The sequence below is a fragment of the Streptomyces sp. NPDC002564 genome, from assembly GCF_042889645.1.
Taxonomy (GTDB): Bacteria; Actinomycetota; Actinomycetes; order Streptomycetales; family Streptomycetaceae; genus Streptomyces.
The window spans coordinates 59,754-117,068 of the sequence record NZ_JBIARE010000009.1; the positions used below are offsets into that span (position 1 = coordinate 59,754).

At 72.6% G+C, this 57,315-nt stretch carries 44 protein-coding genes and 2 pseudogenes (1 of these 46 cut by a window edge); 23 read left to right on the plus strand and 23 right to left on the minus strand.

What is annotated here, in order from left to right:
- Window positions 1–605, minus strand: a pseudogene (locus ACFYXE_RS28400) (hypothetical protein); the annotation flags it as partial.
- A gap of 202 nt (window positions 606–807) precedes the next feature.
- On the opposite strand from ACFYXE_RS28400, the gene ACFYXE_RS28405 reads away from it, so the two are divergent.
- Window positions 808–1,554 (plus strand): L,D-transpeptidase family protein, encoded by a 747-nt coding sequence (locus ACFYXE_RS28405; RefSeq protein WP_389317007.1) that lies wholly within the window; start codon window positions 808–810, stop codon window positions 1,552–1,554.
- A gap of 64 nt (window positions 1,555–1,618) precedes the next feature.
- Entirely contained in the window at window positions 1,619–3,343 is a 1,725-nt protein-coding gene (locus ACFYXE_RS28410; RefSeq protein ID WP_389317010.1) for a peptide-N4-asparagine amidase, read from the plus strand.
- A gap of 143 nt (window positions 3,344–3,486) precedes the next feature.
- Here ACFYXE_RS28410 and ACFYXE_RS28415 read toward each other — a convergent pair whose 3' ends face one another.
- The 3 genes from ACFYXE_RS28415 to ACFYXE_RS28425 form a co-directional block, all read right to left on the minus strand.
- On the minus strand, window positions 3,487–4,965 hold the full coding sequence (locus ACFYXE_RS28415; protein ID WP_389317013.1) for a Gfo/Idh/MocA family protein: 1,479 nt from the start codon (window positions 4,963–4,965) through the stop codon (window positions 3,487–3,489).
- A 402-nt stretch (window positions 4,966–5,367) separates the two neighbouring features.
- On the minus strand, window positions 5,368–8,292 hold the full coding sequence (locus ACFYXE_RS28420) for an FAD-binding and (Fe-S)-binding domain-containing protein (RefSeq protein WP_389317016.1): 2,925 nt from the start codon (window positions 8,290–8,292) through the stop codon (window positions 5,368–5,370).
- Window positions 8,293–8,353: 61 nt separating this feature from the next.
- Window positions 8,354–8,800, minus strand: a complete 447-nt coding sequence (locus ACFYXE_RS28425; protein WP_389317019.1) for a MarR family winged helix-turn-helix transcriptional regulator — start codon at window positions 8,798–8,800, stop codon at window positions 8,354–8,356.
- A gap of 94 nt (window positions 8,801–8,894) precedes the next feature.
- On the opposite strand from ACFYXE_RS28425, the gene ACFYXE_RS28430 reads away from it, so the two are divergent.
- The 4 genes from ACFYXE_RS28430 (at window position 8,895) to ACFYXE_RS28445 (ending at window position 13,892) form a co-directional block, all read left to right on the plus strand.
- Complete coding sequence (locus ACFYXE_RS28430) at window positions 8,895–10,703, plus strand: ABC transporter ATP-binding protein (protein WP_389317022.1); 1,809 nt, start codon at window positions 8,895–8,897, stop codon at window positions 10,701–10,703.
- A 43-nt stretch (window positions 10,704–10,746) separates the two neighbouring features.
- Window positions 10,747–11,559, plus strand: a complete 813-nt coding sequence (mltG, locus tag ACFYXE_RS28435; protein ID WP_389317025.1) for an endolytic transglycosylase MltG — start codon at window positions 10,747–10,749, stop codon at window positions 11,557–11,559.
- Window positions 11,560–11,676: 117 nt separating this feature from the next.
- Window positions 11,677–12,378, plus strand: a complete 702-nt coding sequence (locus ACFYXE_RS28440) for an antibiotic biosynthesis monooxygenase (protein ID WP_389317028.1) — start codon at window positions 11,677–11,679, stop codon at window positions 12,376–12,378.
- 215 nt (window positions 12,379–12,593) lie between these two features.
- A complete protein-coding gene (locus ACFYXE_RS28445) occupies window positions 12,594–13,892 on the plus strand; it encodes a S8 family peptidase (protein WP_389317606.1) in 1,299 nt (432 codons plus the stop codon).
- A 143-nt stretch (window positions 13,893–14,035) separates the two neighbouring features.
- Here the strand turns inward: ACFYXE_RS28445 and ACFYXE_RS28450 are convergent, their stop codons facing one another.
- From ACFYXE_RS28450 to ACFYXE_RS28500, 11 genes are all read right to left on the minus strand, one after another.
- On the minus strand, window positions 14,036–15,145 hold the full coding sequence (locus ACFYXE_RS28450; protein WP_389317032.1) for an NAD(P)-binding domain-containing protein: 1,110 nt from the start codon (window positions 15,143–15,145) through the stop codon (window positions 14,036–14,038).
- 16 nt (window positions 15,146–15,161) lie between these two features.
- Window positions 15,162–15,608 (minus strand): hypothetical protein, encoded by a 447-nt coding sequence (locus ACFYXE_RS28455; RefSeq protein WP_389317035.1) that lies wholly within the window; start codon window positions 15,606–15,608, stop codon window positions 15,162–15,164.
- Between the two features lie 78 nt (window positions 15,609–15,686).
- Entirely contained in the window at window positions 15,687–17,660 is a 1,974-nt protein-coding gene (locus ACFYXE_RS28460; RefSeq protein ID WP_389317038.1) for an aminotransferase class I/II-fold pyridoxal phosphate-dependent enzyme, read from the minus strand.
- Between the two features lies 1 nt (window position 17,661).
- A complete protein-coding gene (locus tag ACFYXE_RS28465; RefSeq protein WP_361168616.1) occupies window positions 17,662–18,642 on the minus strand; it encodes an NAD(P)-dependent oxidoreductase in 981 nt (326 codons plus the stop codon).
- A 100-nt stretch (window positions 18,643–18,742) separates the two neighbouring features.
- Window positions 18,743–21,517, minus strand: a complete 2,775-nt coding sequence (locus ACFYXE_RS28470; RefSeq protein ID WP_389317042.1) for an AMP-binding protein — start codon at window positions 21,515–21,517, stop codon at window positions 18,743–18,745.
- Between the two features lie 412 nt (window positions 21,518–21,929).
- Window positions 21,930–23,051, minus strand: coding sequence for an acetyl-CoA carboxylase biotin carboxylase subunit family protein (locus ACFYXE_RS28475; RefSeq protein ID WP_389317045.1), 1,122 nt, complete (start codon window positions 23,049–23,051; stop codon window positions 21,930–21,932).
- 391 nt (window positions 23,052–23,442) lie between these two features.
- Entirely contained in the window at window positions 23,443–24,651 is a 1,209-nt protein-coding gene (locus tag ACFYXE_RS28480; RefSeq protein ID WP_389317048.1) for an LLM class flavin-dependent oxidoreductase, read from the minus strand.
- Window positions 24,652–24,653: 2 nt separating this feature from the next.
- A complete protein-coding gene (locus ACFYXE_RS28485) occupies window positions 24,654–25,700 on the minus strand; it encodes an ABC transporter substrate-binding protein (RefSeq protein ID WP_389317051.1) in 1,047 nt (348 codons plus the stop codon).
- Between the two features lie 219 nt (window positions 25,701–25,919).
- Window positions 25,920–26,717, minus strand: a complete 798-nt coding sequence (locus ACFYXE_RS28490; protein ID WP_389317054.1) for an ABC transporter ATP-binding protein — start codon at window positions 26,715–26,717, stop codon at window positions 25,920–25,922.
- On the minus strand, window positions 26,690–27,604 hold the full coding sequence (locus ACFYXE_RS28495) for an ABC transporter permease (protein WP_389317057.1): 915 nt from the start codon (window positions 27,602–27,604) through the stop codon (window positions 26,690–26,692). Before ACFYXE_RS28495 ends, ACFYXE_RS28490 begins: the two co-directional genes overlap by 28 nt.
- A gap of 316 nt (window positions 27,605–27,920) precedes the next feature.
- Window positions 27,921–28,004, minus strand: a complete 84-nt coding sequence (locus ACFYXE_RS28500) for a putative leader peptide (RefSeq protein ID WP_355809829.1) — start codon at window positions 28,002–28,004, stop codon at window positions 27,921–27,923.
- 102 nt (window positions 28,005–28,106) lie between these two features.
- Between ACFYXE_RS28500 and ACFYXE_RS28505 the strand changes: the two genes are divergently transcribed.
- On the plus strand, window positions 28,107–28,532 hold the full coding sequence (locus ACFYXE_RS28505) for a secondary thiamine-phosphate synthase enzyme YjbQ (protein WP_361168596.1): 426 nt from the start codon (window positions 28,107–28,109) through the stop codon (window positions 28,530–28,532).
- Between the two features lie 129 nt (window positions 28,533–28,661).
- Here the strand turns inward: ACFYXE_RS28505 and ACFYXE_RS28510 are convergent.
- A pseudogene (locus ACFYXE_RS28510) lies at window positions 28,662–29,069 on the minus strand (Fur family transcriptional regulator); the annotation flags it as partial.
- A 284-nt stretch (window positions 29,070–29,353) separates the two neighbouring features.
- On the opposite strand from ACFYXE_RS28510, the gene katG reads away from it, so the two are divergent.
- From katG to ACFYXE_RS28530, 4 genes are all read left to right on the plus strand, one after another.
- Entirely contained in the window at window positions 29,354–31,570 is a 2,217-nt protein-coding gene (gene katG, locus ACFYXE_RS28515) for a catalase/peroxidase HPI (RefSeq protein ID WP_389317062.1), read from the plus strand.
- A 303-nt stretch (window positions 31,571–31,873) separates the two neighbouring features.
- On the plus strand, window positions 31,874–33,238 hold the full coding sequence (locus ACFYXE_RS28520) for an FAD-dependent oxidoreductase (protein ID WP_361168589.1): 1,365 nt from the start codon (window positions 31,874–31,876) through the stop codon (window positions 33,236–33,238).
- A gap of 295 nt (window positions 33,239–33,533) precedes the next feature.
- The gene (locus ACFYXE_RS28525) at window positions 33,534–36,695 is read left to right on the plus strand and encodes a BTAD domain-containing putative transcriptional regulator (protein WP_389317067.1); all 3,162 of its coding nucleotides are present in this window, start codon (window positions 33,534–33,536) and stop codon (window positions 36,693–36,695) included.
- 321 nt (window positions 36,696–37,016) lie between these two features.
- Entirely contained in the window at window positions 37,017–37,712 is a 696-nt protein-coding gene (locus tag ACFYXE_RS28530) for a M15 family metallopeptidase (protein ID WP_389317070.1), read from the plus strand.
- Here ACFYXE_RS28530 and ACFYXE_RS28535 read toward each other — a convergent pair.
- The 3 genes from ACFYXE_RS28535 to ACFYXE_RS28545 all read right to left on the minus strand — a co-directional run bounded on the left by ACFYXE_RS28535 (window position 37,709) and on the right by ACFYXE_RS28545 (window position 40,419).
- On the minus strand, window positions 37,709–39,061 hold the full coding sequence (locus tag ACFYXE_RS28535; protein ID WP_389317073.1) for an aldehyde dehydrogenase family protein: 1,353 nt from the start codon (window positions 39,059–39,061) through the stop codon (window positions 37,709–37,711). The genes ACFYXE_RS28530 and ACFYXE_RS28535 overlap by 4 nt on opposite strands.
- A gap of 89 nt (window positions 39,062–39,150) precedes the next feature.
- On the minus strand, window positions 39,151–39,720 hold the full coding sequence (locus tag ACFYXE_RS28540; protein ID WP_389317076.1) for a TetR/AcrR family transcriptional regulator: 570 nt from the start codon (window positions 39,718–39,720) through the stop codon (window positions 39,151–39,153).
- A 3-nt stretch (window positions 39,721–39,723) separates the two neighbouring features.
- Window positions 39,724–40,419 (minus strand): type 1 glutamine amidotransferase domain-containing protein, encoded by a 696-nt coding sequence (locus tag ACFYXE_RS28545; RefSeq protein WP_361181123.1) that lies wholly within the window; start codon window positions 40,417–40,419, stop codon window positions 39,724–39,726.
- 351 nt (window positions 40,420–40,770) lie between these two features.
- On the opposite strand from ACFYXE_RS28545, the gene ACFYXE_RS28550 reads away from it, so the two are divergent.
- Window positions 40,771–41,673: a DNA-binding protein gene (locus tag ACFYXE_RS28550; protein WP_389317080.1), complete on the plus strand. Its 903-nt coding sequence runs from the start codon at window positions 40,771–40,773 to the stop codon at window positions 41,671–41,673.
- On the opposite strand, the gene ACFYXE_RS28555 is transcribed toward ACFYXE_RS28550, so the two are convergent.
- On the minus strand, window positions 41,636–42,214 hold the full coding sequence (locus ACFYXE_RS28555) for a TetR/AcrR family transcriptional regulator (protein ID WP_389317083.1): 579 nt from the start codon (window positions 42,212–42,214) through the stop codon (window positions 41,636–41,638). The genes ACFYXE_RS28550 and ACFYXE_RS28555 overlap by 38 nt on opposite strands.
- 235 nt (window positions 42,215–42,449) lie before the next feature.
- Between ACFYXE_RS28555 and ACFYXE_RS28560 the strand changes: the two genes are divergently transcribed.
- The 7 genes from ACFYXE_RS28560 (at window position 42,450) to ACFYXE_RS28590 (ending at window position 50,743) form a co-directional block, all read left to right on the plus strand.
- Window positions 42,450–42,992, plus strand: coding sequence for a 2Fe-2S iron-sulfur cluster-binding protein (locus ACFYXE_RS28560; protein ID WP_361180852.1), 543 nt, complete (start codon window positions 42,450–42,452; stop codon window positions 42,990–42,992).
- Complete coding sequence (locus tag ACFYXE_RS28565; RefSeq protein ID WP_389317088.1) at window positions 42,989–43,981, plus strand: FAD binding domain-containing protein; 993 nt, start codon at window positions 42,989–42,991, stop codon at window positions 43,979–43,981. The genes ACFYXE_RS28560 and ACFYXE_RS28565 overlap by 4 nt, the downstream gene beginning before the upstream one ends.
- The gene (locus ACFYXE_RS28570; protein ID WP_389317091.1) at window positions 43,978–46,116 is read left to right on the plus strand and encodes a xanthine dehydrogenase family protein molybdopterin-binding subunit; all 2,139 of its coding nucleotides are present in this window, start codon (window positions 43,978–43,980) and stop codon (window positions 46,114–46,116) included. Before ACFYXE_RS28565 ends, ACFYXE_RS28570 begins: the two co-directional genes overlap by 4 nt.
- Window positions 46,109–47,284: an XdhC family protein gene (locus ACFYXE_RS28575; protein ID WP_389317095.1), complete on the plus strand. Its 1,176-nt coding sequence runs from the start codon at window positions 46,109–46,111 to the stop codon at window positions 47,282–47,284. The genes ACFYXE_RS28570 and ACFYXE_RS28575 overlap by 8 nt, the downstream gene beginning before the upstream one ends.
- Before the next feature lie 237 nt (window positions 47,285–47,521).
- Window positions 47,522–48,415: an MEDS domain-containing protein gene (locus ACFYXE_RS28580; RefSeq protein WP_389317098.1), complete on the plus strand. Its 894-nt coding sequence runs from the start codon at window positions 47,522–47,524 to the stop codon at window positions 48,413–48,415.
- A complete protein-coding gene (locus ACFYXE_RS28585) occupies window positions 48,412–49,404 on the plus strand; it encodes an anti-sigma factor RsbA family regulatory protein (protein ID WP_389317101.1) in 993 nt (330 codons plus the stop codon). The genes ACFYXE_RS28580 and ACFYXE_RS28585 overlap by 4 nt, the downstream gene beginning before the upstream one ends.
- Before the next feature lie 103 nt (window positions 49,405–49,507).
- Entirely contained in the window at window positions 49,508–50,743 is a 1,236-nt protein-coding gene (locus ACFYXE_RS28590; RefSeq protein ID WP_389317104.1) for a carboxylesterase family protein, read from the plus strand.
- 43 nt (window positions 50,744–50,786) lie between these two features.
- On the opposite strand, the gene ACFYXE_RS28595 is transcribed toward ACFYXE_RS28590, so the two are convergent.
- Both ACFYXE_RS28595 and ACFYXE_RS28600 read right to left on the minus strand, forming a co-directional pair.
- Window positions 50,787–52,241: a VWA domain-containing protein gene (locus ACFYXE_RS28595; RefSeq protein WP_389317107.1), complete on the minus strand. Its 1,455-nt coding sequence runs from the start codon at window positions 52,239–52,241 to the stop codon at window positions 50,787–50,789.
- Window positions 52,238–53,107, minus strand: a complete 870-nt coding sequence (locus ACFYXE_RS28600; RefSeq protein WP_389317110.1) for an AAA family ATPase — start codon at window positions 53,105–53,107, stop codon at window positions 52,238–52,240. Before ACFYXE_RS28600 ends, ACFYXE_RS28595 begins: the two co-directional genes overlap by 4 nt.
- 190 nt (window positions 53,108–53,297) lie before the next feature.
- Between ACFYXE_RS28600 and ACFYXE_RS28605 the strand changes: the two genes are divergently transcribed.
- The 3 genes from ACFYXE_RS28605 (at window position 53,298) to ACFYXE_RS28615 (ending at window position 55,514) form a co-directional block, all read left to right on the plus strand.
- Window positions 53,298–53,795: a helix-turn-helix domain-containing protein gene (locus tag ACFYXE_RS28605; RefSeq protein ID WP_361180998.1), complete on the plus strand. Its 498-nt coding sequence runs from the start codon at window positions 53,298–53,300 to the stop codon at window positions 53,793–53,795.
- 103 nt (window positions 53,796–53,898) lie between these two features.
- Window positions 53,899–54,435, plus strand: a complete 537-nt coding sequence (locus tag ACFYXE_RS28610) for an SRPBCC family protein (RefSeq protein ID WP_389317114.1) — start codon at window positions 53,899–53,901, stop codon at window positions 54,433–54,435.
- The gene (locus tag ACFYXE_RS28615; protein ID WP_389317117.1) at window positions 54,435–55,514 is read left to right on the plus strand and encodes an LLM class flavin-dependent oxidoreductase; all 1,080 of its coding nucleotides are present in this window, start codon (window positions 54,435–54,437) and stop codon (window positions 55,512–55,514) included. Before ACFYXE_RS28610 ends, ACFYXE_RS28615 begins: the two co-directional genes overlap by 1 nt.
- Before the next feature lie 139 nt (window positions 55,515–55,653).
- Here ACFYXE_RS28615 and ACFYXE_RS28620 read toward each other — a convergent pair whose 3' ends face one another.
- A complete protein-coding gene (locus tag ACFYXE_RS28620; RefSeq protein WP_389317120.1) occupies window positions 55,654–56,094 on the minus strand; it encodes a nitroreductase family deazaflavin-dependent oxidoreductase in 441 nt (146 codons plus the stop codon).
- Window positions 56,095–56,297: 203 nt separating this feature from the next.
- Here ACFYXE_RS28620 and ACFYXE_RS28625 point away from each other — a divergent pair, with 203 nt between their 5' ends.
- Window positions 56,298–57,315 carry the 5' portion of a PucR family transcriptional regulator gene (locus tag ACFYXE_RS28625; protein WP_389317123.1) on the plus strand. The gene runs 44 nt beyond the window's last position, so only the first 1,018 of its 1,062 coding nucleotides appear in the window; the start codon lies at window positions 56,298–56,300; the stop codon falls past the right edge of the window.

Here is a 57,315-nt window from a genome sequence, read left to right on the forward strand (position 1 = left end):
ATTACGACAGAAGCAGCATTTATGCGCATCTCGGCGTCTTTGCGGGGTTTGGCGCGCTTCCCTTTGACGGGCCTATCAGGTTGCTCAACCTCCCCGGTGGACACCATTACGACAGAAGCAGCATTTATGCGCATCTCGGCGTCTTTGCGGGGTTTGGCGCGCTTCCCTTTGACGGGCCTATCAGGTTGCTCAACCTCCCCCGTGGACACGGCGACGACCTCACCGGCGGCGACGCGCCGGGTGAGCGCCGAGCCGAGCATCGCGGTCCGGCGGGCCAGGAGCTGCTGGACGCGGGCCGCGGCGGTGATCCAGTTGGTCACCGCCGTGCGGTGCAGCATGGTGTCGCCCAGCGCGATGGCGATGCCGAGCAGCCCGATGAGGGCACCCGCGAGGGCGAGGCGTCCGCCGGACCGGTCGAGCACGGCCTCGACGGCGATGCCCACCATGTACGGCAGGCCCGCGATGGAGCCGAAGTGGAGGAGCCCCCAGGCGAGGGACTTGAGCTGCCCGCCGAGCTGGTTGCGGCCCAGCCACAGCAGGAAGCGCGGCCCCGACCGGACATCGGGGACGCCGGGATCGGTGTACGGAAGGTCGCGAATCTGCATGACGTCCCAGGACTCGGTGCGGCGGCCGTCGCTCCGACGGGGTGACGAGGGAGCGAACGGCGGTTACAAACCGTGAAAGGTTCGCCTCGCGCGGTGGTCCGAAGCAAACGGTTTTCCGCCCTGAGGTAAAGAATCGGCCCGGTCCCGGCGTGGGCGGTGAGGCTGGGCGGGGGTGACGCGGACCGGGTGCGACCATGGGCGGATGCGTATAGCGGGTGCGGTACGAACGGTGGTCGCGGCGGCGGCCTGTGGTGTCCTTCTGACGTCCTGCGGGAGCGGGGACTCGTCGGACAAGGGCGACGCCGGACACGGCAACAGTGCCGAGCGCGGCGACGGCGCCCACGGCGAGAGCGCCGACCTGCGGCGCATTCCCGACGTGGGTGACCGTCTGCAGTCCAAGATCCCCAAGGACTCGCGGCAGGTCGTCGCGGTCTACGGCGACGGGGCGAACTCGGCGGACTCGACCGTCGTGCTCTACACGAAGTCGGGCGGCAAGGACGCGACCTGGGACAAGGCCCGGAGCTGGCCCGCGCACAACGGCAAGAGGGGCTGGACCACCGACCACCGCGAGAACGACAAGCGCAGCCCGGTCGGCGTGTTCACGCTCACCGACGCGGGCGGTGTCCTGACGGACCCGGGCGCCAAGTTCCCGTACACGAAGTCCTCGTCGATGCAGGCGCCGCACTACTGGCCGAAGACGCACTGGCACGACTTCGACTACGTCATCGCCATCGACTACAACCGCGCCAAGGGCACCCCTCCGAACGACCCGACCCGCCCGCAGGGCCAGTCCAAGGGCGGCAGCATCTGGCTGCACATGGACCACGGCAGCGGCACCTCGGGCTGCGTGAGCCTGTCCAAGGCGGGCATGGAGCATCTGTTGCGCACGCTCGACCCGAAGCAGCACCCGGTCGTGGTCATGGGGGACAAGGCGAACCTGTCGGCGTGAGCCGCGACGTGCGCGGTGGCCGTCGCCCATTGCGGTGATCGGCCACTGCGCCTAGAAATCCCCCATGAGAAGACGCGTCATGTCCATGCTCGTGGGGGCGGCCCTCGCGGCGAGCACCCTCCTCGGCGGTGCCGGTCCCGCCACGGCAGCGGCACCCCCACCGGAATTCGGCAACGACTGGCACGACCCGGTCACCGCCGCGCCCCCGGTGTCGAAACCGCAGACCACGTCCTGCGAAGTGAAGCTCGCCGAGGCGCAGTTCAGGGACTTCACGCCGTACAAGGGCGACTATGCGCCACCGCGCGCCTGCGGGGAGAGCGGGCGTTGGGGCAAGGTGGTCCTGCGTATGGACGGCAAGGTGAAGGGGCGTCAGTACGACCGTCTCGGCTACCTCCGCGTCGGTGGCGTCGAGGTGTTCCGTATGTCGACTCCGGAGCCGTCGGTCGACGGCATCGCCTGGTCCGTGGAGAAGGACGTCACCCGCTACCGCGAGACGTTCTCCCGCGACCGGCAGGTCGAGATGCTGATCGGGAACGTCGTCGACGAGACGTACACCGGGATCATCGACGTCAAGGTCACGCTCACGTTCTACGCGCCGGAACGGCGCAACGAGCCCCGGCAGCCGCGTGACGCGACCCTTTCCGCCACGGCCGCCCCCTCCACCCAGACTGCCTCTTCCACCCAGGCCGCCCCCTCCACTCAAGCTGTCACCTCCGCCCCGGCCGCCGCACCCGACCGTGTCATTCCGCTCGGCGACAGCACCAGCCTCAGCACGCCGCGCAACAGTGAACGCATCGTCGCCGAGGTGTACGCGACCGGTTCCGGTGGTGGATGCGAGGAGTACTGGTACCTGACGGTGCCCGATGCCGCGCCCTACTCCTGCAAGGCGGACCAGGGTCCCTACCGCGAGGTGCAGGTCACGGTCGACGGCCGACTGGCGGGTATCGCCGCGCCGTTCCCGACCGTGTGGACCGGTGGCTGGTCCAACCCGTTCCTCTGGTACGTGATCCCGGGCCCGCGCGCCTTCGACATCAAGCCCGTCGAGTACGACCTGACGCCCTTCGCGGGCCTGCTCAACGACGGTCGGCCGCACAAGGTGGAGGTCTCCGTCGTCGGCGTCCCGGAGGCGCAGACGGGCTGGAACACCCCCGTCAACGTGCTGGTCTGGCAGGACGAGCAGAAGGAGCGCGTCACGGGCGGCCTGATCCGCCACGCCGAGGGTGACCTCGTCAATGAGCCTTCGTACACGCCGGGGTCGGGCGATGCGCCGCACAGGTTGCAGACCAGGGGCGGCCACCGGCTGAGCATTTCGGGATACGTGAACACCTCGCACGGCCGCGTCGCGACGACCGTGACCCGGACCCTGGCGAACACGTCCGCACACCGCTGGACCGAGGGCGAGACGATGGACGCGCTCAAGGCCACCTGGACGGACCGGGAGACGGTCACCACCGGTCGCCGCGCCGTGCGCCGCGACCGGACGTACACCATGGACGGCACCACGACACTCGGCGCGGGCGACCGGCTGCGGACCGAGATCTCCCTCGGCGACCGCGCGGAGAGCGGCACGACGCAGTACGGGAAGGGCGGCGAACGGCGGGTGAACCGGTCGGTCACGGACGACCGTTACGACGGCGACGCGACCTACACCGCGAACGTCCCGCGCGACCAGCGGCACGCGGTGGGAACCTCGCGCGAGCGCTACCGGATGATCGGCGACGGCGGCTGCTACGACCGCACGCTGGCCACCGTCCAGGGAACCCTGACGGAGGATCGGCTGCGCTGCTGAACGGAGTGTGCGGGAACGGTCGGGTCTGGTCCGACGTGCTCCTCCTGCCGGACACGGAGCGGGCCGAGAAGGTGCTCCGTGTGCGGCGGACGGGCCCGGCAGCGTCGAGGCGCGTGCCGCCGGGCCCAAGTCACTGCTCCCCGCTACGCCTTCGGCTTCTCCGAGTCCATTCCCGGACGCGCCTTCTTCCACAGGCCGCGGGTGAAGTCCGGGATCGCCTGGGGCGCGCCCTTCGCCTTGATCGACAGGTGGCTGAGCGGCACGGGCGCCGTCCACGTCGCGGCGTCGTACACGTCGAAGTCCGGGACGAGGCCGAGCTGCATGGTCTGCATCAGGCGGAAGATCATGATGTAGTCCATGCCGCCGTGCCCGCCCGGCGGGTTGGCGTGCTCCTTCCACAGCCAGTGGTCGAAGTCGGCGTACTTGCCGAAGTCGCCCCACTCGTCGTCCGTGTGGTCCGGCTCGATGTAGATGCGCTCCGGGTAGTCCTCGAAGACCCCCTTGGTGCCGCCCAGGCTGTTGATGCGGCTGTACGGGTGGGGAGTGGAGACGTCATGCTCCAGGCGGATGACCCGGCCCTTCGCCGTCTGCACCAGGCTGATGGTGCGGTCGCTCTCGATGTACGTCTCCTTCCAGCTCGGGTCGCCCGCCGGCATGTGCTCCTTGCGGTACGCCGCGAGGCCGAGGGCGGGCGTGCCGAAGCTGGAGATGTGCGTGACGCGGTCACCGCGGTTGACGTCCATGTAGTTGGCGACCGGGCCGAAGCCGTGGTTGGGGTAGAGGTCGCCCCGCAGCCGGGTGTGCCACAGGCGCCGCCAGGGCCCCTCGTAGTAGTCGGGGTCGAACATCAGGCCGCGCAGGTCATGGTTGTACGCGCCCGCTCCGTGCAGCAGGTCGCCGAACTTGCCCGCGTGCGCCATCCGCAGGACGCGCATCTCGTTCTTGCCGTAACAGCAGTTCTCCAGCTGCATGCAGTGCCTGCGGGTCCGCTCGGACAGGTCCACCAGCTCCCACAGCTGCTCCAGGCGCAGCGCGATCGGACACTCCACGCCGACGTGCTTGCCGTTCAGCATGGCGGTCCTGGCCATGTCGAAGTGGAAGTCCCAGGGTGACGCCACGTACACGAAGTCGAGGTCGCCGCGCTTGCAGAGGTTCTCGTAGTCGTGCTCGCCCTTGGTGTACGTCGCGGGGGCCGGCTGACCCGCGGCCGTCACCTTCTTCGCGGCTGCCGCGGTCTTCTCCTTGACCGGGTCGCAGAGCGCGACGACGCGCACGCCGGGTATCGCGAGGAACAGGTCGATCATGCTGCCGCCGCGGTTGCCGAGCCCGATGATGCCGACCCGCACGGTGCTCCGCCGCTCGAACGGCACCCCGATCATGGTCTTGCCCTTGAGGGCGGGGGCGGCGGCTGTGTCCGAGGCGTGCGCCGCGGCGGCGGGCGGAGTGGCGGGGGAGGCGGCGTGTGCCTGGCCGCTCGTGAAGGCGCCGACTCCGAGCCCGGCACCGGCGAGGCCCGCCGTGCGGAGAACCGTGCGCCGCGAGCGGCCGTCCCCCTTCGTTCCCTCGGCGATGTCGTCGGGGGTGGTGCCGTCAGGGTTCGGTGTCGCGTTCTCGTCGTGCATCGGACCTCCGTAGCTGTAGGGCGGCCGGCCGACGGGGGACCGTCGGCTGGTCTCTACCACTGGGCGGAAGTCACCCTGATGGGGGCACGGCCGGGGCGCAAGGGACCGAAGTGGTCAGGGAGTTGGACTTCTCTCGGCCGGGTGAAGGTGAGAAGAGCGGCGGTGCGGGAGATATCTGGCGCAACATCCCGGGCCGTCGCGCCCGCACGGCGTCCACGAGTGACCGAAAAGCGGGCAACGATCCCGGCGCCCGGTAGTACGGGTGGTTCGGAGTCCGCGACGTCCGCGAGCACACCGCCGCGCCACGGGTACGCCGCCGCCCTGCGAACCACGCCGCCGCCACCCTGCGAACCACGACGCCGCCGCGCCGCGACCACGTCGCCGCGCCGCGGACCACGCCCCTCAAGGACGCGTCGCGCGCTCCAACTCCAGGAGGACGGAGTAGTAGCCGCGGCCCGTCGCATGGTCCATGCCGACCTCGCACATGCGGTTCGCCGACAGGTGCGCGTCGAAGGAGCGGGCGGTGACCTCCTCGGCCTCCTTGCGGGTGGCCGACTCCGTGAGCTCCTTGTGGAGCATCCCGCGGTCGCCCGCGAAGGCACAGCATCCCGCGTCGTCCGGGACGACCACCTCGTCGGCGCAGGCCTCCGCGACGGCACGGAGCTGCGCCTCGTCGCCGAGGTGCTGCATGGAACAGGTGGGGTGCAGGACGGCCGAGCCGATGGTGCGGTGCACCGTCAGGTGGGGCAGCAGTTCGTCCGCGGCCCACACGAGGGAGTCGACGATCGTCAGCTCCCGGTGCAGCTCCCGGTTGTCGGGCGTCAGATACGGCAGCACCTCGTGCGCGATGCCGAGCGTGCAGGACGAGGCGTCGACGACCAGCGGCTGGCGGCCGCCAGCCGTCCAGCCCCAGGCGGCCTCCACGATGCGGTTGGCCATGACCCGGTTCCCGGCGTCGTAGCCCTTGGAGTGCCAGATCGTCGCGCAGCAGGTCCCCCGCACGTCGTCCGGAATCCAGACGGGCTTGCCCGCGCGTGCGGAGACGGCGACGACGGCCTCCGCGAGCGAGCGGTCGCCCGGGCCGCCGAAGATGCGGTTGACGCACGCCGGGTAGTAGACGGCGGCAGCGTCCGTGCGCCGGGTGCGCGGCAACGAGCGGGCGGCGGCCCCGGGGATCTGCGGCAGCCACTCCGGGACGAGGTCGGGGCGTACCGCCTTGCGGGCCGTGCGGGTCACCGTGGTGAGGAGCCGGTCGCCGATCCGGTCGGCGGCGGCCACCGCGAGCCGGGCGGCCGCCTCGACGGCCTTGAAGTTCTTCGCGGCGAGCGCGGCCGCCTTCTCCTCGCGGGGCGAGTGACGGGCGTGCCGGAAGTCCTTCATCAGGGCGCCCGTGTCGATGCCCACCGGGCAGGCCAGTTTGCAGGTCGAGTCGCCGGCGCAGGTGTCCACGGCGTCGTAGCCGTACGCCTCGACGAGGCCGTCCTCCACCGGGGAGCCGGGGGACTGGCGCATCATCTCGCGGCGCAGCACGATGCGCTGGCGCGGCGTCGTGGTCAGGTCCTCGCTGGGGCAGGTGGGCTCGCAGAACCCGCACTCGATGCACGGGTCGGCGATCAGCTCCACCTTGGGGATGGTCTTCAGGCCCCTGAGGTGTGCCTGGGGATCGCGGTCGAGCACGATGCGCGGCGCGAGGACCCCGTCGGGGTCGATGACCTGCTTCGTGCGCCACATCAACTGGGTCGCCTTGGGGCCCCATTCGAGCTCCAGGAACGGCGCGATGTTGCGCCCGGTGGCGTGCTCCGCCTTGAGGGAGCCGTCGAACCGCTTCACGGTGAGGCGGCAGAAGTCGTCCATGAAGGCGGCGTAGCGCGCGACGTCCGCGGGGACCGCCGCGTCGAAGGCCAGCAGGAAGTGGAGGTTGCCGTGCGCCGCGTGGCCCGCGACGGCGGCGTCGAAGCCGTGCCGCGTCTGGAGGTCGAGGAGCGCCTCGCAGGCCTCGGCGAGCCGCCCCGGCGGGACCGCGAAGTCCTCGGTGATCAGTGTCGTCCCGGAGGGGCGGGAGCCGCCGACGGCGGTGACGAACGCCTTGCGCGCCTTCCAGTAGCCGCCGATCGTCTTCGCGTCGCGCGTGAAGGCGTTGGTCACCGAGGCGACCGGCGCGACCAGTTCGAGCCCCTCCAGGGCCTGGGCGGCGGCCGTCTCGTAGGCCTCCTGGGTGGCCTCGTCCGGGGCGCGGAACTCCACCAGGAGCGCGGCCGTCGACTTCGGGAGGTCGGCCCAGTCGGCGGGGACGCCCTGGACGCTGACCGACGCGCGCAGGGTGTTGCCGTCCATCAGCTCGACGGCGAGCGCGCCGGCGGCGTTGAACAGCGGCACCGCCGCGGCGGCCGCGGGCAGCGAGGGGAAGAACAGCAGCGCGGTCGTCGTGTGCCGGTCCAGCGGCAGCGTGTCGAAGACGATCTCGGAGAGGAACCCGAAGGTGCCCTCGGAGCCGACCATCAGGCCGCGCAGGATCTCCACGGGGGTCGTGCCGTCCAGGAAGGCGTCCAGGCGGTAGCCGTTGGTGTTCTTGATCTCGTACTTGGCGCGGATACGGGCCACCAGCTCGGGGTCCGCCTCGATCTCGCGCTTGATCGCCAGCAGTCCCGCGCACAGGTCGGGCTCCGCGTGCGCCAGCTGCTCGTCGGCGTCCGGCTCGGCCGTGTCGACCACCGTCCCGGAGGGGAGGACGCAGGTCAGCGAGGCGACGGTGCGGTACGAATTGCGGGTGGTGCCGGCCGTCATGCCCGACGCGTTGTTCGCGACGACGCCGCCCACGGTGCAGGCGATCGCGCTCGCCGGGTCGGGGCCGAGCACCCGGCCGAAGCGGGCGAGGGTGATGTTGGCGCGCAGGACCGTCGTGCCGGGGCCGATGCGCGCCCGCTCGCCCTCGCCGAGGACGTCGATGCCCGACCAGTGCTTGCGCACGTCGACGAGGATGTCCTCCCCCTGGGCCTGGCCGTTCAGCGAGGTGCCGGCCGCCCGGAAGACCACCTCGCGGCCCCTGCCGTGGGCGTACGACAGGACGGCCGACACGTCGTCGATGTCCTCGGGGACGACCACGACCTGGGGCAGGAAGCGGTAGGGGCTGGCGTCCGAGGCGTACCGCACGAGGTCGGAGACCTTCGTCAGGACCTTGTCGGCGCCCAGCAGCGCGATCAGCTCGGAGCGCAGCGGCTCCGGGGTGCCGGCCGCCCGCCGGTCCGGCACGCGGTCGGGTGACGGGCCCTTCGCGCGGGCGGGGTGGCTGGGGCGCAGGGCGTCCGGCTCGGGCTCCAGCAGCGGCATGAGCTCTCCTCGGCGGTTGCGGCGGCGTACCGGCGGTCGGCGGCGCCCGGCGGGGCGGACGTCAGCAGGGGCGGCGGACGTCCGACACGTCGAACAGCGCGTTCAGCAGGACGCCCAGCTGCGCGCGCTGCTCGGCGTCCAATGGAGCAAGGATGTCCTCTGCGGCGGTCCGGCGCGCGCTGCGCAGCTCACCGAGGGCCTTGAGTCCCGCGTCGGTGAGCTCGATGCGGATCACCCTGCGGTTGGTGGGGTCGGGCGCGCGGCGCACGAGATCGGCGCTCTCCAGGCCGTCGACCAGGGTCGTCACGGCGCGGGGCACGACTTCGAGGCGCTCGGCGAGGTCGGTCATGCGGGGCGGGGTCTCGTAGTGCGCGAGGGTGCGGAGGAGGCGGGACTGCGCGGGTGTGATGCCGATCGGGACCAGATGGCGCTTCTGGATCCGCTGCAGCCGGCGGGTGAGCCGCAGCAGCTGTTCGGCGAGCAGGCCGTCGGGGTCCGGGGTGTTCATGCGGGAACATTATCAGGACCTTGTGCATTGTGAGTATAGGTAACAGTGAGCTACGCTCTCTGAGTCATCGTCGTCCGAAAACCCGTAGGAGCCCATGCGTCACGACGAACCCACCTGGACGCCGCAGCCCCCCGCCCCGGGCGAGGAGGCGCAGCCGCGCCAGATGCGCCGCATCCTTCACCTCTTCCGTCCCTACCGGGGCCGCCTCGCGATCGTGGGCCTGCTGGTCTGCGCCGCCTCGCTCGTCTCGGTCGCCACCCCGTTCCTGCTCAAGGAGATCCTCGACACCGCCCTGCCCCAGGGCCGCACGGGCCTGCTCAGCCTGCTCGCGCTCGGCATGATCCTCAGCGCGGTCGTCACGAGCGTCTTCGGCGTCCTGCAGACCCTGATCAGCACGTCCGTGGGCCAGCGCGTGATGCACGACCTGCGCACCGCGGTCTACGGCCGGCTGCAGAGCATGTCCCTGGCCTTCTTCACCCGCACCCGCACCGGCGAGGTCCAGTCCCGCATCGCCAACGACATCGGCGGCATGCAGGCGACGGTCACCTCCACGGCCACGTCCCTGGTCTCGAACCTGACGAGCGTCATCGCGACCGTCGTCGCCATGCTCGCCCTGGACTGGCGGCTCACCGTCGTCTCCCTGCTGCTGCTCCCGGTCTTCGTGTGGATCAGCCGCCGCGTGGGGCGCGAGCGCAAGAAGATCGCCACGCAGCGCCAGAAGCAGATGGCCGTGATGGCCGCGACGGTCACCGAATCGCTCTCCGTCAGCGGCATCGTCCTCGGCCGCACGATGGGCCGCGCCGACTCCCTCACCAAGTCCTTCGCCGACGAGTCCGAGCAGCTGGTCGACCTGGAGATCCGGTCGAACATGGCCGGCCGCTGGCGCATGGCCGTCATCACGATCGTCATGGCCGCCATGCCCGCCGTCATCTACTGGACCGCGGGCATCGCCTTCCAGATGGGCGGCCCCACCGTCTCGATCGGCACGCTGGTCGCCTTCGTCTCGCTCCAGCAGGGCCTGTTCCGGCCCACGGTGAGCCTGCTCTCCACCGGCGTCCAGATCCAGACCTCGCTCGCGCTCTTCCAGCGCATCTTCGAGTACCTCGACCTGCCCGTCGACATCACCGAGCCCGACGAGCCCGTGCACCTCGACCAGATCAAGGGCGAGGTCCGCTTCGAGGACGTCGAGTTCCGTTACGACGACACGTCGGGCCCCACGCTGCAGGACATCGACATCGCGATACCCGCGGGCGGCAGCCTCGCCGTCGTCGGACCCACCGGTTCCGGCAAGTCGACCCTGAGTCACCTGGTGCCCCGGCTCTACGACGTCACGAGCGGTCGCGTCACCCTCGACGGGGTCGACGTCCGCGACCTCGACTTCGACACCCTCGCGCGCGCCGTCGGCGTCGTCTCCCAGGAGACGTACCTCTTCCACGCCTCGGTCGGCGACAACCTCCGCTTCGCCAAGCCCGACGCCACCGACGAGGAGCTCGTCACCGCCGCCCGCGCCGCCCAGATCCACGACCACATCGCGTCCCTGCCCGACGGGTACGACACGGTCGTCGGCGAGCGCGGCCACCGCTTCTCCGGCGGCGAGAAGCAGCGCCTGGCCATCGCCCGCACCATCCTGCGGGACCCCCCGGTCCTCATCCTCGACGAGGCGACCAGCGCCCTGGACACCCGCACCGAGCGCGCCGTGCAGGAAGCGATCGACGCCCTGTCCGCGGGCCGGACCACCCTCACCATCGCCCACCGCCTCTCCACCGTCCGGGGCGCCGACCAGATCGTTGTCCTGGACGCGGGCCGCACCGCCGAGCGCGGCACCCACGAGGAGCTCCTCGCGTACGACGGCCGTTACGCCGCCCTCGTCCGCCGAGACGCTCAACTGGAGCCGACGACATAAAGATGTGCCGGGATTATTACGATTTGCGGGTTAACGTGCCCGCATGCAGACCAAGACTCCGCGAAGGGGCACGATCCGACTGACGCGGCGGGGCCGGATCGCCCTGATCGCGATCGGAGCCGCCGCCGCGGCCACCGCCGTGGCGGTGCCGCTGCTGCTTCCCGACGACGACGCCCGGCCCGAGGTCCTGACCATCCCCGAGGGGTGGCGTTCCGCCCAGGTGTACGCGGCGGTGGACAAGGCCCTCGGGGTGCCCGCCGGCACCACCAAGAAGGACCTCCCGAAGGCCGACCTCAAACTTCCCCGTGACGCCGGAGGCAACCCCGAGGGGTACCTCTTTCCGGCCACGTATCCGATCAGCTCCCAGTCGACCCCCAGCTCCGTGCTGTCCTACATGGTGAACACGGCGAACAAGAAGTTCAGCGGTGGACAGGTCACGGCGGGCGCCGACCGAAATGCTGTGAACGTCTACCAGACCGTCACCATCGCGAGCATGATCGAGGCCGAGGCGGGATCCAAGGCGGAGATGGGCAAGGTCGCCAGGGTCATCTACAACCGCCTCGACCAAGGCATGCCGCTGCAGATGGACTCCACCATCAACTACGCGCTCAACCGCTCCACCCTGGCCACCAGCGAACGCGACACGAAGATCACCAGCCCCTACAACACCTACGCACGCATGGGTCTGCCGCCCACGCCGATCGGCAACCCCGGCGAGGAGGCCATGCGCGCGGCGATCAACCCGACCCCGGGCAACTGGTTGTACTTCGTGACCGTGAAGCCGGGCGACACGCGTTTCACGGCGACCTTCGAGGAACACCAGAAGAATGTGGGGGAGTTCAACAGGGAGAAGTAGCACGAGGCCAGGGGGGCGGTTTTCACTCGCCGGGTCGGCTTCTCCTTGACCTCAACTGTGGTTCAGGTACAACGCTTTTTTCCGACCGTACCGATCAGTATGCAGGAGGAGCCGATCATGCCCGCACCGATATCACACGCCTTTCCCGACGTCCGACGTGCGGACGCCGGGACGATCCTCGTCAGCTCCTGGCCCCTGCCCGCCGCAGGGGTCCAGAAGCAGGCCGCGGACCTGGTGATCGAGGAGTGGGAACATCTGGAACGCCCGGCAGGCATGCTCTCGTTCACCACGTTCCTCAGCGAGAACGGCCGGGAAGTCCTCAACTACGCGCAGTGGACGTGCGACGACGCCCACCGCGCGTGGGCGCGTGCGGTGCGGCGCTCGGAGGACCTGAACCGGGTCGACCGGATGGTCCTGGGCATCGAGCGCCCGGGCGAGGTGCGCTACGCGCTCTACCGCAGCTACGCGACCGAACAGCGGCGCGACCTGGCCCCCGGCGCCCTGGTCACCCCGACGTTCGAGACCGAGGGCCCCGCATGTCAACGGGCCTTCGTCGACAGGGTCGTGGACATCCTGGAGCGCACCCGCCCGCCGGGGCTGCTCGCGGCCCACTTCCACACGAGCAAGGACGGCCGCCGGGTCCTCAACCACGCGGAATGGAAGGACCTTGCGGCCTGGCGCCGCTACACGGAGAGCGGCGGCACGGTCGAACTGGGCCTGATGATCGAGGGGCTGGACGGCGTCACCCCGGCCCCGACCCGGCCCAGCGTCCCGCGCTACCTCCCGTACAAGAGCCTGGTGAACGTCACCGCACCGTAGCCGTCGGCCGTGCGCCGGGCGGAACCCGGGCCTCTTGTGCCGCGCCGGGCGGCGCGAGAGGCTGGCCCGCACCGTACGCCGCACCACGGGCAACGACCGTACAGCGCACCGCACATGACCCGACCCGCCCCAGGTCCACGAAAGGTTCAGGTGCACCGGGTATGACAACGCGCTCCCGTCGGCGGCAGGCAGCGGTGCTGCTCTGCGCCACCGCGATGACCACCGGCCTGCTCGGCGCGACGACCGCCACCGCCACCGCCGCCTCGTCCGCCACGGCCGCCTCCTCCGGCGCCGTCCCTGCTGCCACCGGCCCCGGGCCGCTCGCCGGCACCGCGGGAAAGCTGCGGCTCGCGAGCGGTGCCGACGTCGCCGTCCCCGACGGCTGGATCGTGGTGCTGAAGGAGTCGGGACCCGCAGGCGCGCGCACATCCGCCGCCGTGCCGGGCGTGGCACGGGAACTCGTCGGCGCGGCCCCGGGCGCACGGCTCGGGCACGTGTACCGGTCCGCGCTGCACGGCTTCTCCGCCCGGATGAGCCGGGACCGCGCGCAGCGGGTTGCCGCCGACCCCCGCGTCGCCTACGTCCGCCAGGACACCCGGGTCCGCGTCGACACCCCGCGCCGCGGCGGCCCCCCGGCCGGTTCCGCGAGCCTCGCACCGGGCGACCAGACGCAGGCCGGCGCGCCCTGGGGCCTCGACCGCATCGACCAGCGGCGCCTTCCGCTGTCCACCACGTACACCTACCGCACCTACGCCCCGGCCGTGAGCGTGTACGTGATCGACACCGGACTGCGCACCACGCACAGCGAGTTCGGCGGCCGCGCCTCGGTCGGCACCGACACCGTGGGCGACGGTCAGAACGGCAACGACTGCAACGGCCACGGCACGCATGTGGGCGGCATCGCGGCCGGCAAGACCTACGGGGTGGCCAAACAGGCCAGGCTGGTGGCGGTACGCGTCCTCGACTGCCAGGGTGCGGGCACCGTCTCGGGAGTCGTCGCCGGGGTCGACTGGGTGACGGCCAAGGCGGCCGGGCCGGCCGTCGCGAACATGAGCCTCGGCGGCGCGGCCAGCGAGGTCCTCGACACAGCGGTACGGCGATCCATCCGCTCCGGTGTCACCTACACCGTCTCGGCGGGCAGTTCGGGCCAGGCGAACGGGGCCTGCACCACCTCGCCCGCGCGGGTGGCGGAGACCATCGGCGTCGGCGCGAGCGACCGCAGTGACCGCCGGGCCTCCTCCTCCAACTACGGCAACTGCGTGGCCCTGTTCGCCCCCGGCGTGCAGATCCCATCGGCCTGGAAGGACGGCGACACGGCGACGGCCACGCTCAGCGGCACGTCGATGGCCACCGGTCATGTGGCGGGCGCCGCCGCGCTGCACCTCGCCTTCCGGCCCACGGACACGCCCGCACAGGTCAAGCGGGGGCTCGTCGACAACGCCACCACGGGAGCCCTCCAGGGCACCCCGCCGGTCGCACCCGACCGACTGCTCTACACCCTGTACCTGCCCTAGGTCTGTACCCGCTGTACCCGCTGGGTCTGTACCCGCTACGTCTGTACCCGCCCGAAGGCACTGCACCTACCGGGGCGGACGACGAACCAGGGCCCGGGCCGCACGGACCCGGGGGCGCCGCGCCCGTCCCACGCCGCGTCCGCTCACGCCGCGACCGGCGCCCCCGCCAGCAGCCGCTGGATCTCCCGCACCGCGGCCCGCCCCGCGCGGTTGGCGCCGATCGTGCTCGCCGACGGCCCGTACCCCACCAGGTGGACGCGCGGGTCCGCCGCGGCCCGGGTGCCTTCGAGCCGGATGCCGCCGCCCGTTTCCCGCAGCCGCAGCGGCGCGAGGTGGTCGATCGCCGGGCGGAAGCCCGTCGCCCACAGGATGACGTCGGCGTCCACGCGGCGGCCGTCGTCCCAGGCGACGCCGGTCGGCGTGATCCGGTCGAACATCGGCAGCCGGTCCAGGACGCCGTCGGCCCGCGCCCGGCGGATCGCGTCGTTCACCGGCAGCCCGGTCACGGACACCACGCTGCGCGGGGGCAACCCCTGGCGTACCCGCTCCTCGACCATGGCGACCGCGGCGCGCCCCCAGTCCTCGTCGAACGGCCCCTCGCGGAACACCGGCGGGCGCCGGGTCACCCAGGTGGTCGCGGCCGCGTAGGGGGCGATCTCCATCAGGTGCTGGGTGCCGGACGCGCCGCCGCCCACGACGACCACCCGCTGCCCGGCGAACGCCTCGGGGCCGGGGTAGATCGCCGTGTGCAGCTGTCGTCCCAGGAACGTCTCCTGGCCCGGGTAGCGCGGCCAGAAGGGCCGGTCCCAGGTGCCCGTCGCGTTGATCAGCGCGCGCGTGGACCAGGTACCGGCCGACGTCTCGACCAGGAGCCGTCCGCCGTCGCCCTCGCTGACCTCGTGCACGTCCACGGGGCGCCGTACGCGCAGGTCGAAGCGGCGCTCGTACGCGGCGAAGTACTCCCCGATGACCTCCGAGGACGGGCGTGCGGGGTCCGCGCCCGTCAGTTGCATGCCGGGCAGCGCGTACATGCCGTGCACCTTCCCGTACGTCAGGGAGGGCCAGCGGAACTGCCAGGCGCCGCCGGGCCGGGGCGCGTGGTCGAGGACCACGAAGTCCCGGTCCGGCTCGAAGCCGACCCGCCGCAGGTGGTGGGCGCTGGACAGGCCCGCCTGCCCGGCGCCGACGACGACCACGTCCACGTCCTGTACCGCCGCCGGGGCGGCCGCGTCTCGTACCCCGATGTCGTTCACGTTTCTACTAACTCGCTCAGGGGCGGAGATCTTCCCGATCCGGCGTGTCCGTCGACTCGATGTCCGTCGACTCGACGGTGAGGAACGAGAGGACCTCGTCACCGATGTTCTTGAGGTCGTGCAGGTGGTGCCGTCCCGCGGCCAGGCGGAAGTGCCGGGTCTGCCCGCGGGCGAACGTGATCTCCCGGCTCGCACCGTCGGACGAGTGCTGGCGGGCGTGCCCGTCGGTGAGGGCGATCCAGGTGTAGTCCCGCACGTGCCGGTGCACGGGGAGACGCTCTCCCGGCCGCAGGTGCGTCTCCCACACCCGGACCGGCCCGGACTCCTTGAGGAGGGTCTGGCCCAGCCGGTCGTGGTGGGCGTTGTCGTCGAATTCCTGGTGCAGCGGCGGGCTCCAGCGGTCGAAGCCCTCGGCGACGACCGTGCTGGTGAGAGGGGGAACGGCAGGGGAATCGTGGCCCACGGACGAGGTCCTTCCGGTGGTGTCGGCATCGTGTTTCAGGGGAGTGCCGCGCCGCAGGGAGCGCGTGCGCGGCACGGTTCACTCCCCGGCGGAGAGCGCGCGGAGCAGCGTGTCGTTCGCGCGGATGTCCCCGACGGAGATGCGGCAGGTGCCGGGGACGACGTGGCCGGTGTCGGCGACGACGATGCCCGCGGCGTGGAACCGCGCCATCGCCCGGTCGTGCTCGTACCACCGGACCAGCAGGAAGTTGGTCTCGGAGGGGAACACGTGCTCCACCGCCGGGTGGGCGGCCAGCGCGGCGGCCATCCGGTCGCGCTCGGCACGGATGCGCCGGATGCTGTCGAGCGCCTCGTGGGAGTTGGTGAGCCGTTCCCGGGCGGCGCGCTGCGAGGCGTCGGTGAACCCGAAGGGCACCTGCACCCGGCGCAGCGCGTCGATCAGGCCAGGCTCGGCCAGCGCGATGCCGCAGCGCGCGCCGGCGAGCCCCCAGCCCTTGGACAGCGTCCGGAGCACGATCAGGTTGTCGTGTCGCGCGACCGCCCCGGCGTACGAGGGACTGTCGCTGAACTCGGCGTACGCCTCGTCGATCACCACCAGGCCGCGCGTACGCGCCACGAGGTGCAGCACCTGACCGCGGTCGAGCCGGGTGCCGGCGGGATTGTTCGGGTCGCACAGGAAGATGACCCGTGGATCGGCCGCCAGGATCCGCTCGGTGTCGAGCACGGACAGGTCGTCGCCGCCCAGGGGGACGTCGACGACGGGCAGCCGCAGGACGGCGGCGAAGTGGGCGTACAGCGGGAACGTGGGCGAGGTGACGCAGACGGTCTCGCCGGGTGAGGCCAGCGCCGCCAGGAGCAGCATCGCGCCGTCGACCGACCCGCTGGAGAACAGCACGTGTTCCGCGCTCAGCGCGTCGACGCCCTCGTGACCGGGGAGCTGCGCGACGGTCGCCAGATAGGTGTCGGCGAGCTCGGTCGTGTCGAGGTGCGGATAGCTGCCGTCGGCGCCCAGGAACGGATTGGTGTTGCTGGACAGGTCGATCGTGTCGAACCGCGGCTGGCGGCGGAAACGGGCCGGACCCGGGACCGGCACGGCCGTGACGGGTGGCGCCGCGAACCGTGACAGCGCCGGTTCCGCCGCCCGCGCCCCCTCGCTACCCGGCGGCAGGCCGGGGGCGTACACCCAGTGGTCCAGGGGGACGAACAGGTCGGCCCCGAGCGGCCGTGCGCGCTCCGCGTTCCCGGGCCCGAGGTGGACCCAGTCCAGCCCGGAGCTCCGCGAGTCGAGGTGCAGCCGGTACACGGTCGCCGCGTGGAGGTCGTCCCGGGCGACGGCGTCGTCGTCGGCGACCGCGGGCGCGACCAGGTAGACGCCTCGGCCGTTGTGCGACCGCACCAGGAGGGCGACCTGGACAACGGTGTCGTCGCGGCGGCGCACGAGCAGCTCGGTGCGGTCCGCCAGCGCGCCGTGGGAGAGCGCCTCCAGCGCACGGGCGTTGTACGGACCGCCGCGGTCCGCGTCGCTCCCGCCCGAGCGCCGGTGCAGGGCGGCGAACGCCTCCCGCGCCCACCCGTGCGCGGCGAGCTCGCGCAGCGGGACGCGCTCCCAGGTGACGTCACGGGACACCTCGTCGTGCAGGGCATGGAGCTCGCCGAGCCGGTCGTCGCCCACCCGGGCGCGCAGGAACGCGTCCACGTCCTCGGTCAGCCGGACGACACACTCACTGCCCGCGGCGACCGGGACGAACCCGGCCGCTCCGAGCGCCCCGCTGTCGTCGGTGCGGCGCACGTGGGGCACGAGGATCTGGGGCACGTCCAGGTCCTTGGCGCGGCGGATCAGCGCGTCCAGGGCCTCGGGTGCGGGGACCGGGCTCGTCGGGCCGTATGGTGCCGCGCCGCCGACCAGCGTCGGGCGTTCGGCCGCCACCGGCCCCAGCGCGTCGAACGGGCCGCCGTCCACGCCGAGTCGGGACGGTGCGCACACCGGATCGTCGGTACCCAGGGCGGCGCGCAGCGCGTGCTGCAGCGCGGCGATGTCCACGGGCCTGCGCATGCTAACTCCGTTCCCCGGCGGACCGGCCGGTGGACGTCTCGATTCCGTGTGCGTCGGCGTACTTCTCGATGCGCTCGCGGTACTCCCCGAACAGCTCGGCCATCGTGCGGGCGATGCCGCTCCGCCAGTCGACCGCGCAGTCGCCGATGGCCGCGCGGCGGGCCTCGTGGTCGAAGATCGCGGTCTCCCGGCTGAGGTCGCCGCGGTCGAGCAGGACCGGCACTCCTGTGAGCGCGGACATGTACTCGAGGAGGTCGGTCATGCCGACCTCCTCGTCGCCTCCCCAGTTCAGGACCCGGGCGGGTGCCTGCGCGGCGTCCCACAGCAACGGCACCTGGCGCACGAGGTCGTCGGCGTGCAGGAGGTTGCAGTAGTTCTGCCCCTCGCGCGGCACCGCACAGGCCCGGCCCGCGCGCATCTGGTTGAAGAGGATCATGGGGACGCCGCCGTGGCCGTGCACGCCGTAGGCGATGTTGAGCCGGGCTATCACCGACGGCAGCCCCAGCGACTCGCTGAGGCCGCGCACCACGCCCTCGGCGGACAGCTTCGCGACGGGATACGTCGGCAGCCAGGGCGCCGCGCCGCCCAGCGGGTCGGTCTCCCGGTACCGGTGCGTGCGGTCGGCCCGGTGGTAGACCACTCCCGAGGAGACGTACAGGAACGCCTCCGCCGTGGCGCAGTGCGTCATCAGCCGCGCGGTGCCCGCGGCGTTGACCCGCGCGGTCGCGTCGAAGTCCGTGCCGTCGCCCCGGTGCACCGCGGAGTGCAGTACGTGGGTGAAGTCGCCGGGCAGGCCCGTCGGGTCGCCGGACGCCATGTCCCAGGTGAAGGTGTGGGCGCCGCTCCGCTCGAGCTCCGCGCGGGCGGCCGGGTCGCCGAACCGGCCCAGGCACCACACCTCGTTGTCGGGCGCGAGGGCTTCGGCGACGGGCCGGGCGACCTGCCCGGTGCCGCCGGTGATGAGAATCTTCTTGCCTTGCATGCCGTTGTTTCCGTCCTTGACCGAGTGATTCCGTCGTGGGCGCGTGCTGTCCTTCGGGGCCGGGCGCGGGTGCCGACCGGCCGGGCGCGTGCGGACCGGGTCAGCCGAGGGCGCGGGCCAGTTCGCGGCGCAGCGCCGCCTGGAAGGTCTGCACGTGCTGCGGGCTCATCAGGGTGTAGTGCTCGCCGTCGACCTCGATGAACGTGGTGGGGCGCCGCGTGAAGTCGTCCCAGTGGCGCAGCTGGTCGTCCAGCCACTGCTGCTTGGTGCCCTTGAGCGGGGTGCAGTAGAAGACGTGCGCCTGCCCGACGGTCCCCGACGGCTCGTACGTGCGGCCCAGGTGCACCATGCTCTGCGCCAGCTCCACCCAGGCGGTGAACCGGGCGACGGTGAGGTCCAGTTCGGTGAGGCGCCGCTTCGGTGCCTGCTCGATCAGGTGGGCCAGCTGCCCGGCCTCGGGCAGCGTGCGCAGCCTCGTGGTGAGGTCGGGGACGTCGCCGGCGTCGATCAGTTCGAGGAACAGGGCCAGGTTGATCGCGCCGTCGGTGAAGGTGATCTCGTTCATGCGGCCCGAGATGCTCGGCGGCAGATTGAAGACGCCGACGAACGCGACCTCGTCGCCCTCCGCCTCCAGCCGCTTGGCGATCTCGAAGGCGACCGCGCCCCCGTAGGAATACCCGGCGACGGCGTAGGGTCCGCGCGGCTGGGCCCGCCGCATCGCCGCCACGTACGTGGAGACCATCTCGTCGAAGGACGCGAAGTGGGTCTCGCCCGCGCCGAACCCGCGGGCCCGCAGCGCGTAGAACGGCCGCTCGCCGGTGAAGTACTTGGCGAGGTTGATGAACACGAGGACCTCGCCCAGACCCGGGTGGACGCAGAACAGCGGCGTCCCCTCGCCCGTGACCTGCAGCGGGACGAGCGGATCGTAGGCCCCGTCGCCGTGTGCTTCCCGTCCGGCGGTCAGCCGGGCGGCGAGGGCGCGCACGGTCGGTGACTGCAGGAGCGTCGCCATCGGCACGTCGTCGATGCCGAACTCCGTCTGGATCTCCAGCTTGAGCCGCAGCACGTCCAGCGAGGTGCCGCCCAGGTCGAAGAAGCTCGCGGTCGCCGGCACCCGTGTGATGCCCAGCGCGCGGCCGTAGATGCCGGCGAGCGCCGTCTCGGTGTCGCCCTCCGGCGCCACATGGCCGCCGAGGAACCGGGTTGTCACCTCGTCCGCCCTGCGGGCCGCCGCGTCGAGGGCGCCAGTCTCGACGGCCGCCCGCAGCCGCGACCGCTGGACCTTGCCGAGGTTGCCGCGCGGGATCTCCGGCACGGTCACGGGCAGGATGAGCTGCGGACGGAACCCCCAGTGCATCACCGTGGAGCTGCGGATCGCCACGAGGGCCTGGTAGACGGCCGCGTCGTCGGCGGGATCGCCCGCCGGGACGAAGACGACGGCCAACTGCTCGGAGTCGGCTCCCTCGGGGCGGATCGGGAAGGCCGCGACCTGGCCGCGCCGCACCTCGCCGAGCTCGTCGAGGACGGTTTCGAGGTCGTGGCTGTAGTAGTTGACGCCGTTGACGATGACGGAGTCCTTGGTCCGTCCGACGAGCATGAGGCGTCCGTCGGCGTCCAGGTGCCCCAGGTCGCCGGTGCGGAACCAGCCGTCGTCCGTGAACGCCCGCGCGGTGGCCCGCTCGTCGGCGTAGTACCCGGAGGTGACCATGGTGCCGCGCAGTTGCACTTCGCCCGTCCCGGTCGGCCCCGGCCGGTCCGTGGCGGCGAGGACGGTGCCGTCCTCGTCGGCGACACGGATGTGCAGCCCCTGCACGGGGTGGCCCAGCGGGGGGAACTCGGTGCCGAGGTCGCGGGCGGCGAAGTCGCGGTTGAACACGCTGCCCGCGCACGTCTCCGTCATCCCGAACGCGGGCACGATCACGTCCCGGCGCAGCCCGTACGGGGCGAGCGCGGCCAGGAAGTCCCGTACGGTCGCGGTCACCGTGGCCTCGCCGCCGGAGATCACGTACCGCAGCCGGGAGAGGTCCACGTCGGCAGGGGCGGAGGGGGCCTGCGGTGCCTGCGGTGCCTGCCGGGGGGCGGGCCGACGGGCGAGGGCCTGGTTGAGCTGGCCGAAGAGGAAGTTGGGGGTGAAGGTGACCCGGACCTGGTGCGCGGTGAGCAGCCGGAGGAACTCCAGGGGGTCGCCGAGGACGGTCGCCGGGACCGTCATGACCTGGTCGGCTCCGGTGAACATCGGCAGCAGGTGCGCCTCGATCGCGGCGATGTGATCCGTCGATATCCAGTTGAACACCGTGTCGGCGGGCCCCAGGTCGAGCGCCCCTGCCTTACCCGCCTGGGCCGCGAGCAGGTTGGCGTGGGTGAGCCTGACGGCCTTGCTCGACCCGGTGGAGCCGGAGGTGAGCATCAGGAGCGCGAGGTCGTCGGGGGCGGGCGCGGGCAGTCGGTCCTGGGCGGGGGAGGCGTGGCTCAGATCCTCGACCGTCGCCGTCCGCAGCCCGATGTCCGGCAGGTCCGCGTGGGCCGCCTTGGACACGACCACCAGCGGATCGCCCAAGAGGCCCGTCAGGTGCTCCAGTTGGGGCCGTCGGCGGAGGGGGTCGGACGGTGGGGCGACGGGGCACGGCACGGCACCGGCGAGGACGCACCCCCAGAAGGTCCGGAAGAAGGCCTCGGGGTCGTCGGCGACGATCAGCACCCGGTCGCCCGGGGCCGTGCCGCCGTCGCGGAGCCCCTGCGCGATCCGGCCGGCCCACTCCCGCAGCTCGGCGTAAGGCACGAAGGAGCCACCGACGAACGTGATCCCTCGCGAGGCGTCACGGGCCGCGCTGTCGAGGAGCTGCGGAAGGGTGGAAAGAGAACGGTGATCCGGCATGACGACGAAGTCCTCCGATCGAACGGATGGAGAGGAGAGAGTCGGAAGAATGGAGAAGAGGGAGTCGGAAGAGAAGAGGGCGATATGAATCGGCGAAATGAGTCAGCGTGAGTCAGCGCGGAAAGAGGGGGCGGAGGGGTGGTGCTTGAGGCCCGGCAGCAGGCCGCGCATCCACCCGGACTTCGCGCCGTGACTACGAGGGCGGAGGCACGGGTATGGCCGGAGACGACCGTGCTGTCGGCGTGGGAGTCGGTGATCAATCAGGACATCGATGTCAGTTCCGACGCGATCGGCGGCACCGACATGCGTACGCGGCGAACGCGTCCGGAGTTCCGGAAAGAGCGTGACCGGAGATGAAGCGGAAGCAATGCGTCACGCCTGGGCCGCGAAGGCCGGGCGGCGAGCCCGTCGCTCAGTTGACCTCGTTGAATCGCACGATGTCCTCGATCTTCTTCTGCAGCGTCGACTCGTCCGGGTCGGAGACGATCGCGTAACCGACCATTCCGTAAGGCCCCACGCGCGCGTCGGGCGACGCGGAATAGTCCATCTCGTCGATGTCGAAGGTGCGCTCGAAATCGGCCCGGGTCAGCGTGCCGTCGCTCGACGCGCGCAACAGGATGTGCCCGTGGAAGCGCTCCGGTGTTTCCGTGGCCCGGATCTCCGGAACCCCTTCACCGAGCGCGAGACCGATCTCCACGTCGAAGAGATTGACGCCGAACGTCAATTCGTTGGACCGCGGGGAGAGGCCGCCCGGGAGGCGCAGGGCGCACTCGCCGAAGGTCAGCCCGTCCTCCTCGGCGAAGATCTCCAGATGGAAGACGCAGTCGGGCGCCTCAAGGCTGGAGAGCACCTGCTCGGTGAGGTTCTCCGCCTGCTGGAACAGCTCCGGGTGCAGCCTTCTGTCCAGGATGTACGCGGCCATGATGCCGCCCTGCGCCGCGCTGAGCGGCGAGGCGTGATAGCGCACCAGGGTCGACCATCTCAGGGCGCCGCCTCCCCAGACCCCGTCGACGTAGATCTCCGGGGCGTCGACGAACGTTTCCGCGACGGCCGCGACGTCCGACCGGGTCGGGAAGGGGCCCAGGGCCTCCTCGAAGTCCTGCCGGGAACGGACGATCGTCGTGCGCAGAGAGCCGCCTCCGTTCGCCGGCTTGACGACGAAGACGTCCCCGAACTCCGCCGTGAGTTCCTCGAACGACGTGTCGGCGGTGAGATATCGACAGCGTGCCCGCCGGATGTGCGGCGGCAGGCCGCTCTTTTGCAGGTACTTGTCGCGGAAGCGCAGCACCTTCATGGAGTCCGCGTTGCCCGGAAGGCCGAGCTGCCGGCGCAGATACGCCGCTCCGAAGACGCCCATCTCGTGGACGCTCAGTACCCCCACGACGTCGTCGAGGCGCAGCGAAGGGGCGGAAAGAACCGCGCGGAGGATCTCGTGGGCGTTCTCGATGTCGGCGACGACTCTGTGGTCAATGCCCTGGGGCGGGACAGCGGGCGACTGCACGATGTAGAAGGGGTCGAGCCCCCTGTTCCGCACCGCCCGATCGAGATCGTCCCGGTATCCTATGACGACTATTGCGGGCATTCTTGTTTCCCCCGAATTACGGCTGGCCAAAAACTTTGGTGAAGTTGCTTGCCGTACTGCCGCCACCCGGTGGGGTGGCCGGTGCCAACGCATTGGCATCGTGTCACAGGGAAACAGTGATGTGGATATGCCACTTCAAGATCTTTTACAGCTGTTGGTGTGACCTGGACCACAGGTCACACCTTGTGCCGGACCGCGGGTCACGCCTTGTGACGGACCTGTCGGTCAACTCATATGGCGTTTCCGCTTATCAGGGTGCATTCACCATGCTGTTCATCAATGGGCCGCTACATACGGCATGGGGGCCGGTTCCGGGCAGAGGGCCTGCCCGGAACCGTACGCCTCAGCGTCCCCCGCCGACGAGCAGCGGGGCGCCGCCCGGCGCGGAGGCCGGACGGCCGTTGGACGCGGGAACCCCGGAGAGCGGGGACGCGGGAACCCGGGGCAGCAGACCGCGCGCCGCCAGGTCGGGGATGACGCCCTCCCCGAACCAGTACGCCTCTTCCAGGTGCGGGTAGCCGGACAGCACGAAGTGCTCGACGCCCAGCGTGTGGTACTCCTCGATGCGGTCGGCCACGTCGGCATGGCTGCCGACGAGCGCGGTGCCCGCGCCGCCGCGCACCAGGCCGACGCCCGCCCACAGGTTGGGCGAGATCTCCAGCTTGTCGCGGGAGCCGCCGTGCAGCGCCAGCATCCGCTGCTGACCCACCGACTCACTGCGCCCCAGGGCCTCTTGGGCCGCGGCGATGGTGTCCGGGTCGAGATCGTCGAGCAGCCGGTTCGCCGTCGTCCACGCCTCGGAGGCCGAGTCGCGGGAGATGGTGTGCAGCCGGATGCCGAAGCGGACCGTGCGGCCCTCCTTCTCGGCGAGCCCGCGGATCCAGTCGATCTTCTGCTTCACCTGCTCGGGCGGCTCGCCCCACGTCAGGTACACGTCCGTGTGCCGGGCCGCGACCGGCCCCGCGGCCGGTGAGGAGCCGCCGAAGAAGATCTCCGGCAGCGGGTCCGGCGGCAGCGCGGTCAGTCCGCCCTCGACCTGGAAGTGCTCGCCGGCGAAGTCGAACGGCTTGCCGCCCCACACGCCGCGTACGACGGAGAGGAACTCGTCGGTGCGGGCGTAGCGGCGGTCGTGGTCCAAGCTGTCGCCGAAGCGCCGCTGTTCGGTGGAGTCGCCGCCCGTCACGACGTTCAGCAGGAGCCGGCCGCGCGTGATGCGCTGATACGTCGCCGCCATCTGCGCGGCGAGGACCGGGGAGATGACACCGGGCCGGAACGCCACCAGGAACTTGAGCCGTTCGGTGTGCTGGGCGAGGGCGACCGTGGTCAGCCAGGCGTCCTCGCACCACGTGCCGGTCGGCGTGAGCACGGCCTCGAAGCCCAGTCCCTCGGCGGCCTTGGCGATCTGTGCGAGGTACTCGATGTCGGGCGCGCGCACACCGCTCACGGGCGTGACCCGGGAGCGGGTGATGCCGCCGTCCGTGTAGGCGTGCCGGTCCACGAGGGTGCGGCCGTCGCCGCCGGTCGGCAGGAACCAGTGCAGGTGGACGGTCATGGTCAGGACTCCTTGCGGTACGTGCGGGGCTCGGTGGTGGAGGGCGGCAGGTCGCCGTTGAAACGGGTGTCGACGAAGTCGCCGAAGTCGATGCGGCGCGGGATGAGTTTCAGCTCGGTGAAGGTGTCGGCGATCTCCTGCTCGGAGGTGATGACGTTCTTGTCCACGGCCACCGGGACGCGGGTGCCGTTGGTGCGCTTGACCGCGTCCAGGGCGACCTCGTAGGGCAGGCCGGTGTCCTTCGCCCAGACCTTCGCCCAGGCCTCGGGGTGCTTGTAGACCCAGTCCTGCGCCTTGCGCAGCCGCTCCAGGTAGTCGGCGACCGCGGCGGCCTTCTTCTTGTCCTTGAGCGCTCCGGGCGCCGCGGCCTGGAACGCGAGGCCGTTCACCAGGCCGTCGCCGTCGGTCAGGACCCGGCCCTTCTTGCTGTGCAGGACCTGCGAGGTGTACGGGTCCCACACGGCCCAGGCGTCCACCTTGCCGCTGGTGAACGCGGCCAGTGCGTCGGCCGGCTGGAGGTACTTGACCTTGATGTCCTTGAAGTCGAGCCCGGCCTTCCGCAGCGACGCGATGAGCTGGAAGTGCGCGGACGAACCCTGCGCCACGGCAACGGACTTGCCCTTGAGCTCCTGCGGCTTCTTCAACGGCGAGCCGTCGGGTACGAGGATCGCGTCGCCGTTCGCCGTGCCGTGGGTCGCGGCCACCACGGAGATCTTCGAACCGGCGCCCGCCGCGAAGACGGGCGGGGTGTTGCCGATTCCGCCGACGTCGACGGCCTTGGCGTTGATGGCCTCGAGGAGCGGAGGCCCCGAGGTGAAGGTGGACCAGCGGATCTTGTAGTCCAGGTCGTCGAGCTCACCGGCGGCGCGCAGCACGGCCTCCGAACCGCCCTTCTGGTCGCCGACGTTGAGGGTGAGCGACCCCTTGCCGTCGGTGTCGCCGCCCCCGCCGCCGATCGAGGTCCCCGCGGACGAGGTGCCGGAGCAGGCGGCGAGCAGCAGGGCCAGGGGGAGCAGCAGGAGCGCGGACGCGTGGCGTGGTCGTCGCATGACGGTTCCGTTCGGTTCGATCGGTCGGGGCGGGGACGGATGGGGTGGCGGGACGGGGACGGATGGGGGTGGCGAGGCGGGACGGGGACAAATGGGGGGTGGCGAGGCGGGACAGGGAAGGGAAGAGCGGCGGGACGGGGATGAGAGGGAGGGGGAGAGCGGAGGGCGACCGGCCGGGGCGGTTCGGGGCCGCGGAGGCCCTTCGGCCGCGGAGGCCCTTCAGACGGTGGAGGCCTCCGCGGACGCCTCCACGCCGAGCCGCTGCAGCAACTCCGCGCGCAGCTCGGCGAACCGGGGGTCGGTGATGTCGCGCGGCCGCTCCAGATCGACCTGTGTCTCGTACGCGATGACGCCCTCGTCCATGACGAGCACCCGGTCGGCGAGCAGGACCGCCTCCTCGACGTCGTGCGTGACGAGGAGCACCGCGCAGCCGCGCCGCTGCCAGAGCTCGTCGACGAGCCGCTGTGCCTTGATGCGGGTGAGCGCGTCGAGCGCGCCGAACGGCTCGTCGAGCAGCAGCAGATCGGGTTCGCGGACCAGGGCGCGGGCCAGCGAGGCGCGCTGGGCCTCGCCGCCGGAGAGCGTCTTCGGCCAGGCGTTGGTGCGGTGCTTGAGGCCCACCTCGGCCAGCGCCCGCTCCGCGACCTCCCGGTCCGGCTTGCCGGGCAGCCCGAGCAGGACGTTGCGCCACACCCGCTTCCACGGCATGAGGCGGGGTGCCTGGAACGCGACGGCCTTGCGGCGGGGCACGAGCACCGTGCCCTCGATGTCCCGGTCGAGCCCGGCCAGGATGCGCAGCAGCGTCGACTTGCCGCAGCCGCTGCGGCCGAGCAGCGCCACGAACTCGCCCGGGCGCACGTCGAGGTGGAGGTCGTCGATGACGGCGCGCCCGTCGAAGCTGCGGGTGAGGCCGTCGACGCGGACGGCGGACGGCGTGGCGTCCTTGCCGCCTGAGGCTGCCCCGGCTGCCGTGTCGGGTCCGGTCGCGGTCACCGGCCGGTGAATGTCGGTCGCCATTGCAGCAGCAGCCTTTCGAGGGTTCGGACGACGAAGTCGGCGGTCAGGCCGAGGAAGGCGTAGACGACGAGGCAGACGACGATCACGTCGGTGCGCAGGAAGTCGCGGGCCTGGACCATGAGGAAGCCGATGCCCGCGTCGGCGTTGACCTGCTCGGCGAAGACGAGGGCGAGCCAGGAGATGCCCAGCGAGTACCGCAGTCCCGTCATCGCCCCGGGCAGCGCGCCGGGCAGGATGACGTGCCGCACCAGGCCCCACCGCGAGAGGCCGAGCGACTCGCCGGCCTCGATCAACTGCGCGTCCACGCCGCGGATTCCGGCGTACACGTTCAGGTAGAGCGGGAAGGAGACGCCGAGCGTGATGATGGCGATCTTCGGTGTCTCGCCGATGCCGAACCAGATGATGAACAGCGGGATCAGGCCGACGAAGGGGACGGTGCGCAGCATCTGGACGCTGGCGTCCACGAGGTCCTCGCCGATGCGGAAGAGCCCGGAGACGAGGGCGAGGCCGGTGCCGACGACGGTGCCGAAGAGCAGCCCGAGGGCGACGCGCTGCAGCGAGACGCCCATGGCGTTCGGCAGCGAGCCGTCCCTGATGAGATCCCCGGCGACCTGCGCGATGGTCCCGGGGGAGGCGAGGACGTCGCTGGTCAGGACGCCGGTGGCGCTCAGGACCTGCCAGAGCGCGAGCAGGGCGAGCGGCCCGGAGGTGCGGCGCAGCCAGCGCGGGACGCGGGCGCGGCGGCGGGAGGAGGGGACGAGGGCTTCGAGTTCGGGTCCGGTGGCGGCCCCCGAGTCGACCGCGGTGCCGGACCGGCCGGTACTGGATTTCGATATACCGGATATGTCGGTCGTCGAGTCATGCGGTGGGGCATGGCTGATGCTCATGGCGCTCCATGGCGGGAGGGGAGGACGGAGGGGCGGGGCCACCGGCGGAACCGGGAGCGGGAGCGGGGTGCGGGATCGGGCCTGCGGATCAGGTGCTCGTACGTCTGGAGAGGTGCGTAGGGCTGCTCGTACGTCTGCGGAGGTGCGTAAGGCCGGAGGAGGGGCGGAAGCGGTCTACGGATGCACGAGAGCGGTCGAACGAAGCGCCACGATCGTCCGCGGATGCGGGGAGGCGTCCGCGGATACGCGCGGAGGGCGCCCGGCGGCTACCGGCGGACGCCGGAGCGGGGCAGGAACCGAAAGCGGTGAAAGGGCGTCAGCAGCCGCGGCGACACGCGGACGAGGCCACCCGCAGCAGGTCGATGTGACCGCGCGTGGTGAGCAGGGCTGAACGCAACATGCGGCAGAACGTAGCCAGATCGCGCACACACGGTCAATGGCGTCTCGAAGGGCGGACTCCCCGTATCAGTGAATGGGAGGCGCGGTGGGGGAGGATGGGGGTATGTCCGATGCGTTCACCACCCGAGTCCTTCAGGTCACCACCGGTACGAGTGAGGTGGTCGTCGACCTCACCTCCGAGTGCGAGGCCTTCCTCCGCGAGGCGGCGGGCGGCCGCGACGGCCTCCTCAACGTCTTCGTGCCGCATGCCACGGCGGGCATCGCCGTCCTGGAGACGGGCGCGGGCAGCGACGACGACCTGCTCGCCACGCTGCACGCCCTGCTCCCCGCGGACGACCGCTGGCAGCACCGCCACGGCAGCCCGGGACACGGCCGCGACCACGTGCTGCCCGCCCTGGTCCCGCCCCACGCGACGCTGCCCGTCGTCGGCGGCAGCCTGGAGCTGGGGACGTGGCAGTCGGTCTGCTTGGTCGACACGAACCGCGACAACCCGGACCGGAAGGTACGGCTGTCGTTCCTCGGCGGCTGATGAACCGGGGCTCCCGCCCCTGTTCATCCCGCCCTATTCATCCGGTGGGTTCTTGCCCGCGAAGCCGTCGGGGCCCGCGGCCCCCGGCTTCCCCGTCGGCCCCCGGCCCGCGCCCGCCGCGCGTCCCGCGGCGCAGTCCGGGCACACCCCCCGATACGTCATGACGGCCGCCGCCACCGTGAACCCGTACCGCTCGGTGTGTGGCAGGTCGGCCAGCGGGTCGCCGTCGGGGCGTACGTCCCGGATGGTGCCGCAGCCCGAGCAGACCAGGTGCTGGTGCGGGCGGTGGCCGTTCGGGTCGTAGCGCATGGCGCGGCCGTCGGTGGTCACCTCGCTCACCTCGCCGAGCGAGACGAGTTCGCCGAGCGTGTTGTACACCGTGGCCCGGGAGATCTCCGGCAGTCGGACGACGGCCCGGGCGAGGACCTCGTCGGCGGTCAGGTGGACGTGTTCGCCGTCGAGCACCTCGGCGACCACGCGGCGCTGGGCGGTCAGCCGCCAGCCGCGGCCGCGCAGTCGTTGCAGCAGGTCACTCATGACCACCAGCCCTCACTGTGCTTGGTCCGGAGATTGAATCCGTGCGCACCTGTCTGTCGTATTGACTTGGATTTCGTCCATCGTAGGATCGGTTCCGGCTGACAGCCAAGGGTCAGGGCAACAGCAGGGAACAATACGTGACTTGTAGCGAACTGCACGTGATGTCAGGAGAAGGGTCGATTCGACCCCGTCTCCAGGTTCCGCCGCACGGGGGCCCGAACCTCGACTGTTCCACCACCCTCAGCTCTTGAGCACAGCGATCCGCCCCCTCCGGAAGGAATCCCATGACTGAGAACCACGACGCGATCGTCACCGACCCCGAGCCGGCGGAGGCAGAGGGCTGCCCGGTCGCGCACGGGCGTGCGCCGCACCCCACGCAGGGCGGCGGCAACCGGCAATGGTGGCCGGATCGGCTGAACCTGAAGATCCTCGCCAAGAACCCGGCCGTGGCCAACCCGCTCGGCGACGAGTTCGACTACGCCGAGGCGTTCAACTCCCTCGACCTGCCCGCCCTCAAGCGGGACATCGCCGAGGTGCTCACCACCTCGCAGGACTGGTGGCCCGCCGACTTCGGCAACTACGGGCCGCTGATGATCCGCATGGCCTGGCACAGCGCGGGCACGTACCGCATCAGTGACGGCCGCGGCGGCGCCGGTGCCGGTCAGCAGCGCTTCGCCCCGCTCAACAGCTGGCCGGACAACGCGAGCCTGGACAAGGCCCGCCGCCTGCTGTGGCCCGTGAAGAAGAAGTACGGCAAGAACATCTCCTGGGCCGACCTCATGGTCCTCACCGGGAACGTCGCCCTGGAGACGATGGGCTTCAAGACCTTCGGGTTCGCCGGCGGCCGCGAGGACGTGTGGGAGCCCGAGGAGGACGTGTACTGGGGCCCCGAGACCGAGTGGCTCGGCGACGCGCGCTACACGGGCGACCGCGAGCTGGAGAACCCCCTCGGCGCCGTCCAGATGGGCCTGATCTACGTCAACCCGGAGGGCCCCAACGGCAACCCCGACCCGGTCGCCGCCGCCCGCGACATCCGCGAGACGTTCCTGCGCATGGCGATGAACGACGAGGAGACCGTCGCGCTCATCGCCGGTGGCCACACCTTCGGCAAGACCCACGGCGCCGGTCCCGCGGACAACGTGGGCAACGACCCCGAGGCCGCCCCGATGGAGCAGCTCGGCCTCGGCTGGAAGAGCACGTACAACACCGGTGTCGGCAAGGACGCGATCACGTCCGGCCTCGAGGTCACCTGGACCGAGAAGCCCACCCAGTGGAGCAACCTCTTCTTCAAGAACCTCTTCGAGTACGACTACGAGCTCTCGAAGAGCCCGGCCGGCGCCCACCAGTGGGTGGCCAAGGACGCCGAGGCGATCATCCCGGACGCCTTCGACCCGTCGAAGAAGCACCGTCCGACGATGCTCACCACCGACCTGTCGCTGCGCTTCGACCCGATCTACGAGCCGATCTCGCGGCGCTTCTACGAGAACCCCGAGGAGTTCGCGGACGCCTTCGCCCGCGCCTGGTACAAGCTGACGCACCGCGACATGGGCCCGGTCGTCCGCTACCTCGGCCCCGAGGTCCCCTCGGAGGAGCTGCTGTGGCAGGACCCGCTGCCCGCCCGTCAGGGTGAGCTGATCGGTGCCGCCGACGTCGCCGCGCTCAAGGAGCAGATCCTCGGCTCGGACCTCACGGTCGCGCAGCTCGTGTCGGCCGCGTGGGCGGCGGCCTCCTCCTTCCGCGGCAGCGACAAGCGCGGCGGTGCCAACGGCGCCCGCCTGCGCCTGGAGCCGCAGCGCAGCTGGGAGGTCAACAACCCGGACGAGCTCGCGACGGTGCTCCGCACCCTCGAGGGCATCCAGGAGTCCTTCAACGCCAAGGGCGGCAAGCAGGTCTCCCTCGCCGACCTGATCGTGCTCGCGGGCACGGCGGCCGTCGAGCAGGCGGCCAAGGACGGCGGCGTCCCGGTCGAGGTGGCCTTCTCGCCGGGCCGCGTCGACGCCGCGCAGGAGCAGACGGACGTCGAGTCGTTCGCCGCGCTGGAGCCGACGGCCGACGGCTTCCGCAACTACGTGGGCAAGGGCAACCGCCTGCCCGCCGAGTACCTGCTGCTCGACAAGGGAAACCTGCTCACCCTGAGCGCGCCCGAGCTGACGGTCCTCGTCGGCGGCCTGCGCGTCCTCGGCGCCAACCACGCCCAGTCCAAGCACGGCGTCCTCACCGACCGCCCGGGCACGCTGACGAACGACTTCTTCGTCAACCTGCTCGACCTGGACACGACGTGGAAGTCGACGTCCGAGGCCCAGGACGAGTTCGAGGCCCGTGACGGCTCCGGCGCGGTCAAGTGGACCGGTACCCGCGCGGACCTGGTCTTCGGCTCGAACTCCGAGCTGCGTGCCGTCGCCGAGGTCTACGCGAGCGACGACGCGAAGGAGAAGTTCGTGAAGGACTTCGCCGCCGCGTGGTCCAAGGTCATGGACCTTGACCGGTTCGACCTGGTCTGATGTCCGGCCGGGCCCTCGGCCCGGTCCCATGCCCGGTCCCATGAACGACGCCGCTCCGCGCCCCGCGCGCGGAGCGGCGTCGTCGGTTCCCGCCCCCGGCCGACTGCTTGCGCGGGTGGGGGAGCACCCCTGGGACGGCCCGTGGGATGAGATGATCGTCGGGCGTGCGGTGTCTTCGTCGCGCGTGTGCACTCATAAGGCGGCCTTATGGGGTCATAAAGCGGACCCGCCTACTTACTTAGGCTTGCCTTAGTTTAGGCTTTCCCTCGAGTCACTCCATCACCGCTCGAAGGGAACCTCAACATGCCTCGCCCTCTGCGGGTAGCCATTGTCGGAGCCGGCCCCGCCGGAATCTACGCCGCCGACGCGCTGCTCAAGTCCGCAGTGGCGGTCGAGCCGGGTGTGTCGATCGACCTGTTCGAGCGGATGCCGGCGCCCTTCGGCCTCATCCGCTACGGCGTCGCCCCCGACCACCCGCGGATCAAGGGCATCATCACGGCCCTGCACCAGGTGCTCGACAAGCCCCAGATCCGCCTCTTCGGGAACGTCGACTACCCGCGCGACATCAGCCTGGACGACCTGCGCACCTTCTACGACGGGGTGATCTTCTCCACGGGCGCCACGGCCGACCGCGCGCTCGCCATACCCGGCATCGACCTCGACGGCTCGTACGGAGCCGCCGACTTCGTCTCCTGGTACGACGGCCACCCGGACGTGCCGCGGACCTGGCCGCTGGAGGCCGAGAAGGTCGCCGTCCTCGGCGTCGGCAACGTCGCCCTCGACGTCGCCCGCATCCTCGCCAAGACCGCCGAGGAGCTGCTGCCCACCGAGATCCCGGCCAACGTCCACGAGGGCCTCAAGGCCAACAAGGCCCTGGAGGTCCACGTCTTCGGCCGCCGCGGTCCCGCCCAGGCGAAGTTCAGCCCCATGGAGCTGCGGGAGCTCGACCACTCCCCGAACATCGAGGTCATCGTCGACCCCGAGGACATCGACTACGACGACGGCTCGATCGCCACCCGGCGCGGCAACAAGCAGGCCGACATGGTCGCCAAGACCCTGGAGAACTGGGCGATCCGCGACGTCGGCGACCGGCCGCACAAGCTGTTCCTGCACTTCTTCGAGTCGCCCGTCGAGATCCTCGGCGAGGACGGCAAGGTCGTCGGCCTGCGCACCGAGCGCACCGCCCTCGACGGCACCGGCAACGTCAAGGGCACCGGCGAGTTCAAGGACTGGGACCTCGGCGCCGTCTACCGCGCCGTCGGCTACCTCTCCGACGAGCTGCCCAAGCTGCCCTGGGACGTCGCGTCCGGCACGGTCCCCGACCAGGCGGGCCGTGTCATCGAGGAGAGCGGCGAGCACCTCCGGTCGACGTACGTCACCGGCTGGATCCGGCGCGGCCCCGTCGGCCTCATCGGTCACACCAAGGGCGACGCCAACGAGACCGTCGCCAGCCTCCTCGACGACCGCGAGAACGGCCGGCTGCACACGCCCGCCGCGCCCGAGCCGGAGGCCGTCGACGCTTTCCTCGGCGAGCGCGACGTCCGCTTCACCACCTGGGACGGCTGGTACCGGCTCGACGCCGCCGAGAAGGCGCTGGGCGAACCGCACGGCCGCGAGCGCGTGAAGATCGTCGAGCGCGAGGACATGCTGAAGGCCAGCGGCGCCTGACCCGCCCCGCCTCCAGGGCGACATTCCGCCGTCGGTTCCAGGTCGTCGGTCGCGGTGCCCGAGGGCACCGGGGCCGGCGACCCGGCGTTTTCCGGGCCGTCCACGCCCGCGTGCGCCCCCTGCCGCGCCCGCCCGTCGAGCTGGCCTGATTCCCCGCGTACGCAGGCGGGTTGACCGCCCGCCGACGTAGAGTGACCAGTCGATCGAGGAGCGCGGCCGGGGCTCGCGGAGACCGGGCCGGGACCGGGGATCAGGGGACGGGGGCGGTGCGGGGCAAGGACCCATGGAGCTGGGCGTGAACACGGACATGCACTACCGCTTACTGGGGCCGGTCGAGGCATGGCGCGCGGGCCGGCGCCTGGCTCTCGGCGGGCCCAAACCCCGGGCGCTGCTGGCCGCCCTGCTCCTCCAGCCGGGACGCGTCGTCTCCGCCGAGGCGCTCATCGACGTGATCTGGGGCGACCGGCCGCCCGACACCGCACGATCGCTGATCCAGTCGTACGTCTCCGCGCTCCGCCGCGCGCTGTCCGCCGACGTGATCGAGACACAGCCGCCCGGCTATCTGATCCACGCGGACGCCGACCTCGTCGACCGCGCCGCGTTCGAGCAACTCACCGCCCGCGGTCGGCAGGCGGCGGCCGCGGGCGACCACGGGGCCGCGGCCCGGCTGCTGAGCGAGGCCCTCGCGCTGTGGCGCGGTCCCGCGCTCGGCGGCATCGGCGAGACCCTGCGGGCCATGGCCGACCAGCTGGAAGAGGCCCGGCAGGCGGCCCTGGAGGAGCGGATCGCCGCCGACCTCGCCCACGCGGGCCGCGAGACGGAACTGGTCGGCGAACTCACCGCCCTGGTCGCCACGCACCCCACCCGCGAGCGGCTGCGCGGCCAGCTCATGCTCGCCCTCTACCGGCTGGGCCGCCAGGCCGACGCCCTCGCGGTCTACGCCGACGGACGCGACGTGCTCGCCGACGAGCTCGGCCTCGACCCGGGGCCCGGCCTGCGGGCCATGCAGGAGGCCATCCTGCGCGCGGACGCCGCACTGCTGCCCGACGCGGAACGCGACCCCGCCCCCGCGGCCACCACCGACCGGAGCATCCCGAACGGCCCCACCGGCGGCCCGGACCCCGGCGACAGCGACCCGCACGCCCGCGACCACACGCGCAACCGCGACAGCGCCCCGGTGGCGACCCGCCCGCCGCCCGCCCTCCTGCCGCCCGCCATCGGCGACTTCACCGGCCGCGACGTGCAGCTCAGCGAGGTACGCGCCGCCCTGACCGGGCCAGGGCCGCGCCAGGCCGTGCCCGTCGTCGTCATCTCCGGACCCGGCGGCGTCGGCAAGTCCGTCCTCGGCGTGGCCGCCGCCCACCGCGCCGCCGACGCCTACCCCGACGGACAGCTCTACGCCGAACTGCGCGGCGCCACCGACCCCGTGGCGCCCGGCGAGGTGCTCGGCCGCCTGCTGCGCGCCCTCGGCGCCGACCCGCCGGAGGGCGACGCCGAGCGAAGAGACCTCTTCCGCAGCCTCGTCGCCGGGCGCCGCGTGCTGCTCGTCCTCGACGACGCGGGCAGCGAGTCCCAGGTGCGGCCGCTGCTCCCGGGCAGCGCCACCTGCGGGGTGCTGATCACCGCGCGTGCCCGGCTCGGCGCGCTGCCCTGCACCCACCGCACCGACCTCGACGTGTTCGACACGGAGCCGGGCACCGACCTGCTGGCCCGCGTCGCCGGAGAACAGCGGGTGCGCGAGGACCCCCACGCCGCCCGCCGCATCGTCGAACTGTGCGGCGGGCTCCCGCTGGCCCTGCGCATCGCGGGCGCCCGCCTCGCCACGCGCAGCCACTGGTCGGCGCGGACCCTCGCCGAGCGGCTCGCCGACGAGCGCCACCGCCTGGACGAGCTCTCCGTCGGCGACCTGGAGGTCCGGGCGGGCCTCGGGCTGAGCTACCGCGCCCTGGACGGCCCCGGCCGGACCGCGCTGCGCCGCCTGGGCCTGCTCGCCGCGCCCGATGTCGCGTCCTGGGTGGTCGCCGCGCTGCTCGACGCGTCCGAGGCCGTCGCGGAGCGCGTCGTGGAGCAGCTCATCGACGCCCAGCTCCTGCACTGCACGCTCGTGGACCGCGCGGGACAGCCCCGCTACCGGCCGCACGACCTCGTCCGGGTCTACGCGGCCGAGCGCGCCGAGGCCGAGGACAGCCCCGCCGAGCGCTCCGCCGCCGTCGGCCGGGCGCTCGGCGCCGGGCTCTGGCTCACCGGCCGGGTCGCCTCCGCGACCCCGTCCGGCGCCGTCGAACTGCACCGCGGCTTCCTCGACTCGGGCGGCCCCGGCACCGCGAAACCCGGTGCGCTGCGCCACCACGTACGGCCCGTGGGGCCCGCGGCGACGCGGCGGGCGCTCGCCGACCCGGCGGCCTGGTTCGAGGCCGAGGCCGACGCGTTCGCCGCCGCCGTGGAGCGCGCCGCCGCCTACGATCTGCACGCCCTGGCCTGCGAGGCCGCGGCGGCCCTGTGCTCGTCCGCGTACGCGGTGGGCAACCGCTTCGAGGCCTGGTGGCGCAGCCACGACGCCGCCCTGGCCGCCGCCCGCCGTGCCGAGGACCGTTCCGGCGAGGCCCTGCTGCTGATCGGGCTCGGTCAACTCCGCTACGAACAGGACCGGTTCACCGAGTCGCAGGAGTTCTTCCGGCAGGCGGCGGGCCTGTGCGCGGACCTCGGTGACGCGCGCGGCCGGGCCGCCGCGCTCGCCGGTCTCGGCAGCGCCCTGCGCGAGGCGGGCCGCCTGCGCGCCGCACTCGACGTGCTGGGACGCGCCGTCGACGGATTCCGCACCCTGCGCGACGACCCGGGCCTCGGGCTCTCCTGCCGTTTCGCGGGCACCGTCCACCTCGAACTCGGCGAGCACGACGAGGCGTTCGGCCTGCTCGGGGAGTCCCTGCAGGCCTACCGCAGGCTCGGCAGCCGCCGCGGCGAGGCGTTGACCCTGCGCTCGCTCAGCCTCGTGCACCGCGCCCTCGGCGCCTACGCGGACGCGGAGCGCCTCGCCGACCGCGCGGTGGTCCTCCTCAGCGCCATCGGCGACCGGCTGATGTCGGCGTACGCGGTGCAGGCCCGGGCCAAGTGCCGCCTACGGCTCGGCCGGCCGGGCGAGGCGGCCGTCGAGCTCCGCGGGGTCCTGGAGACCTGCCGCGCGCACCACGACCGCTTCGGCGAGGCGCTGGCGCTGCGCACCCTCGGCGAGTGCGAACTCGCCGCAGGCCGTATCGAGGCCGCCCGGCGCAGGCTCACCGAGGCCGCCGACCTCTGGCAGGCCCTGGACCTGCCGCTGGCCCGCGCCCGCACCCTGCGTGACCTCGCCGCGGCGCGCGAAGCCGCCGGGGAAGGGGAGTCCGCCCATGCCCTGCGCGCCGAGGCGCGGCACGTCTTCCACGCCTACGAGGCGCGGGAACGGCACGAGCCCGGCATCTGACACGGCGGGCGCCCCGTACGCGAACGTGCCGTGCCCCGGGCACACTTGCCGTGGATTTACAGAGAAATTGCAGCGGGACCCGGCACGCTGTACGTGTCGGCGAGGCAGTGAGCCGACGGCAACGGAGGATCTGACGGGGGAGAGGCCACTGTTGCACACACGGCCCATACGACCGAGAGAGTCGGCCGTATGGGCCGTACGTCGCGTGGCGACACTGCAGGACCGGGGGATTCCGGGGGCGGACAGCGGTCCGCCCCCGGAGCCGTGTCCGCCGCGAGGACGTCCGGCACCGAGAAGACCTCCGTCGCGAAGGGGCCGCGCATGCCGCCGATCATCCTCATGAACGATCCCCGCGTCGTCGACATCCCCGTGCACGACTGCGGCGAAGTCCTCGTCGACCTGCGCCACCTGCCCTTCGTCGACGTCGACGACCGCCTGGCCGACGCGGCGGGCGCCTACGCCCAGCTGCGCGAGGGCGTCACCTGGCGGCTCGCCCGCGCCGCCCGTCTGCTGCCCGACGGTCTGCGTCTGCTCATCACCGAGGGCTACCGCCCTCTCGACCTGCAGATCAAGTACTTCCAGGAGTACGCCGCCGAGCTGCGCAGGTCCCACCCCGAGTGGTCGGACGAACACCTGCACCGGCAGACGAGCCGCTCGCTCGCCCCGCCGGAGATCGCCCCGCACGTCGCGGGCGCCGCCGTCGACATCACCCTGTGCACCACGGACGGCACCGAACTCGACCTGGGCACACCGGTGAACGCCAGCCCCGAGGAGAGCGACGGCGCCTGCTACACGGACACCGCCGGGCTCTCCGCCACGGCCCGCCGCAACCGCCGCACCCTCACCGCCGCCCTGGCGACGGCGGGCCTGGTCAACTACCCCACGGAGTGGTGGCACTGGTCCTACGGCGACCGCTACTGGGCCCTCACCACCAGGGCGGCGACGGCCCGCTACGGGGCGGTGCCCTTCGCCCGACCGGGCGCCTTGGCCGACTCGCCCGGCGCGGACACCCCCTAGGCCGAGCCCAGCGGTACGTCGAGGCGGGCGCGGCGGTGGCTGAACGTGGCGAGGGAGTGCGGACCGTGGTAGCTGCCCATGCCGCTCTCGCCGACCCCGCCGAACGGCAGCTCGGGGACGCGGAGGTGGGCCATCGGCAGTCCGAAGCCGAGCCCGCCCGACGAGGTCTCGGCGGCGAGCCTGCGCCGGGTCGTCTCGTTCTCGGTGAAGCCGTAGAGGGCGAGCGGCTTGTCGCGGTCGTTGATGAAGGCGATCGCCTCGTCCAGGTCCTCGACCTCGACGACGGGCAGCACCGGGCCGAAGATCTCCTCGCGCATGACGGGGTCGTCACCGGTCACCCCGGTCAGGACGGTCGGCGCGATGTAGACGTCGTCCCGGTCGGTCCGCCCGCCGAACGCCGTCGTACCGGAGTCGAGCAGCGCGGCGACCCGGTCGAAGTGCCGCTGGTTGATCATGCGGCCGTACGCGGGGGAGGCCTGCGGGTCGTCCCCGAAGAGGCGCTCCACGGCCTCGGCGAGGGCGACCTCCAGGGCGCGGGCGGTGGCCGGGTCGGTCACGACGTAGTCCGGCGCCACGCAGGTCTGCCCGGAGTTGCGGAACTTGGCGTCGGCCAGGCGCGCGGCCACCGCCGCCACGTCGGTGTCCCGGTCCACGAACACCGGCGACTTTCCGCCCAGTTCGAGGGTGACCGGCGTCAGGTGCTCGGCGGCGGCGCGCATCACGATGCGGCCGACCGTGCCGTTGCCCGTGTAGAAGATGTGGTCGAAGCGCTGGGCGAGCAGTTCCGTGGTCTCCGGCACGCCGCCCTCGACGACGGCGACCGCCTCGGGGTCGAGGTAGGCGGGCACGAGGCGGGCCAGCAACCGCGAGGTGGCCGGGGCCAGTTCGCTCGGCTTGAGGAGGACCGCGTTCCCGGCGGCGAGGGCGCCGGCGACCGGTACGAGGGAGAGCTGTACCGGGTAGTTCCAGGGCGCGATGACCAGCACGGTGCCCAGCGGCTCGTACTGCGTACCGGCCGTGGAGCCCTCGGGGAGCCCGGCCAGGGCGGTCGGGTCGAGCTGCTGGGGCGCGAGCCACTGCGTGAGGTGGGCCAGGGTGTGGTCGATCTCGCGCACGGGGAAGTCGACCTCGACGGCGTTCGCCTCGGGGCCGGGCTTGCGCAGGTCGCTGTAGAGCGCGCCGGCGATGGCGTCGCGGTTCTCGGTGAGCAGCGCGCGGAGGCGGGTGAGCTGCTCCTGCCGCCAGGCGAGCGGCTTGGTGTGCCCGGTGGCGAAGGTGGCGCGCAGGCGGGCGACCAGGTCGGGAGTCGCTTCGGCGGGGGTGACGTCGGGGGTCGTGGCAGTGCTCATGCGGGTGGTCCTCAGGAAGTGCCGTGCAGATGTGCTGTGTGGGTGGTTCGGGGCCCGGCGGGGTCGGGCCCGGGGGTGCCGGGCCCGGGTCAGGGCGTGTCGTCCGGGCGGGCGTCGGCCGCGAACAGCCCGGTGGCGAGGGCGCGGGTGGCCGGGGCCAGCAGGTCCCGGGGCCGGGGTGCCGTCTCCAGGCCGACGACCTGCGCGACGCAGATGTCGGCGGCCCGCGCCGGCGTGACCCCCGCCGCCGTGCCCGCCTCGGTGAACAGGGCGGTCAGCAGGGCGCGCAGCTCCGTGGTGAACGACGTGCAGATGTCGCCGAACACCCGGGCCCTGGCGTCGAGCAGCTCCGCGGCGTGCGGGGAGTCCCCGGCCAGCTGGAGCACCAGGTCGAGCTTGGCGGCCAGGACGCCGTGCAGCCGTACCTCGTACGGCGTGTCCGCGGTGGCCGCGTCGCGGGCCCGCCGCAGCGCCTGCTCGTGGAGGCGCCCGGCGAGCCTGCGGAAGGCGTCGTCCTTGCCGCGCACGTACTGGTAGACCGCTGACCGGGACACGCCCATCGAGGCGGCGATGTCGTCCATCGTGGTGCGTCGCACGCCGTACCGCGTGAGGCAGTCGTAGGCGGCGTCGAGGACCTCGTCGAGCCGGTCGGTGCCCATGGGTCAGGCCAGCTTCTTGAGCAGCTCCGCCGCGAGGGGGGCGGAGGACGCCGGGTTCTGGCCGGTGACCAGATTGCGGTCGACGATCACGTACGGGGCCCAGGGCTCGCCCTCCTGGAAGTCCGCGCCGCCCTGCACCAGGCGGTCCTGGAGCAGCCACTTGGCGCGGTCGGCGAGGCCCGCCTGGGTCTCCTCGGCATTGGTGAAGCCGGTCAGGCGGTAGCCCGCGAAGGCGGGGGTGCCGTCGGCGGAGACGGCGGCGAGCAGCGCGGCGGGCGCGTGGCAGACGATCCCGAGCGGCTTGCCGGACGCCAGGGCGGCGGTGAGCAGCGCGCCCGACGTCGGGTCGACGGCGAGGTCCTCCATCGGGCCGTGTCCGCCGGGGTAGAAGACGGCGGCGTAGTCGTCGAGGCGCACCTCCGACAGCTTGACGGGGTGCTTGAGCTCGGTGAACGCGGCGAGCGACGCGGCCACCCGGTCGGCGCCCTCCTGGCCGCCGTTGACCTCGGGGGCGAGGGAGCCGCCGTCGACGGTCGGGACGACGCCGTCCGGGGTGGCGACGACGACCTCGTGCCCGGCGGCCTTGAACGCCTCGTAGGGGGCGACGGCCTCCTCGGCCCAGAAGCCGGACGGGTGGCGGGTGCCGTCGGCCAGCGTCCAGTGGTCGACGCCGGTGACCACGAAAAGGATCTTCGACATGCGGTGTTCTCCAGTTCTCCGGGGGAGGGTCCCGGCTCGGGACCGCTGGTCTGTTCACTCTGACGTTCTGGAGGCAGAACGTCAGCGCGGCCATGTCCCGAAGGTAGACCGATCGGGCATAGGTATCCAATGAGGAAAGCAATGGGAGGTATCGGAAATCCGATGGGGCTCCCGGGCGGGCGGCGCGGGCCGCGCCGACGGGGGAGACTGGGCCGCGGGATCGGCGGGGGTGTGAGGAGCGGGGTGGCACGGCAGGGGCAGGGGCAGGAGCAGGGCGTGGGTGGCGGGCGGCGTCGTGCGGGGTGCGGCCGCGCGCCCCTCGTCGCGTGCGGATCCGGTCGGGCATCCGCGGTGCCCTTGGTCCTGGACACCACGCGGCGCCTGCTGGCGCTCGACGCCGGACTCGGTGCGCGCGTCGCGGTCCACGCGGTGGACGAAGCCTTCCGCGGCGTTCCCGAGCTGTCCGCGGGGCAGGGGACGCCGTGCGCCGCGGACGGTGAACTGCTCGCCGCGCTGGCCGAGTTGTCGGAGGTGGCGGGCTGGATCCTCTTCGACGCGGGCCGCCACCGCCGGGCGCACCGGGCGAACGCGCGGGCGCTGTCGCTCGCGGAGCTCTGCGGCGACCGCTGGACGGCCCGCCTCACCCTGCTCAACCACAGCATGCTCCAGGCGCACATCGACCGCCCCCGAGCCGCCCTGGCGGCGGCGTCACGGGTGCCGGGGCCGCGCCCGCTCCCGGCCAGGGTGGGCACGCTCGTGCTGATCCGGCAGGCTCACGCCGTCGCCATGCTGGGCGGGGCCACTGCCGCCACCGATCTGCTCGCGCAAGCCCGGAGCCGCTTCCTGGACGGCGTGTCGCGAACGGACCCCGCCTGGGCGTGGTGGATCGACGAGACGGAACTCCTCGGGCACCAGGGGTGGGTTCTGGCCAGACTGCGGCACTGGGGCCACGCCGTCCCGCTCCTGCACCGGGCCGCCACGGCCACCGCGGGCCCCGCCTACCGCGGCCTGTTCGCGGCGCACCTGCTCGCGGCGTACGCGGGCGCGGGGGCGTGGCGCGACGCCGAGCAGCTCGTCGGGGAACTCGCGCCCCGGATCGCGGACACCGCCTCGGCGCGAACCGCGGAGTCCCTGGGCGCCACGGCCCTCCGGCTGCGGGGCCGGGCCGATGCCCCGGGCGCGGTGCGCGAGGCCGGGGCCCACCTCCTGGAGCTGCTCAGCGCCCGGGAGCGCCGGCCCGCAGCCCGTCCATGACGAGGTCCATGAGGCGCCCGGCGCGGGCTTCCCAGTCGCCGTGCGGGTCGATGTGCCAGAGGCCCGCGATGGCGAGCAGGAAGTCGTCGGGCGTCACCCCGGGGCGAATGGTCCCGGCCTCCTCGTTCGCCCGCAGCAGCTCGGTGACGGCCGAGGTCAGCGGGCCGGGGCCGACCCCGGCGAGGCTGCCGAGCGTGCTCGTGGCCTTGCGGATCGCGTCGGCCAGGCCCGCCTTGGCCATCGCGTACCGCACGAGGCGGTCCATCCACTCGCGCAGCGCCCGGTCGGGGGTGCGGGTGGCCAGCAGCTGGCACGCGGCGTCCGAGACCTGCTGCACCTCGTAGCGGTACACCTCCAGGACGAGCGACTCGCGGTTGGGGAAGTTCCGGTAGAAGGTGCCCTGCCCGACGCCCGCCTTCTTGGCGATGGCGCTCAGCGGCGCGTCGCTCGCGCGGGTCAGCTCCACCAGGGCGACTTCGAGGATCCGCTCGCGGTTGCGCTGCGCGTCCGAGCGCAGTGGCGCGGTCTTGTCGTGGCCCATTCGCTCCCCTTCCGCGCATCGCGGCCTGGTTGTGCCTTGCTGAGCGGACAACTGTCCGCTAAGTTCGACGACTAACGGACAGCTGTCCGCTTAGGGTCACCATACCTGCAGACCCTTTCCTTGTGGACCCCTGCCGCCCGAGCGCCACCGCTCCTCTCCTGTACAGCGCCATTTTCGTCCCATCATCTCCACCGGGACCGCCTCGATCGACGCGATTCGCGAAAGAAGGCTGCTCATGGCTCCATCGACGTCCAGTGCCGTCACCCTGAACATCAACGGCGAGAAGCACACACTGTCCGTCGACCACCGCACCACCCTGCTCGACGCGCTGCGCGAGCGGCTCGACCTGACCGGCACCAAGAAGGGGTGCGACCAAGGCCAGTGCGGGGCCTGCACGGTGCTGATCGACGGCCGCCGCGCCGTCTCCTGCCTCCAGCTCGCCGTCGCGGCCGAGGGCCGAGTGATCACGACCATCGAGGGCGTCGCGGAGGGCGACCGGCTGCACCCGGTGCAGCAGGCCTTCCTCGACCTCGACGGCTTCCAGTGCGGCTACTGCACACCGGGACAGATCTGTTCCGCGCTCGGCGCCCTCCAGGAACACGCGGACGGCTGGCCCAGCGCGGCCACCACCGACGTGCGGCCCGAGGCGGGCGTGCCCGAGCTCACCGCCGACGAGATCCGCGAGCGGATGAGCGGCAACCTGTGCCGCTGCGGCGCGTACGTGTCGATCGTGCAGGCCGTCGCCCAGGCGGCGCAGGCCGGAGAGGGAGCGGTATGAGGGACTTCGACTACCAGCGGGCGTACGACGTCCCGGGCGCGGTCGCCGTGCTCGGCACCGAGCCCGACGCCCGCTACCTCGGCGGCGGCACCAACCTCGTCGACCTGATGAAGAGCGGCGTGGAGCGGCCCGCGCTCCTCGTCGACGTCCGCGAACTGCCCCTGGACCGGATCGAGTCCACCGACGACGGCGGGCTGCGCATCGGCGCGACCGTCACCAACAGCGACCTCGCCGCCCACCCCGACGTGCGCCGTAACTACCCGGCGCTGTCGCAGGCCGTCCTCGCGGGCGCGTCCGGCCAGCTGCGGAACATGGCGACGGTCGGCGGGAACCTCCTCCAGCGCACCCGCTGCGGGTACTTCACCGACCTGTCCAAGCCCTGCAACAAGCGCGCACCGGGGACCGGCTGCCCGGCGGTCGAGGGCGAGCACCACAACCACGCGATCCTCGGCGCCACCGAGCACTGCGTCGCCGTCCACCCCTCGGACATGGGCGTGGCCCTCGCCGCCTTCGACGCCGTCGTCCACTACGAGTCGGCCGAAGGCCCCGGCGCGCTGCCGTTCGCCGACTTCTACCTGCCCGTGGGCGACACCCCGCACCTGGAGACCGCGCTGCCGTCCGGCGCGCTGATCACCCACGTCACCCTGCCGCCCGCCCCGGTCGCCGCCGTCTCCCGCTACCGCAAGGTGCGCGAGCGTGCCTCGTACGCCTTCGCCATCGGCTCGATCGCCGCCGCCCTCGACGTGCGGGACGGCGTCGTCCACGACGTGCGCATCGGCCTCGGCGCGGTCGCCTCACGGCCGTGGCGCGCCCGCGAGGCCGAGCGGGCGCTCATCGGCGGACCCGCGGACGCCGACGCGTTCGCCGCCGCGGCCGACGCCGAACTGGCCGCCGCCCGCGCCCTGCCCCACAACGGCTACAAGGTGACGCTCACGCGCAACCTCGTGGTGGCCCAGCTGACCGAACTGACCGAGGAGGCCACCCGATGACCACCACCACCGCAACCACCGCGGTGACGGGCGCCGTCGGCACGTCGCACACCCGCATCGAGGGCGTCGCCAAGGTCACCGGCGCGGCCCGCTACGCCGGCGAACTGCCCTTCGCCGACCTCGCCCACGGCTGGCTGGTGCTGTCCACCATCGCCCGCGGCCGGGTCCGCGAGATCGAGGCGGATCCCGTCCTGCGGATGCCCGGTGTCCTGGCCGTGCTGCACCACGGGAACGCACCGCGGGTCGACGCGGACTACGTGGGCATGCTGGGCCGCCCCGACCCGATCGCCGAGGCCTTCCAGCACGACCGGGTGCCCTTCATGGGCTGGCCGGTGGCCCTCGTCGTCGCCGAGACGTCCGAGCAGGCCAGGGAGGCCGCCGAGGCGCTGGTGGTGCACTACGAGCAGGAGCCGCACGACATCGCGTTCTCCGCCGGACGCCCGGGCACGTACACGCCGGACGGCGAGGGGATGCGTACGGAGAAGGGCGACCTGGAGGCGCAGCTCGCCGCGTCCGCGCACGTCGTGGACGCCGAGTACAGCACGCCCGAAGAGCACCACATCTCGATGGAGCCGCACGCCGCGACGGCCCGCTGGGACAACGGCCGCCTGGAGGTCGTCGACTCCAACCAGGGCAGCACCTGGGTGGCCGACGAACTGGCCAAGCTGTTCTCGCTCGACCCGTCCTCGGTGCGCGTGCTCTCCGAGCACGTCGGCGGCGCCTTCGGCTCCAAGGGCCTGCGCATCCACCAGATCCTCGCGGTGATGGCGGCGACCACCCTCGACCGGCCGGTCCGCGTCGTCATGACGCGCCGCCAGATGTTCTCGCTCGCCGGCTACCGCAGCCCGACCGCGCAGCGCGTCCGCCTGGGCGCCGACCCCGAGGGACGGCTGCTCGCCTTCGACCACCAGGGGCACAACCTCTCCTCGACCGTCCACGAGTTCGTCGAGACGAGCGCCGCGTTCGGCCGACCGATGTACGCGGCCGACGCGCACCACACCGTCAGCCGTGTCGTACGCCTCGACGTGCCGACCCCCACCTATGTGCGGGCCCCCGGCGAGGCGCCCGGCTCGTTCGCCGTGGAGTCCGCGATCGACGAGCTCGCCGAGAAGTGTGGCGTGGACCCGATCGCGCTGCGGGTGCGCAACGAACCCGCCGTGGGCCCCGTGTCGGGCCTGCCCTTCAGCAGCCGCAATCTGCTCGCCTGCTTCGACGAGGGTGCCCGCAGGTTCGGCTGGGCGGACCGCGACCCGCGCCCCGGGCTGCGCCGCGAGGGCCGCTGGCTGCTCGGCACCGGCACGGCCGCGTCCGCCTTCCCGGTGCTCGTCGCCCCGAGCTCGGCGGCCGTGACGGCGGAGGCCGACGACACCTTCACCGTCCGCATCACCGCCGCCGACGTCGGCACCGGCGCTCGGACCGCCCTCACGCTCATCGCGGCGGACGCCCTCGCGGTGACCCCGGAGCGGGTGCGGGTCCGCATCGCCGACAGCGACTTCGGCCCCGCGATGGTCGCCGGCGGTTCCATGGGCACCCGCTCCTGGGGCTGGGCGATCAATCTCGCGGCGCGCGAGCTGCGGGAGAAGCTGGTGCCCGGCGGTCAGATCCCGCCGGAGGGCATCACGGCGCGGGCCGACACCAACGAGGTCGTCGCCGCGCTCTCCCAGAAGGAACGTCACTCCTTCGGCGCGCAGTTCGCCGAGGTGGCCGTGGACACCGCCACCGGCGAGGTGCGCGTGCGGCGCCTGCTCGGCATCTTCGCCGCGGGCCGCATCGTCAACCCCCTCACCGCGCGCAGCCAGTTCGTCGGCGGCATGACGTGGGGCCTGTCCATGGCACTGCACGAGGAGGCGGTCCGGGACCAGGCCTCGGGCGGCCTGGTGAGCCCGGACCTCGCGGGCTACCACGTCGCGGCGAACGCCGACGTGCCGGACATCGAGGCGGACTGGGTGGCGGACCCCGACGAGGACGACCCGGTCGGCATCAAGGGCATCGGCGAGATCGGCATCGTGGGCACCGCGGCGGCGATCGCCAACGCGGTCTGGCACGCGACGGGCGTCCGCCACCGAACCCTGCCGATCCGGCCCGACCGGGTCCTGCTCGCGGGGGCCGGGCACGGGGAAGCCGCCCGTGCTTGACATCGCCGAGGACCTGAACCGCTGGGTCGAGGAGGGCCGGGACTTCGCCGTCGCCACCGTCGTCACCGTCGGCGGCAGCGCACCGCGCGGTCCCGGCGCCGCGATGGCCGTGGACGGCGAAGGCACCGTCATCGGCTCCGTCTCCGGCGGCTGCGTGGAGGGCGCGGTGTACGACCTGTGCGTCCAGGCCCTCCAGGACGGCGAGGCCACCGTGGAACGGTTCGGCTACAGCGACGAGGACGCCTTCGCGGTCGGTCTGACCTGCGGCGGAGTCATCGAGGTCCTCGTCGCGCCGGTGAGCGTGGACGCGCCGGACAGGGCGGTGTACGCCGCCGCCCTGTCCCGCGCCGCGAGCGGCGGGGCCGCCGCCCTGGCCCGGGTGTTCCGCGGCCCGGCCGAACTCCTCGGCAGGCCCCTGGTGGTGAGCTCCGGCGGGCCCGGGGACGCCCTGCCGGGTGACACGTACGAGGGAACGCTCGGCGGGCACCCCGAGCTGGACCGCACCGCGGTGGGCGAGAGCCGCGCCCTCCTGGCGGCCGGACGCACCGCGGAGTTCGTCGTCTCGGAGAGCGGCGCGCACTGCGGGAGCGCGGTGACGGTGCTCGTCGAGTCGAGCGTGCCGCCGCCCCGCATGATCGTGTTCGGGGCGGTCGACTTCGCGGCGGCGCTGGTCCGCACGGGCAAGTTCCTGGGTTACCACGTGACGGTCTGCGACGCCCGCCCGGTCTTCGCCACCCCGGCGCGCTTCCCGGAGGCCGACGAGGTCGTGGTCGAGTGGCCGCACCGCTACCTCCGGCGCACCGCCACCGACGGCCGCACCGCGCTGTGCGTACTCACCCATGACGCGAAGTTCGACGTGCCGCTCCTCGCGGCGGCGCTGCGGCTGCCCGTGGCGTTCGTCGGCGCGATGGGCTCGCGACGCACCCACGAGGACCGCAACCGCAGGCTGCGCGAGGTGGGCGTCACCGAGGACGAACTGGCCGCGCTCCGCTCGCCGATCGGCCTCGATCTCGGGGCACGCACCCCCGAGGAGACCGCCCTGTCCATCGCCGCGGAGATCGTCGCGACACGGCAGGGCGGCACCGGCCGGCCGTTGACGGGCGCCCGGACGCCGATCCACCACGACCGGCCGAAGGGCCCTTCCCCGCGGGCGGGCGCGGTGGCCTGAACGGGGGAGAACTCCTGTTCACAGGGGTGAAAGAGGATCGAGCGCAGGTCCAACAAGGCGTAAGGAAAGCCGAGTTGCCACCCGGTCAGGCGCACCCCCGGGTGAAACGTGCGGTGTTGACGGCGGCCACGGATCACCCGAGCCCGTTCCGGAGGGCACCTCGGATGCGTACCGTGTAACCGTTCAGCCACATCGGGTAGCGGTGCGGCGGACGCGGTACGAAGGGGGTGCGTGAGGATGGACACCGCTCCTGCCCTGCGAGCCGTGGGGCAGATGCGGCCTGGGGATCATCTCGTCCTCGGCTATCGCACGGACGAGGAACGCGAGGCGGTGCTCGCCGCGTTCCTCATGGACGCCCTGGCCGGCGGCCAGCGCGGGCTGCTCCTCACCTCGGTCGACGAACAGCCGTCCGTTTTGCTCGACTTCCTGCGGCGCGAAGGGTGTGACGTGGCGGGCGCGCTGGCCGCGGGCAGACTGCGGACCGTGCCGCGGCCGGTCGGGGCCGGCGATCCGCGCGGCCTCGACGACCTGGTGCGCCGCGAGGTCGAGGCCGCGGTGACCGACGGATTCCTGGGACTGCGGGTCGCGCTGGAGGTGACGCCCGACGAGGGTGCCGAACGGCCCGAGGACCTCTGCGGCGCCGAGCGGCGCCTCGGGGCCGTCTTCGCCACGCTGCCCGCGCTCGGCCTGTGCCAGTACGACCGCCGCCGCCTCGCCCCGCGCGACCAGGCGGCGCTCGACGCGCTGCACGACGGCACAGCGGTCGCCGACGACGTCTGGCAGGACGAACTGCTGCGCATCACGCGGACGTTCACCCCGCCCGGCCTCGCCCTGTGCGGCGAGGTCGACGACACGAACGTCACCGCGCTCGCCCGCGCCCTGCGCACCGAGACCGAGCGCGCCACCGGCCGCACCGACGACCCGCACCACACCCGGCTCGATCTGCGCGGCCTCACCTTCATCGACGTGTGCGCGCTGCGGCTGCTCGTGTTCACCGGCCTCGGCCTGTACGCGCTGGGCGGCGGCCTGATCCTCGACGGCGTCGCCCCGCACGTGCGCCGCGTCCTGCGCGTCACCGGCTGGGACCGGATCCCCGGCCTGGACATGGGAAAGGGCCACGACGAGTCATGACTGGCACCGGCTTCGTCCACCAGGCGCTGTGCTATGCCTCGGACGAGGAGTTCCTTTCCGGCACGGCCGACTTCGTCCGCGACGGACTCGTCGCGGACGACGCGGTCCTCGTCGTGGTCCGCGCGGACAACATCGCCCTGCTGCGCGACGCCCTCGGCGCCGCCGCCCGGGAGGTCGACTTCGTCGACGCCCTGGACTGGTACCACTTCCCGTCCCGCACCCTGGGCCGGTACAACGACTACTGCACCGCCCGCGACGAAGGCGGCGCCCGGCGCGTCCGCGTCATCGGCGAACCGCTGTGGACAGGGCGCAGCCCCGCCGAGGAGCGGGAGTGGATGCGCTACGAATCCCTGGTCAACGTGGCGTTCGCCGACTCCGGCCACTGGATCGTGTGCCCCTACGACGCCCGGATCCTGCCCGAAGCGGTGATCGCGGGAGCCCTGCGGACCCACCCGCAGGTCACCCTCGCCGCGGCCGAAGGGGACGTCGACGGAGGCAGGGGCACGCTCGACGCCCCCTACACCGACCCGGCCGACTTCTACGCCGAGTGCGACGCGCTCTCCCGCACCTCGCCGCACGAGCCCCGACCTGCCGCACCACCGCGCGAAGTGCCCTTCGTGCGGGGCGAGTCGGTGGCCGTACGGCTGGCCGCGGCCGAGTACGCGCGGCGCTGCCGCCTCACCGACGGCCGCGCCCGCGACGTGGCGGCGGCCGTCCACGAAGCGGTCCTCAACGCCGTCCGCTTCGGCGGCGGGCGGGGCGTGCTGCGGCTGTGGAACGACGCCGAGTGGGTGGTGTTCGAGGTGGCCGACCAGGGCGGAGGCCACCCCGCGAGGCCGCTGCGGGAGGCGGGCTTCCTGGGGCACGTGCCGCCCGACCCGCAGGCGGCGCGCGGCCACGGCCTGTGGGTGGTGCGCCAGTTGAGCGATCTGGTCACCGAGCGGATCGACGAGGACGGGGCGGTGGTGCGGATCCACTTCCGGCGGTGAGCGCCCGCGTGGCGATCACGCCGGTCGGACGGCTGGCGTCGCTCCGCCCGGTGACGGAGACTGCGCCGGGTCGATCCGTACTCGCCACGGAAGGTGCGCCCGCATGCCCGAACCGACGACCCCCGGCGCCGCAGTGATCCGCACCGGGCCGATCCGCTACGCCACCGCCGCACGCTTCGCCCGCCCGCGCCCGGTCGCTGCGGGCGACACCCGCCCGTCCAGCGGCGAGATCTGCCCGCAGCCGCCCTCCCGCCTCGACGCGGTGATGGGCCCGCCCCTGGACGTCCGCCCGCAGGGCGAGGACTGTCTCCACCTGACGATCGCCACCCCGGCCCGCGACACGGCGGCCAGACCCGTGCTCGTGTGGCTGCACGGCGGCGGGTTCAGCAGCGGCGCGGGGCTCATGGACTGGTACGACGGAGCGGTCCTCGCCGCGGAGGGCGACGTGGTCGTCGTCGGCGTCAACTACCGTCTCGGAGCGCTCGGGTACCTCTGCCTCGACGGGGTCAGCGAAGGGAACCTCGGCCTGTACGACCAGGTGGAGGCGCTGCGCTGGGTGCGGGAGCACATAGCCGACTACGGCGGCGACCCCGCCGACGTCACCGTGATCGGCCAGTCGGCCGGCGGCATCTCCGTCCGCCTCCTGCTGGAGCTCCCCGAGGCGCGCGGCCTCTTCCACCGAGCCGTCCTGCAGAGCGCGCCCTGCGAGATCACCGCCCGCCCGCACAAGGAGTCCCTCGCCCTCGGCCGCTTCTTCGCCGACGCGCTCGGCACCGACCCGCGTACGGCCGACGTCCCGGCGGTCCTCGCGGCGCAGCGCGAGACCGCGCTGGCGCACCTGCGCGACGCGGGCCGCACGATGGAGCCCGCGTTCATCCCGGTGGAGGGCATCGACCCGATCCCCGCACCCGGCGCCTCGTTCGACGACAACGTACGCGGCCTCGACGTCCTGTACGGCTGGAACGCCGACGACATGACCGTGTTCGGCGGTCCCGGCGAGGACGCCGCGCAGCGCACCCGCGAGGTGTACGAGCAGCCGCTCGCCCGCCTCGGCGAGCGGCTCGTGCGCGCCGGTGCCCGGGTGCACGCGTACCGCCTCGACTGGCGGCCCGCCGGGTCGCCGTTCGGCGCCGCGCACTGCCTGGAACTGCCGCTGCTCTTCGGCACCCGCGACGCCTGGCGCGCCTCGCCCATGCTGGGCAACACCCCGTGGGAGGAGACCGACCGCCTCGGCAGGGCACTGCGCGCCTCCTGGACCGCCTTCGCCCGCACCGGCACACCCGGCCCCACCACGGCACCGCTGCTCTGCGCGCCGGTCCAGGCCTCGGGCACCGCCTGATCGGCCGGTCCGGCGCGCGGGGCGCCTCGCGCGCGGCCGGACGTCACACAGGCAGCAACCGTGCGATCAGCGCGCCGAGCTGGCGGGCGTTGCGGCACTCGTGCATCTCCACCAGCTCGGCGTACGCGTACGCCGCCGAGTCCCCGGTCGACCACTGCGCGCGCCGCTCGGGGTTGAGCCAGTACACCTGGCGGGCCCGCCCGGTGATCTGCCGCAGCGCGGGCAGGTTCGGGTCGCTCATGTTGGTGCGCGCGTCCCCCAGGACGAAGACCGTGGCGCGCGGTCCGACCGCGTCGAGGTACCGCTCGGCGAACTCCCCGAGGGACGTCCCGTAGTCGCTGCTGCCGTGCCAGCCGGTGACCGCCGCCCGCCCGAGGATCCTGCCGCCGAGCCCCGCCGGGTCGGCGGCGCCGTGCGTGAGCAGCCCGGTGACCTCGTCGACCCGGTTGACGAAGGCGAACACCCGTACCTTGCTGAACTGGTCGTGCAACGCCTGGACCAGCAGCATCGTGAAGTTCGCGAAGCCCGCGACCGAACCGGACACGTCGCACAGCAGCACCAGCTCGGGGCGCGCGGGCCGGCGCCTGCGCAGCACCGGGCGCATCGGCACCCCGCCGGTCGACAGCGAGCCCCGCAGGGTGCGGCGCAGGTCGATGGTGCCGCGCGCGGCCCTTCTGCGGCGGGCGGCGAGCCGGGTCGCGAGCTTCCTGGCCAGCGGATGGACCGTCCTGCGCAGTTCGTCCAGATGGGCGCGGCCCGCCAGCAGGAAGTCGACACGGTCCGCGGTGGTCGCCACGGCCCGTCGTGCGATCTCCTGCGTGCCGCGCCGCTCGGCGACCCTGCGGCGCGCCTCGATGCGCACGAGGTCGCGGAACGCCTCGATCCGGCGCCTGATCTCGTCCGCCTCCAGACGGTCCGTGAACGCCGCCTCCCCGGTCCGCTGCCCGGAGGGCCCCGCACGCAGGGCGGCGAGCACCCGCGTGAGCAGCGTCTCCGGCCGCAGTCGGCTCAGGGTCTGGTACGAGGACCAGCCGTCCGAGCCCGATGACCCCGGTGCCCCCGACGCCCCCGACGACGGGGTGCCGTACCCGCCGAAGCCGTCGACCGCTTCGCCCGCGAGAGCGCCGAGGAGGGCACGGTCGTTCGCGGCGAGCGCGGCGACCAGACGCTCGCGCAGGGCGTTCCGGGCGGCGTCGTCGCCGTCCTCGCGCGGCCCGTCGGTCCCGTCCGGCGCGCCGACGCCGAGCGGGAAGTACAGGTCGAAGACCGGGTCGAACACCGCGCGCTGGCTCTCCTGGTGGAGCAACGCGGCGGCCAGGCCCTCCCTGACGCGCTCCCGGTCCGCGAGGCCGAGGACCTCCAGGGCGGCCGCCGCGTCGACGCTCTCGCCCGGTCCGATGCGCAGACCGTGCGAACGGAGGGTGTGGACGAGTCCGGTGAGACGGCCGGTGAGTCCGTCGGAGGGGAGCCCGGCCGGGCCCGCGGGCGGCGCCGTCACACGGCGTCCAGGTCGAGTTTGGCGGTGGCCTTCAGCACGTCGTCCTGATGCTTGAGGACGACGCCCAGGCTGTCGCGCACGACGGCCTCGTCGAGCGTGTCGGCGCCGAGCGCGAGCAGGGTGCGGGCCCAGTCGATGGTCTCCGCGACCGAGGGCACCTTGCGCAGGTCCATGGCGCGCAGCGCGCCGATCACCCGCACCACCGACGCGACGAGCGCCTCGTCGAGGCCCGGCACCTTCATGCGGACGATGCGGCGCTCCAACTCCTCCTCGGGGAAACCGATGTGGAGGAACAGGCAGCGGCGGCGCAGCGCCTCGGACAGCTCGCGGCTCGCGTTGGACGTGAGGACGACGAACGGACGGCGCTCCGCGCTGATCGTGCCCAGCTCCGGCACGGTGACCTGGAAGTCGCTGAGCACCTCCAGGAGCAGGCCCTCGACCTCCACGTCGGCCTTGTCCGTCTCGTCGATGAGCAGCACCTTCGGCTCGTCGCCGCGGATCGCGGTGAGCAGCGGCCGGGAGAGCAGGAACTCCTCGCCGAAGATGTCGGTGCGCGCCTGGTCCCACGACTCGTCGCGGCCCGCGGTGATACGCAGGAGCTGCTTGGCGTGGTTCCACTCGTACAGCGCGCGCGACTCGTCGACGCCCTCGTAGCACTGCAGCCGGACGAGCCGTGCGTCCGCGACCTCGGCGACGGCCTTGGCCAGCTCCGTCTTGCCGACCCCGGCCGGGCCCTCCACCAGGAGGGGCTTGCCGAGCCGGTCCGCGAGGAAGACGGTGGTGGCGACGGCGGGCGAGGCCAGATAGCCCGTCCCGGCCAGACGGGCCGCGACGTCGTCGACGGACGTGAAGTACCCGGTGGTCATGGGGTGTTCTCCCGGTGCTTGGGTTTCCGCGGGCGCCCCCGCGCCTCGTACCCGATCAGGTGGGCCCGCCCGACCACAACGGCCCGGCGCCGTTTGCGTCGAACGTCACGTCCACCGGTGGCCGGTCCTTGCTGCTGGGTCTCATGGTGAGACTCTCGAACGCGGTGCCGCGACTTCGTATGCTGATGCCATGAGGCGGACATCCTTTGCGAACTGGCCGTGTTCCATCGCCCGCACGATGGACCTGCTCGGCGACTGGTGGACGCCGCTCGTCCTGCGCGAGGCCTTCTACGGCATCCAGCGCTTCGACGCCTTCCAGCGTGAGCTCGGCATCGCGCGCAACACCCTCACCGACCGGCTGCGCCGCCTGGTCGACGAAGGCCTCCTCGAGAAGCGGGCCTACCAGCGCGACCCGGTGCGGCACGACTACGTCCTCACGGAGAAGGGCCGCGACTTCTTCGGCGTCCTCGCCGCGATGAACAGCTGGGGCGACCGCTGGCTGAGCGGCGAGGAGGGCGCGCCGGTCGTCTTCCACCACGACCGCTGCGGCCACGACAGCCACGCCGAAGTGGTCTGCGCCGACTGCAAGGAGCCGATGACGGCCGCGAACACGAGCGTGCGCCTGGGCCCCGGCTATCCGCCCCGGCTCGCCGAACGCCCGGACGTGCGGGCCAGATTCAGCCGCTGACGGACCGGGCGCCGCCCTGCGCGTGCGTCCGGCGTCGACCCTTGACGAGTGAGTTCATCTACGCAACTCTCAAGGCCAGCGACTATGTGGAGGGCAGGCGTCGATGGAGTGGACGGGTGTGCGTTACGCGGACGGGCCGACCGTCGAGGTGGACGGGAGGATCTCCGCGTCACCGGAGCGGGTGTGGGAGCTGGTCTCCGACATCGGCCTGATGCCCGCGCTGAGCGGTGAGCTGCAGTCGGTCGCGTGGCTGGACGGGGCGAGCGGGCCCGCGCCCGGCGCCCGCTTCACCGGCCGCAGCAGGCACGCGTCGCTGGGGGAGTGGGAGACCACGTCGTACGTCGTCGCCTGCGCGGCGCCGCGCGAGTTCGCCTGGGCGGTGGGCGACCCCGAACGGCCCAGCGCCCTGTGGCGGTTCAGCCTCGCCGCGCAGGACGACGGCGGCACGCTCCTGACGCAGTGGATGCGGATGGGCCCGGGCCGCTCGGGCCTCTCGTACGCGATCGAGCGGATGCCGGACAAGGAGCAGAAGATCGTGTTCGTACGGCTGCGGGAGTTCGAGCGGAGCATGACCGCCACCGTCGCCGCGATCAAGGGGCTGGCGGAGGGCACGTCGACCGTGACGGAGGTGCGCGCCTGATGCGTACGTCGACGACGATCGAGGCATCCGGCCCGAACTGGCGGGAGACCGTCGACTTCGTCACCGAGGCCGAGAAGCTGGGCATGGACATCTGCTGGGTGGCGGAGGCGTGGGGTGCCGAAGCGCCCTCCCCGCTCGGCTATCTCGCGGCCCGCACCGAGCGGATGCTGCTGGGGTCGGGGATCATCCAGCTCGCCACCCGCACCCCGGTCGCCATCGCGCGGGCGGCCCTCACGCTCGCGCACCTCTCCGAGGGCCGCTTCCTGCTGGGCCTCGGCCCCTCCGGACCGCAGGTCATCGAGGGCCTGCACGGGGTGCCGTTCGCGCGCCCGCTGACCCGGATGCGGGAGACCGTCGACATCGTGCGGCGGGCGGTGTCCGGCGAGAAGATCACCTACGAGGGGCGGGAGTTCACCGTGCCGCTGCCCGGCGGCGAGGCCCGGCCCATGCGCCTGGCGCTGGGTGTCGAGCACGATCTGCCGGTCTACCTCGCCACGCTCTCGCCGAAGATGCTCCGCCTGACGGGCGAGGTCGCGGACGGCTGGCTCGGCACCAGCTTCGTGCCCGAGGGCGCGAAGGCGGCCTACTTCGACCACCTGGACGCCGGCCTCGCCGCGGCCGGACGGGTCCGGGCCGACCTGGACATCTGCCAGGGTGCCGAAGTGGCGTTCGCGGCCGACGAGGACGCCCTGCGGGCCATGGTCGCCGGACGCAAGAAGGAGCTCGCCTTCAGCCTCGGCGGAATGGGATCCGCCTCGACCAACTTCTACAACGGCGCCTACAGCAGGCAGGGCTGGGCCGACGTCGCCGCGGCGGTCCGCGAACGCTGGCAGGCCGGTGACCGCGAGGGTGCCGCCGACCTCGTCACCGACGAGATGGTCCTCGCGACGACGCTGATCGGCACGGAGGAGATGGTGCGCGAGCGGCTGCGGGTCTGGCGCGCGGCGGGCGTCGACACCGTCCGCCTCTATCCGGCGGGCGACACCCTCGAGGCCCGGCTCGCCACGCTGGGCCGGGCCATCGAGCTCGTCCGCGAGACGCCGGAGACACCGGAGACGCCCGAGACGCCTGAGGCGTAAGCGGCTCGACCCGTCGGCCGGGCCCGGCGCGCCGATCCGCGGGCCGGGCCCGCCGCGCCCCGTGACGGAAGCGGCAGGCCCGGCCCGTGCCGGGCCGCGGGTCGGCTCCTTGTGCGGGAACGGCTCCCGGCGTGGGGGATCAGCCCTCGAACGGAGTGAGGACGAAGAGCGGGATCTCCCGGGTCGTCTTCTCCTGGTACTCGGCGTAGGACGGCCAGACCTCCACCGCCCGCTCCCACCAGCGGTCCCGCTCCTCGCCGGAGACGACCCGCGCGCGGTAGTCCTTCTTCACGGGGCCGTCCTGCAGCTCCACATGGGAGTTCGCGACCAGGTTGTGGTACCAGGCGGGGTTCGCGGGGTCGCCGCCCTTGGACGCGACCACGGCGTACTCCCCGTCGTGCTCGACGCGCATCAGGGGGTTCTTGCGGAGCTTCCCGCTCTTGGCGCCGACGGAGGTCAGCACGATCACCGGAGCGCCTTGCAGGGTCGTCCCCTCCTTCCCGCCTGAGCTCTCGTACAACGCGGCTTGCTTGCTGGCCCAGTCCCACGTACCGGGCTCGTATTCACCAGTCAGAGGCATGTCCCGTCCAACGCCCCGCTCTCACTGATTGTTCCCCTCCGGTGACGGATGGTTCGTTCGGCCGAACCGCCGGGCCGGACGCCGACGTACACCTGGGCATCCGGCGCCCGTATGCGGCGCAAGGGCCTGAAATAATCCGGCGGGAACGACATCGACGGTGACGGCGCGGGCGGCTGCCGGTCACCACCACGGCGGGGGCGGACATGGCGGGGTACGGCATACCCGAGGAGTATCTCGACGGTTACGCCGACATCCTGGCCGCCGCCTCGGTGACGGGACGCAGGCTGACCCGCGACGAGTTGCACTCGCGGCGGGCGCTGGGGGAGCGGGCGGCCGAGGCGGGGCTCGGGCTGCGGGCGCTGGTGGGCGCGCACCTGGCGGCGACCCGGGCGCACTGGCCCACCGCGCGGTCGGTGTCCCCGGACAGCGTCCTTGCCGTCGCCGAACAGGCCGTGGACGCGCTCGCCGAAGGGTACGAACGGGCCCAGCGGCTCGCGGTCCGCCGGGAGGAGGCCGCCCGGCGGGAGTTCATCGACGACCTGCTGCACGGACGCAGCGACCTCGGCCTGCTCGCCGAGCGCGCGGAGCGCTTCGGACTCCGGCTCTCCTCCGCACACGCGGTCGCCGTCGCCCGGGGCGCGCGGGGGTACGAGGACGGGGACGCCGTGCCCCGCGAGGTCGAGCGTGCCCTGACCGGCCGGTTCGGGGACCGCAGCGTCCTGCTCACCACGAAGGAGGGCCTCCTGGTGTGCATCGCCCCCGGCGACCAGGACGAGGTTCTCGCCTTCTTCGCCAAGCACGCCTACGCCGCCACGGACGGCGGCCGCGTCGTCATCGGCCGCCCGCAACAGGGCCCGGGCGGCGTCGTCCAGTCGTACGAGGAAGCACTCAACGCCCTCGACCTCGCCGACCGGCTCGAACTGACCGAGCCCGTGCTGCGCGCCGCCGACCTGCTGGTCTACCCCGTGCTCACCCGGGACCGGCAGGCGATGGCCGATCTGGTGGTCCACACGCTCGGTCCGCTGCGGCAGGCGCGCGGCGGGGCGCAGCCCCTCATCGACACGCTGACCGCGTTCTTCGACGCGGGCTGCGTCGCGGCCGAGGCGGCCCGCCGCCTCTCACTGAGCGTGCGGGCCCTGACGTACCGCCTGGAGCGCATCCACCAGCTCACCGGCGTCAACCCGGCCGATCCGGTGCACCGCTACACCCTGCAGACGGCAG

Bases quoted from the DNA above. Each gene is read 5' to 3' on its own strand.
- ACFYXE_RS28405 (WP_389317007.1), top strand. From the start codon at position 808: ATGCGTATAGCGGGTGCGGTACGAACGGTGGTCGCGGCGGCGGCCTGT.
- ACFYXE_RS28410 (WP_389317010.1), top strand. From the start codon at position 1,619: ATGAGAAGACGCGTCATGTCCATGCTCGTGGGGGCGGCCCTCGCGGCG.
- ACFYXE_RS28415 (WP_389317013.1), bottom strand. From the start codon at position 4,965: ATGCACGACGAGAACGCGACACCGAACCCTGACGGCACCACCCCCGAC.
- ACFYXE_RS28420 (WP_389317016.1), bottom strand. From the start codon at position 8,292: ATGCCGCTGCTGGAGCCCGAGCCGGACGCCCTGCGCCCCAGCCACCCC.
- ACFYXE_RS28425 (WP_389317019.1), bottom strand. From the start codon at position 8,800: ATGAACACCCCGGACCCCGACGGCCTGCTCGCCGAACAGCTGCTGCGG.
- ACFYXE_RS28430 (WP_389317022.1), top strand. From the start codon at position 8,895: ATGCGTCACGACGAACCCACCTGGACGCCGCAGCCCCCCGCCCCGGGC.
- mltG (WP_389317025.1), top strand. From the start codon at position 10,747: ATGCAGACCAAGACTCCGCGAAGGGGCACGATCCGACTGACGCGGCGG.
- ACFYXE_RS28440 (WP_389317028.1), top strand. From the start codon at position 11,677: ATGCCCGCACCGATATCACACGCCTTTCCCGACGTCCGACGTGCGGAC.
- ACFYXE_RS28445 (WP_389317606.1), top strand. From the start codon at position 12,594: ATGACCACCGGCCTGCTCGGCGCGACGACCGCCACCGCCACCGCCGCC.
- ACFYXE_RS28460 (WP_389317038.1), bottom strand. From the start codon at position 17,660: ATGCGCAGGCCCGTGGACATCGCCGCGCTGCAGCACGCGCTGCGCGCC.
- ACFYXE_RS28465 (WP_361168616.1), bottom strand. From the start codon at position 18,642: ATGCAAGGCAAGAAGATTCTCATCACCGGCGGCACCGGGCAGGTCGCC.
- ACFYXE_RS28470 (WP_389317042.1), bottom strand. From the start codon at position 21,517: ATGCCGGATCACCGTTCTCTTTCCACCCTTCCGCAGCTCCTCGACAGC.
- ACFYXE_RS28480 (WP_389317048.1), bottom strand. From the start codon at position 24,651: ATGACCGTCCACCTGCACTGGTTCCTGCCGACCGGCGGCGACGGCCGC.
- ACFYXE_RS28485 (WP_389317051.1), bottom strand. From the start codon at position 25,700: ATGCGACGACCACGCCACGCGTCCGCGCTCCTGCTGCTCCCCCTGGCC.
- ACFYXE_RS28490 (WP_389317054.1), bottom strand. From the start codon at position 26,717: ATGGCGACCGACATTCACCGGCCGGTGACCGCGACCGGACCCGACACG.
- ACFYXE_RS28495 (WP_389317057.1), bottom strand. From the start codon at position 27,604: ATGAGCATCAGCCATGCCCCACCGCATGACTCGACGACCGACATATCC.
- ACFYXE_RS28500 (WP_355809829.1), bottom strand. From the start codon at position 28,004: ATGTTGCGTTCAGCCCTGCTCACCACGCGCGGTCACATCGACCTGCTG.
- ACFYXE_RS28505 (WP_361168596.1), top strand. From the start codon at position 28,107: ATGTCCGATGCGTTCACCACCCGAGTCCTTCAGGTCACCACCGGTACG.
- katG (WP_389317062.1), top strand. From the start codon at position 29,354: ATGACTGAGAACCACGACGCGATCGTCACCGACCCCGAGCCGGCGGAG.
- ACFYXE_RS28520 (WP_361168589.1), top strand. From the start codon at position 31,874: ATGCCTCGCCCTCTGCGGGTAGCCATTGTCGGAGCCGGCCCCGCCGGA.
- ACFYXE_RS28530 (WP_389317070.1), top strand. From the start codon at position 37,017: ATGCCGCCGATCATCCTCATGAACGATCCCCGCGTCGTCGACATCCCC.
- ACFYXE_RS28535 (WP_389317073.1), bottom strand. From the start codon at position 39,061: ATGAGCACTGCCACGACCCCCGACGTCACCCCCGCCGAAGCGACTCCC.
- ACFYXE_RS28540 (WP_389317076.1), bottom strand. From the start codon at position 39,720: ATGGGCACCGACCGGCTCGACGAGGTCCTCGACGCCGCCTACGACTGC.
- ACFYXE_RS28545 (WP_361181123.1), bottom strand. From the start codon at position 40,419: ATGTCGAAGATCCTTTTCGTGGTCACCGGCGTCGACCACTGGACGCTG.
- ACFYXE_RS28555 (WP_389317083.1), bottom strand. From the start codon at position 42,214: ATGGGCCACGACAAGACCGCGCCACTGCGCTCGGACGCGCAGCGCAAC.
- ACFYXE_RS28560 (WP_361180852.1), top strand. From the start codon at position 42,450: ATGGCTCCATCGACGTCCAGTGCCGTCACCCTGAACATCAACGGCGAG.
- ACFYXE_RS28565 (WP_389317088.1), top strand. From the start codon at position 42,989: ATGAGGGACTTCGACTACCAGCGGGCGTACGACGTCCCGGGCGCGGTC.
- ACFYXE_RS28570 (WP_389317091.1), top strand. From the start codon at position 43,978: ATGACCACCACCACCGCAACCACCGCGGTGACGGGCGCCGTCGGCACG.
- ACFYXE_RS28580 (WP_389317098.1), top strand. From the start codon at position 47,522: ATGGACACCGCTCCTGCCCTGCGAGCCGTGGGGCAGATGCGGCCTGGG.
- ACFYXE_RS28585 (WP_389317101.1), top strand. From the start codon at position 48,412: ATGACTGGCACCGGCTTCGTCCACCAGGCGCTGTGCTATGCCTCGGAC.
- ACFYXE_RS28590 (WP_389317104.1), top strand. From the start codon at position 49,508: ATGCCCGAACCGACGACCCCCGGCGCCGCAGTGATCCGCACCGGGCCG.
- ACFYXE_RS28600 (WP_389317110.1), bottom strand. From the start codon at position 53,107: ATGACCACCGGGTACTTCACGTCCGTCGACGACGTCGCGGCCCGTCTG.
- ACFYXE_RS28605 (WP_361180998.1), top strand. From the start codon at position 53,298: ATGAGGCGGACATCCTTTGCGAACTGGCCGTGTTCCATCGCCCGCACG.
- ACFYXE_RS28610 (WP_389317114.1), top strand. From the start codon at position 53,899: ATGGAGTGGACGGGTGTGCGTTACGCGGACGGGCCGACCGTCGAGGTG.
- ACFYXE_RS28615 (WP_389317117.1), top strand. From the start codon at position 54,435: ATGCGTACGTCGACGACGATCGAGGCATCCGGCCCGAACTGGCGGGAG.
- ACFYXE_RS28620 (WP_389317120.1), bottom strand. From the start codon at position 56,094: ATGCCTCTGACTGGTGAATACGAGCCCGGTACGTGGGACTGGGCCAGC.